The sequence below is a fragment of the Nitratireductor sp. CH_MIT9313-5 genome (assembly GCF_037029545.1).
GTDB lineage: Bacteria > Pseudomonadota > Alphaproteobacteria > Rhizobiales > Rhizobiaceae > Chelativorans.
The window spans coordinates 113,444-170,082 of sequence record NZ_JAYMER010000022.1; the positions used below are offsets into that span (position 1 = coordinate 113,444).

51 protein-coding genes and 2 tRNA genes (3 of these 53 only partly in view) are annotated in these 56,639 nt (G+C 60.6%); 30 read left to right on the forward strand and 23 right to left on the reverse strand.

Annotated elements, in window-relative coordinates; genetic code table 11:
* The 3 genes from WA367_RS15950 to WA367_RS15960 all read left to right on the forward strand — a co-directional run.
* Positions 1–56: the 3' portion of a DUF721 domain-containing protein gene (locus tag WA367_RS15950; RefSeq protein WP_336057761.1), read on the forward strand. 442 nt of this gene lie to the left of the window's left edge; 56 of the gene's 498 nt are visible here — the last part of the coding sequence; its start codon lies off the left edge, out of view; it ends in the stop codon at positions 54–56.
* A gap of 133 nt (positions 57–189) precedes the next feature.
* Positions 190–906 (forward strand): DsbA family protein, encoded by a 717-nt coding sequence (locus tag WA367_RS15955; RefSeq protein WP_336057762.1) that lies wholly within the window; start codon positions 190–192, stop codon positions 904–906.
* A 51-nt stretch (positions 907–957) separates the two neighbouring features.
* The gene (locus tag WA367_RS15960) at positions 958–4,416 is read left to right on the forward strand and encodes a chromosome segregation SMC family protein (protein ID WP_336057763.1); all 3,459 of its coding nucleotides are present in this window, start codon (positions 958–960) and stop codon (positions 4,414–4,416) included.
* Between the two features lie 2 nt (positions 4,417–4,418).
* Here WA367_RS15960 and WA367_RS15965 read toward each other — a convergent pair whose 3' ends face one another.
* The gene (locus WA367_RS15965) at positions 4,419–4,760 is read right to left on the reverse strand and encodes a VOC family protein (protein WP_336057764.1); all 342 of its coding nucleotides are present in this window, start codon (positions 4,758–4,760) and stop codon (positions 4,419–4,421) included.
* Positions 4,761–5,003: 243 nt separating this feature from the next.
* Between WA367_RS15965 and WA367_RS15970 the strand changes: the two genes are divergently transcribed.
* Complete coding sequence (locus WA367_RS15970) at positions 5,004–5,402, forward strand: hypothetical protein (RefSeq protein WP_336057765.1); 399 nt, start codon at positions 5,004–5,006, stop codon at positions 5,400–5,402.
* 157 nt (positions 5,403–5,559) lie between these two features.
* Positions 5,560–8,226: a pyruvate, phosphate dikinase gene (ppdK, locus tag WA367_RS15975; RefSeq protein ID WP_336057766.1), complete on the forward strand. Its 2,667-nt coding sequence runs from the start codon at positions 5,560–5,562 to the stop codon at positions 8,224–8,226.
* On the opposite strand, the gene WA367_RS15980 is transcribed toward ppdK, so the two are convergent.
* Complete coding sequence (locus tag WA367_RS15980; protein ID WP_336057767.1) at positions 8,215–8,610, reverse strand: hypothetical protein; 396 nt, start codon at positions 8,608–8,610, stop codon at positions 8,215–8,217. The two genes, ppdK and WA367_RS15980, sit on opposite strands and share 12 nt — an antisense overlap.
* A gap of 156 nt (positions 8,611–8,766) precedes the next feature.
* On the opposite strand from WA367_RS15980, the gene WA367_RS15985 reads away from it, so the two are divergent.
* Together WA367_RS15985 and WA367_RS15990 are read left to right on the forward strand one after the other, a co-directional pair.
* Positions 8,767–10,398, forward strand: a complete 1,632-nt coding sequence (locus WA367_RS15985; protein ID WP_336057768.1) for a long-chain-fatty-acid--CoA ligase — start codon at positions 8,767–8,769, stop codon at positions 10,396–10,398.
* A 122-nt stretch (positions 10,399–10,520) separates the two neighbouring features.
* Entirely contained in the window at positions 10,521–11,291 is a 771-nt protein-coding gene (locus WA367_RS15990) for a DUF1499 domain-containing protein (RefSeq protein WP_336057769.1), read from the forward strand.
* Positions 11,292–11,294: 3 nt separating this feature from the next.
* Here WA367_RS15990 and WA367_RS15995 read toward each other — a convergent pair whose 3' ends face one another.
* A complete protein-coding gene (locus WA367_RS15995; protein WP_336057770.1) occupies positions 11,295–12,194 on the reverse strand; it encodes an MBL fold metallo-hydrolase in 900 nt (299 codons plus the stop codon).
* A gap of 120 nt (positions 12,195–12,314) precedes the next feature.
* On the opposite strand from WA367_RS15995, the gene WA367_RS16000 reads away from it, so the two are divergent.
* Together WA367_RS16000 and galE are read left to right on the forward strand one after the other, a co-directional pair.
* Positions 12,315–12,920 carry a biotin transporter BioY gene (locus WA367_RS16000; protein ID WP_336057771.1) on the forward strand — a complete coding sequence of 202 codons (606 nt, stop codon included), beginning with the start codon at positions 12,315–12,317 and terminating at the stop codon, positions 12,918–12,920.
* A gap of 112 nt (positions 12,921–13,032) precedes the next feature.
* Complete coding sequence (gene galE, locus WA367_RS16005) at positions 13,033–14,022, forward strand: UDP-glucose 4-epimerase GalE (protein ID WP_336057772.1); 990 nt, start codon at positions 13,033–13,035, stop codon at positions 14,020–14,022.
* Here galE and WA367_RS16010 read toward each other — a convergent pair.
* Both WA367_RS16010 and WA367_RS16015 read right to left on the reverse strand, forming a co-directional pair.
* A complete protein-coding gene (locus WA367_RS16010) occupies positions 14,017–14,613 on the reverse strand; it encodes a sugar transferase (RefSeq protein WP_336057773.1) in 597 nt (198 codons plus the stop codon). The genes galE and WA367_RS16010 overlap by 6 nt on opposite strands.
* A gap of 13 nt (positions 14,614–14,626) precedes the next feature.
* The gene (locus tag WA367_RS16015; RefSeq protein WP_336057774.1) at positions 14,627–16,564 is read right to left on the reverse strand and encodes a polysaccharide biosynthesis protein; all 1,938 of its coding nucleotides are present in this window, start codon (positions 16,562–16,564) and stop codon (positions 14,627–14,629) included.
* Between the two features lie 276 nt (positions 16,565–16,840).
* Here WA367_RS16015 and WA367_RS16020 point away from each other — a divergent pair.
* Positions 16,841–16,915: transfer RNA gene (locus WA367_RS16020), tRNA-Gln, on the forward strand.
* Positions 16,916–16,994: 79 nt separating this feature from the next.
* Positions 16,995–18,068, forward strand: a complete 1,074-nt coding sequence (locus WA367_RS16025; protein ID WP_336057775.1) for a DUF2793 domain-containing protein — start codon at positions 16,995–16,997, stop codon at positions 18,066–18,068.
* A gap of 55 nt (positions 18,069–18,123) precedes the next feature.
* On the opposite strand, the gene WA367_RS16030 is transcribed toward WA367_RS16025, so the two are convergent.
* Positions 18,124–19,479 carry a phosphomannomutase/phosphoglucomutase gene (locus WA367_RS16030; RefSeq protein WP_336057776.1) on the reverse strand — a complete coding sequence of 452 codons (1,356 nt, stop codon included), beginning with the start codon at positions 19,477–19,479 and terminating at the stop codon, positions 18,124–18,126.
* Positions 19,480–19,703: 224 nt separating this feature from the next.
* On the opposite strand from WA367_RS16030, the gene WA367_RS16035 reads away from it, so the two are divergent.
* The 4 genes from WA367_RS16035 to cysQ all read left to right on the forward strand — a co-directional run bounded on the left by WA367_RS16035 (position 19,704) and on the right by cysQ (position 24,663).
* Positions 19,704–20,825 carry a DegT/DnrJ/EryC1/StrS family aminotransferase gene (locus WA367_RS16035; protein ID WP_336057777.1) on the forward strand — a complete coding sequence of 374 codons (1,122 nt, stop codon included), beginning with the start codon at positions 19,704–19,706 and terminating at the stop codon, positions 20,823–20,825.
* Between the two features lie 177 nt (positions 20,826–21,002).
* The gene (gene cysD, locus WA367_RS16040) at positions 21,003–21,923 is read left to right on the forward strand and encodes a sulfate adenylyltransferase subunit CysD (RefSeq protein WP_336057778.1); all 921 of its coding nucleotides are present in this window, start codon (positions 21,003–21,005) and stop codon (positions 21,921–21,923) included.
* The gene (gene cysN / locus WA367_RS16045; protein ID WP_336057779.1) at positions 21,923–23,836 is read left to right on the forward strand and encodes a sulfate adenylyltransferase subunit CysN; all 1,914 of its coding nucleotides are present in this window, start codon (positions 21,923–21,925) and stop codon (positions 23,834–23,836) included. The genes cysD and cysN overlap by 1 nt, the downstream gene beginning before the upstream one ends.
* A complete protein-coding gene (gene cysQ, locus WA367_RS16050) occupies positions 23,809–24,663 on the forward strand; it encodes a 3'(2'),5'-bisphosphate nucleotidase CysQ (RefSeq protein WP_336057780.1) in 855 nt (284 codons plus the stop codon). The genes cysN and cysQ overlap by 28 nt, the downstream gene beginning before the upstream one ends.
* Here cysQ and WA367_RS16055 read toward each other — a convergent pair whose 3' ends face one another.
* Positions 24,664–25,590 (reverse strand): carbohydrate kinase family protein, encoded by a 927-nt coding sequence (locus WA367_RS16055; RefSeq protein ID WP_336057781.1) that lies wholly within the window; start codon positions 25,588–25,590, stop codon positions 24,664–24,666. It lies immediately after the preceding gene.
* A 21-nt stretch (positions 25,591–25,611) separates the two neighbouring features.
* Positions 25,612–26,826: an ROK family transcriptional regulator gene (locus tag WA367_RS16060; protein WP_336057782.1), complete on the reverse strand. Its 1,215-nt coding sequence runs from the start codon at positions 26,824–26,826 to the stop codon at positions 25,612–25,614.
* A 185-nt stretch (positions 26,827–27,011) separates the two neighbouring features.
* On the opposite strand from WA367_RS16060, the gene WA367_RS16065 reads away from it, so the two are divergent.
* From WA367_RS16065 to WA367_RS16085, 5 genes are all read left to right on the forward strand, one after another.
* Entirely contained in the window at positions 27,012–28,043 is a 1,032-nt protein-coding gene (locus tag WA367_RS16065) for a sugar ABC transporter substrate-binding protein (RefSeq protein ID WP_336057783.1), read from the forward strand.
* 93 nt (positions 28,044–28,136) lie between these two features.
* Positions 28,137–29,216, forward strand: a complete 1,080-nt coding sequence (locus WA367_RS16070) for an ABC transporter permease (protein ID WP_336057784.1) — start codon at positions 28,137–28,139, stop codon at positions 29,214–29,216.
* A complete protein-coding gene (locus tag WA367_RS16075; RefSeq protein ID WP_336057785.1) occupies positions 29,213–29,995 on the forward strand; it encodes an ATP-binding cassette domain-containing protein in 783 nt (260 codons plus the stop codon). Before WA367_RS16070 ends, WA367_RS16075 begins: the two co-directional genes overlap by 4 nt.
* Positions 29,996–30,177: 182 nt before the next feature.
* On the forward strand, positions 30,178–31,095 hold the full coding sequence (locus WA367_RS16080; RefSeq protein WP_336057786.1) for a 2-dehydro-3-deoxygalactonokinase: 918 nt from the start codon (positions 30,178–30,180) through the stop codon (positions 31,093–31,095).
* Positions 31,095–31,733 (forward strand): 2-dehydro-3-deoxy-6-phosphogalactonate aldolase, encoded by a 639-nt coding sequence (locus WA367_RS16085; protein ID WP_336057787.1) that lies wholly within the window; start codon positions 31,095–31,097, stop codon positions 31,731–31,733. Before WA367_RS16080 ends, WA367_RS16085 begins: the two co-directional genes overlap by 1 nt.
* A gap of 12 nt (positions 31,734–31,745) precedes the next feature.
* On the opposite strand, the gene WA367_RS16090 is transcribed toward WA367_RS16085, so the two are convergent.
* Positions 31,746–32,753 (reverse strand): asparaginase, encoded by a 1,008-nt coding sequence (locus WA367_RS16090; protein ID WP_336057788.1) that lies wholly within the window; start codon positions 32,751–32,753, stop codon positions 31,746–31,748.
* Positions 32,754–32,904: 151 nt separating this feature from the next.
* Here WA367_RS16090 and WA367_RS16095 point away from each other — a divergent pair, with 151 nt between their 5' ends.
* The gene (locus tag WA367_RS16095; RefSeq protein ID WP_336057789.1) at positions 32,905–33,939 is read left to right on the forward strand and encodes a glycosyltransferase family 4 protein; all 1,035 of its coding nucleotides are present in this window, start codon (positions 32,905–32,907) and stop codon (positions 33,937–33,939) included.
* Here WA367_RS16095 and WA367_RS16100 read toward each other — a convergent pair.
* On the reverse strand, positions 33,921–35,354 hold the full coding sequence (locus tag WA367_RS16100) for a UdgX family uracil-DNA binding protein (RefSeq protein WP_336057790.1): 1,434 nt from the start codon (positions 35,352–35,354) through the stop codon (positions 33,921–33,923). The two genes, WA367_RS16095 and WA367_RS16100, sit on opposite strands and share 19 nt — an antisense overlap.
* Positions 35,354–36,583: a putative DNA modification/repair radical SAM protein gene (locus tag WA367_RS16105; protein ID WP_336057791.1), complete on the reverse strand. Its 1,230-nt coding sequence runs from the start codon at positions 36,581–36,583 to the stop codon at positions 35,354–35,356. The genes WA367_RS16100 and WA367_RS16105 overlap by 1 nt, the downstream gene beginning before the upstream one ends.
* 133 nt (positions 36,584–36,716) lie before the next feature.
* On the opposite strand from WA367_RS16105, the gene WA367_RS16110 reads away from it, so the two are divergent.
* Entirely contained in the window at positions 36,717–37,667 is a 951-nt protein-coding gene (locus tag WA367_RS16110; protein ID WP_336057792.1) for an AlbA family DNA-binding domain-containing protein, read from the forward strand.
* A gap of 291 nt (positions 37,668–37,958) precedes the next feature.
* Here WA367_RS16110 and WA367_RS16115 read toward each other — a convergent pair.
* From WA367_RS16115 to betI, 4 genes are all read right to left on the reverse strand, one after another.
* A tRNA-Pro gene (locus WA367_RS16115) sits at positions 37,959–38,035 on the reverse strand.
* 59 nt (positions 38,036–38,094) lie between these two features.
* Positions 38,095–39,558: a betaine-aldehyde dehydrogenase gene (gene betB / locus WA367_RS16120; RefSeq protein ID WP_336057793.1), complete on the reverse strand. Its 1,464-nt coding sequence runs from the start codon at positions 39,556–39,558 to the stop codon at positions 38,095–38,097.
* Between the two features lie 8 nt (positions 39,559–39,566).
* Positions 39,567–41,225, reverse strand: a complete 1,659-nt coding sequence (betA, locus tag WA367_RS16125; protein WP_336057794.1) for a choline dehydrogenase — start codon at positions 41,223–41,225, stop codon at positions 39,567–39,569.
* Positions 41,222–41,812, reverse strand: a complete 591-nt coding sequence (betI, locus tag WA367_RS16130; RefSeq protein WP_336057795.1) for a transcriptional regulator BetI — start codon at positions 41,810–41,812, stop codon at positions 41,222–41,224. Before betI ends, betA begins: the two co-directional genes overlap by 4 nt.
* A gap of 152 nt (positions 41,813–41,964) precedes the next feature.
* Here betI and WA367_RS16135 point away from each other — a divergent pair, with 152 nt between their 5' ends.
* From WA367_RS16135 to WA367_RS16145, 3 genes are all read left to right on the forward strand, one after another.
* Positions 41,965–43,131 carry an acetyl-CoA acetyltransferase gene (locus WA367_RS16135; protein WP_336057796.1) on the forward strand — a complete coding sequence of 389 codons (1,167 nt, stop codon included), beginning with the start codon at positions 41,965–41,967 and terminating at the stop codon, positions 43,129–43,131.
* Positions 43,128–43,853: an SDR family NAD(P)-dependent oxidoreductase gene (locus WA367_RS16140; RefSeq protein WP_336057797.1), complete on the forward strand. Its 726-nt coding sequence runs from the start codon at positions 43,128–43,130 to the stop codon at positions 43,851–43,853. Before WA367_RS16135 ends, WA367_RS16140 begins: the two co-directional genes overlap by 4 nt.
* Before the next feature lie 72 nt (positions 43,854–43,925).
* Positions 43,926–44,339: a VOC family protein gene (locus tag WA367_RS16145; RefSeq protein ID WP_336057798.1), complete on the forward strand. Its 414-nt coding sequence runs from the start codon at positions 43,926–43,928 to the stop codon at positions 44,337–44,339.
* A gap of 1 nt (position 44,340) precedes the next feature.
* Here the strand turns inward: WA367_RS16145 and WA367_RS16150 are convergent, their stop codons facing one another.
* From WA367_RS16150 to WA367_RS16170, 5 genes are read right to left on the reverse strand one after another with little or no spacing between them, the layout of a single operon-like run.
* Positions 44,341–45,705 carry a TIGR03808 family TAT-translocated repetitive protein gene (locus WA367_RS16150; protein ID WP_336057799.1) on the reverse strand — a complete coding sequence of 455 codons (1,365 nt, stop codon included), beginning with the start codon at positions 45,703–45,705 and terminating at the stop codon, positions 44,341–44,343.
* A 31-nt stretch (positions 45,706–45,736) separates the two neighbouring features.
* Complete coding sequence (locus tag WA367_RS16155; RefSeq protein ID WP_336057800.1) at positions 45,737–46,129, reverse strand: type II toxin-antitoxin system death-on-curing family toxin; 393 nt, start codon at positions 46,127–46,129, stop codon at positions 45,737–45,739.
* Complete coding sequence (locus tag WA367_RS16160; protein ID WP_336057801.1) at positions 46,126–46,347, reverse strand: AbrB/MazE/SpoVT family DNA-binding domain-containing protein; 222 nt, start codon at positions 46,345–46,347, stop codon at positions 46,126–46,128. Before WA367_RS16160 ends, WA367_RS16155 begins: the two co-directional genes overlap by 4 nt.
* A 59-nt stretch (positions 46,348–46,406) precedes the next feature.
* Entirely contained in the window at positions 46,407–48,551 is a 2,145-nt protein-coding gene (scpA, locus tag WA367_RS16165) for a methylmalonyl-CoA mutase (RefSeq protein WP_336057802.1), read from the reverse strand.
* On the reverse strand, positions 48,548–49,987 hold the full coding sequence (locus WA367_RS16170; protein ID WP_336057803.1) for a methylmalonyl-CoA mutase subunit beta: 1,440 nt from the start codon (positions 49,985–49,987) through the stop codon (positions 48,548–48,550). Before WA367_RS16170 ends, scpA begins: the two co-directional genes overlap by 4 nt.
* 203 nt (positions 49,988–50,190) lie before the next feature.
* Between WA367_RS16170 and WA367_RS16175 the strand changes: the two genes are divergently transcribed.
* Positions 50,191–51,723 (forward strand): helicase HerA-like C-terminal domain-containing protein, encoded by a 1,533-nt coding sequence (locus tag WA367_RS16175; RefSeq protein WP_336057804.1) that lies wholly within the window; start codon positions 50,191–50,193, stop codon positions 51,721–51,723.
* Between the two features lie 74 nt (positions 51,724–51,797).
* Here the strand turns inward: WA367_RS16175 and WA367_RS16180 are convergent, their stop codons facing one another.
* Positions 51,798–52,550: a L,D-transpeptidase family protein gene (locus WA367_RS16180; RefSeq protein WP_336057805.1), complete on the reverse strand. Its 753-nt coding sequence runs from the start codon at positions 52,548–52,550 to the stop codon at positions 51,798–51,800.
* Positions 52,551–52,752: 202 nt separating this feature from the next.
* On the reverse strand, positions 52,753–53,415 hold the full coding sequence (locus WA367_RS16185; RefSeq protein WP_336057806.1) for a haloacid dehalogenase type II: 663 nt from the start codon (positions 53,413–53,415) through the stop codon (positions 52,753–52,755).
* A gap of 144 nt (positions 53,416–53,559) precedes the next feature.
* On the opposite strand from WA367_RS16185, the gene WA367_RS16190 reads away from it, so the two are divergent.
* The 4 genes from WA367_RS16190 to WA367_RS16205 form a co-directional block, all read left to right on the forward strand.
* Positions 53,560–54,444 carry a branched-chain amino acid aminotransferase gene (locus WA367_RS16190; protein ID WP_336057807.1) on the forward strand — a complete coding sequence of 295 codons (885 nt, stop codon included), beginning with the start codon at positions 53,560–53,562 and terminating at the stop codon, positions 54,442–54,444.
* A 97-nt stretch (positions 54,445–54,541) separates the two neighbouring features.
* Complete coding sequence (locus WA367_RS16195; RefSeq protein ID WP_336057808.1) at positions 54,542–55,144, forward strand: superoxide dismutase; 603 nt, start codon at positions 54,542–54,544, stop codon at positions 55,142–55,144.
* Positions 55,145–55,291: 147 nt separating this feature from the next.
* Complete coding sequence (locus tag WA367_RS16200; RefSeq protein WP_336057809.1) at positions 55,292–55,741, forward strand: c-type cytochrome; 450 nt, start codon at positions 55,292–55,294, stop codon at positions 55,739–55,741.
* 6 nt (positions 55,742–55,747) lie between these two features.
* Positions 55,748–56,639, forward strand: partial view of a cytochrome c gene (locus WA367_RS16205; protein WP_336057810.1) — the 5' portion only. The gene runs 38 nt beyond the window's last position; the window shows 892 of its 930 coding nt (coding positions 1–892); the start codon lies at positions 55,748–55,750; its stop codon lies beyond the right edge, outside the window.
* Positions 56,631–56,639: the 3' end of a S9 family peptidase gene (locus WA367_RS16210; RefSeq protein ID WP_336057811.1), read on the reverse strand. Its footprint extends 2,115 nt past the window's final position; 9 of the gene's 2,124 nt are visible here — the last part of the coding sequence; the start codon falls outside the window, past its right edge — the gene reads right to left on this strand; the stop codon is at positions 56,631–56,633. The genes WA367_RS16205 and WA367_RS16210 overlap by 47 nt on opposite strands.

The window sequence follows — 56,639 nt, forward strand, 5'->3', positions numbered from 1 at the left end:
CGCTGAGGGAAAGCCTGAAGCGCCTCGGCGAAAGCATCATGGGCAGCAAAAAATAGTCGCTCGCGCTATTGTGAGCGCCGTCTGCAATATTACAGTTTGGCAAGGCAGAGTTATGTGCCTTATTTCACGCCACATTCTTCGGTTTCTATCGCACCGCTAAATCACACACGAACGGGAACGACACAGATCATGGTTCAGCCGCTTTCTCGCCGCCGTCTACTTGGAACGCTCGCCGGGCTTCCCGCCATCGGCCTTCTCGCTGCTTGCAGCGACAGCGCCGAAGCCGAGAGCACGGCCGAAAAGCTGCCGGAGAATGTTTCTGATGAGACGACGGCCTCGGTTGATGCACCACCTGCGCAGGGTGAGGTGGATGTCAGCGAACTGATGAAGCCCGGCCCGCTGCCCGAAATGGCTCAGGGTGCTGAAGACGCACCGGTGACCATTGTCGAATACGCTTCCATGACCTGCAGCCACTGCGCGACCTTCCACGTCAATACCTATCCAAAGCTCAAGGAGAAGTATATCGACACGGGGAAGGTGCGCTTGATCTTGCGGGAATTCCCGTTTGATCCCCGCGCCGAGGCCGGTTTCATGCTGGCACGCTGTGCCGACGACAAGTATTTCCCCATGGTCGATGCGCTCTTCAAGCAGCAGAGCAACTGGGCTCCGGTGCAGGATGCGCGCACTGCACTGCTCAATATTGCCAAACTCGCCGGTTTTACACAGCAATCCTTTGAGGCTTGCTTGACGAACCAGGAACTTCTCAATGATGTGAGAGCGGTACGTCAGCGCGCGGCCAATGACTTTGACGTTACGGCCACGCCCACCTTCTTCATCAATGGGAAGAAGTACGCGGGAGCAATGTCGATTGAGGAATTCTCGGCAATCATCGACCCGATGCTCTGACCTCAAAGGCAGGGCATATCCTGCCGTTTGCGCGCGCGGGAGACCGCGCGCATGAAGTTCACCAAGCTCAGGCTGCTCGGTTTCAAGTCCTTCGTCGAACCCGGCGAGTTCATGATCGAGCGTGGCCTGACTGGTGTTGTCGGCCCCAATGGCTGCGGAAAATCCAATCTGGTCGAGGCGCTGCGCTGGGTGATGGGCGAAAGCTCATACAAGAACATGCGCGCCTCCGGCATGGACGACGTCATCTTCTCGGGCTCGGGCAACCGCCCCGCCCGCAATACGGCGGAAGTCACGCTTTTCCTCGACAATTCCGACCGTACGGCTCCACCGAGCTTCAACGATTCCGACGAGCTGCAGGTCTCGCGCCGGATCGAACGTGAGGCCGGGTCCGTCTATCGCATCAATGGCAAGGAAGCACGTGCGCGGGACGTGCAGCTGCTTTTTGCCGATCAGTCCACCGGCGCGCGTTCGCCTTCGATGGTGGGGCAGGGGCGTATCGGCGAACTGATCCAGGCCAAGCCACAGGCACGCCGCCAGCTTCTGGAAGAGGCTGCCGGCATTTCCGGCTTGCACACACGCCGCCACGAAGCCGAGCTTCGCCTGCGTGCCGCCGAGCAGAATCTCGAACGTCTCGATGATGTGGTGGGCGAGCTTGAAAGTCAGATCGAAAGCCTGAAACGACAGGCCCGTCAGGCAGCCCGCTTCAAGAACCTCTCTGCTGAAATCCGTAAAGCCGACGCGACACTGCTCCACTTGCGCTGGGCAAGTGCAAAACAGGCCGAAGCCGATGCAAAGTCCGCCCATGCCAAGGCCACCGCTGCCGTGGCGGAAGCTGCCGCAGCACAGATGGAAGCTGCAAAGGCGCAGGCCATCTCCGCCAAGCGCCTGCCGGATCTGCGCGAGGCAGAGGCTTCTGCCGCAGCCGCGCTCCAGCGCCTCACCATCGCGCGCACCCAGGTGGAGGAAGAGGCCAAGCGCATCCGCAATCGCGCCGCCGAACTCAACAAGCGCGTTCAGCAGATGAATGCAGATATCGAGCGCGAAGAGCAGATGGTCCGCGACAATGCCGACATCCTGAAGCGATTGGCCGACGAGGCCGAGGCCTTGGGCGCGCAGGAGGCTGACAGCGGTACGCGTGAGGCAGAGACGCTGGCCGCCATGGAAGCTGCCGCCGCGACCCTCAGCGAGCGAGAAAATTCACTGGCCGCCGTGACCGCGAAAAAGGCGGAAGCGAGCGCCAGCCGCAACCAGGCGGAACGCGCGGTGCGCGAAACGGCAGACCGTGCAGAGCGCCTTTCGCGCCAGCTTGCCGAGCTTGATCGCCAGGTCGAGGCACTCTCCGCCAGGATTGCGGAACTGCCGGACCCGGACCAGAAAAAGGCCGAGCTTGAGGCTGTTCTCGGTGAACAGGAAGCTGCCGAAAGGGGCGCGCTGGAAGCCGAACGGGCCGTGTCCGCCGCACGTGCCGCCGAGAGTGCTGCTCGTCACCCGGTTTCCGAAGCGCGCGCGAAATTACAGGGGATCGAGACCGAGGCGCGAACGCTGGAGCGCATTCTTTCAGCCGGTTCCGACGATGCCTTTCCCGCAGTGCTTGAAAGCCTGTCCGTCTCGCCCGGTTTCGAGACGGCCCTTGGTGCCGCACTTGGCGAAGATCTTGACGTCCCGCTTGACCCGGCTGCGCCCGTTCATTGGGGCGGTATGGTGTCAAGCAGGGATGATCCGGCTCTGCCTGCTGGCGTGATGCCGCTTGCCGATGTCGTGAAGGCGCCCGTGCAGCTTTCCCGCAAGCTTGCCCAGATCGGCGTGGTCGAAGCGGCCGATGGTCCGCGCCTGCAGCAGGAGTTGAAGACCGGCCAGCGCCTCGTCACCCGCGATGGTGCTCTGTGGCGCTGGGACGGCTATTGCGCCAGTGCCGATGCCCCAACGGCAGCGGCTCAGAAACTGGCGCAGAAGAACCGTCTTGCCGAACTCGAACGCGAGGCTGAGGGCGCCCGCCAGGCTGTCGAGGCCGCGCAGGCTGCACTTGTTGCAGCCGAGGCCGGGCTGAAGGAAAAGGTCGAGGCCGAGCGTGGCTGGCGCGACCGCTTGCGCGAGGCGCAGCGCAAGGTGAGTGCGGCGCGCGATGCTGTCGCGCAGGCCGAGCGCCAGTCCGGCGAACTGGCCACCCGCCGTTCTGCCCTTCAGGAGCAGCGCGAGCGTCTGGCAGGCGACGTGGAAGAGGCACAAAAGGCCCAAGCCGAAGCCAAGGCCGCTTTCGAGACCGCTCCCGACCTTTCCGCCTTGCAGGCGGAATTGGATCAGGCGCAGTCGGCGTTGGCAGAGGCACGCGCGCGCGCGGCAGAAACACGCGCCGCCCATGAGGGGCTGAAGCGCGAAGCCGCTACCCGCTGTCAGCGGCTGGAGAATATTGCGCGCGAACGCGAAAGCTGGACCGCACGTGCGGCCAATGCTGACAAGCAGATTGCAGCACTTGTCGAACGTCGCAAGGAAGCGGCGGGCGAGTTGCAGTCGCTGGCCGATGCGCCCGACGAGATAGAGGAAAAGGGCAGGGCGCTTCTGTCCGAAATCTCTCAAGCCGAAAAACTGCGCAAGGAAGCGGCTGACAAGCTTCAGCAGGCGGAAAACGAGCAGGCCCGTTTCGACAAGGGCGCGACGGACGCCATTCAGGCGCTGGCCACGTCCCGCGAGCAGCGCGCCCGCGCCGAAGAGCGCGAGGCTGCAGCCGAGGAGATGCGCCGCCAGGCCGAAGCCCGCATTCAGGAAACGCTCGGCGTGCCGCCGCATCTGGTCGCACGTCAGGCCGAGCTTGATCCCGATGGTCCTATGCCTGAAGCGGCCGAGGTGGAGCGCAAGCTTGAGCGGCTGAAGATGGAGCGCGAGCGCCTGGGCGCTGTCAATCTGCGCGCCGAGGAAGAGCAGCGCGAACTGTCCGAGCGGCTGGAGACGATCATCTCCGAGCGCGAGGACATCATCGAAGCCATTCGCAAGCTTCGCTCGGCGATTCAAAGCCTTAACCGAGAAGGCCGCGAGCGGCTGCTTGCCGCATTCGACGTTGTAAACGAGCAGTTCAAGCGGCTCTTTACCCATCTCTTCGGTGGAGGCACGGCAGAGCTTCAGCTCGTCGAAAGCGACGATCCTCTGGAAGCAGGACTTGAAATCCTCGCCCGCCCGCCAGGCAAGCGCCCGCAGACCATGACGCTTCTGTCAGGCGGCGAGCAGGCACTGACCGCCATGGCGCTCATCTTCGCCGTCTTCCTCACCAATCCCGCACCCATCTGCGTGCTGGACGAGGTCGACGCGCCGCTTGATGACCACAATGTCGAGCGCTTCTGCAATCTGATGGACGAGATGGCGAAATCGACCGAAACCCGCTTCGTCATCATCACCCACAACCCCATCACCATGGCCCGCATGGACCGCCTGTTCGGCGTGACCATGGCAGAACAGGGTGTCAGCCAGCTCGTCAGTGTGGACTTGCAGACGGCAGAGCAGCTGCGCGAGGCGGGGTAGGGTCAGCTTTCGCTCCACACCGCCAGCTCGTTTCCCGCCGGATCGGTGAAGTGGAAGCGGCGCCCGCCCGGAAAGGAGAAGATCGGCTTCACGATCTTGCCACCGGCAGCCTCAACCACGCGCTGCGTCTCCTCCAGATCATCCGAAAAGAGGACGGGAAGCGGCTTCTGGTTTTCAGGATTGCCATCAAAGCCACCATCAAGCCCTTCACTGAAGGCGGAATAGCCAGGACCGTAATCGGTAAAGCTCCAGGAGAAGGCTTTCTCATAGAAGCGCTTTACCTCGGGCAATGAACCGCCGCCCGCGGGCAATTCGAGGTAGTCGATCTTGCCGGATTCGCGCATGTCCGTCTCCCAATGTTCATCGAATGTTCTGATGATACTGAGACACGAGGGCACGTTTCGCAACCTGCGTGCACAACACTCCTGACAGAACGGCACCTCCGCGAACCGACATGGTCGCGCATATCTTCCATGCTCTGCCTGCAAGCATTGCCCTCTTACACAGCAGGCGCTGGATCACCATATTGGTCCAGAGCGATCGGCACCCCGCCCATCGCATCTCCCCAAAAATGAAAGGGCAGAGAAATGAGCAATGAACTGACCATGCGCGCCAGAACGCTTTCCGGTGCACTTCAGGCATTTCACAAGGCACTCATCTCTGCCGAAGCGGGTGATGATCAGCGCTTGGCCAACCCTTACACGCTGCTGTTCGCCACCATCAACGATCCGCGCTTTGCGTGGGTGCGTCCGCTTGGGCAGCTGATTGTCGACATGGACGAGATGGCTGCCGATGAAGCCTTCACGGCCACCCATATGGAAGCCTTCGAGGAAAGAGCGGCGTCCTTCATCGGTCTTGGCAAGAACGAAGACCCGCTCTTTCGCCTGAACTACCTCATGGCGGTGCAAAAACTGCCCGATGTTGGCCTTTCCGCCGGTCGTTTGCGCAAGCTGCTGCCTGCAAAGGTCAAACCCGTCGCCGCCTGACGGGATCATGTGCATCTGAGGCTTTGCGCAAGGGGCCTCCACCTTCAATCGATTCACCAGCGAATGAAGTCGAAAGGCCCCTTGCCACTGATGGTAGAGCCGCCTAACTCTGCGCATTGGCTGGCATCCGCCGGTCCTGAGGCAGTGGAGGGTGTCGATGGCAAAGTGGGTCTATGCCTTTGGCGATGGCAAGGCGGAGGGGAGTGCTGACCAGCGCGATCTTCTGGGTGGCAAGGGCGCGAACCTTGCCGAAATGTGCAATCTGGGACTGCCGGTCCCGCCCGGTTTCACCGTCACCACCGAAGTCTGCACCTATTACTACGCCAACCAGCGCTCCTATCCGCCTGAACTGACCAGCCAGGTCGAACATGCGCTGGAAGAGGTGGGGCGCCTGACCGGTCGGCGCTTTGGCGACCCGGAGCGCTCGCTGCTCGTTTCCGTTCGCTCCGGTGCACGCGCGTCGATGCCGGGCATGATGGACACGGTGCTCAATCTCGGCCTCAACGACCGCACGGTGGAGGCTCTGGCGGCGGAATCGGGCGATCCGCGCTTTGCCTGGGACAGCTACCGCCGCTTCATCCAGATGTATTGCAATGTCGTGCTTCATCTCGATCACGAGGTCTTTGAAGAGATCCTTTCCGACGAGAAGGGCCGCCTCGGCTACGACCTGGATACCGAATTCTCAGCCGAGGAGTGGCGCCATATCGTCGACCTCTACAAGAAGCGCATTGAGGAGGAACTGGGCGAGCCCTTCCCGCAGGACCCGCATCTCCAGCTTTGGGGCGCGATTGGCGCGGTCTTTGCAAGCTGGATGAACGCCCGCGCCATCACCTATCGCACGCTGCACGACATCCCGGAAAGCTGGGGCACGGCGGTCAATGTGCAGGCGATGGTCTTCGGCAATATGGGGAATGATTCAGCCACGGGCGTCGCCTTCACGCGCAACCCCTCCACTGGCGAGAAGGAGCTTTACGGCGAGTTTCTTGTCAATGCGCAGGGCGAGGATGTTGTGGCCGGCATTCGCACGCCGCAAAACATCACGGAAGCCGCAAGGCTTGATGCCGGCTCCGACCAGCCGTCGCTTGAGAAGCTGATGCCGGAAGCTTTCTCCGCTTTTGTGGAAATTGCCGGTCGCCTCGAAAGTCACTACCGCGACATGCAGGACCTCGAGTTCACCATCGAGCGCGGAAAATTGTGGATGCTGCAGACCCGCTCCGGCAAGCGCACGACCAAGGCGGCGTTGCGGATCGCGGTCGAGATGGCCGATGAAGGGCTCATCAGCCGGGAAGAGGCCGTCTGCCGCATTGATCCCGCCTCGCTGGATCAGCTTCTGCATCCAACCATCGACCCTTCCGCCCATCGCGACGTGATCGGCATGGGCCTGCCAGCCTCACCCGGTGCGGCCACGGGGGAAATCGTGTTTTCCTCTGAAGATGCGGAAGAAGCAAAGGTTGCCGGTCGTCCGGTCATACTTGTGCGCGTGGAGACAAGCCCGGAAGACATTCACGGCATGCATGCGGCAGAAGGCATTTTGACCACGCGCGGCGGCATGACCAGCCATGCGGCGGTGGTGGCGCGCGGTATGGGCAAACCTTGTGTTTCGGGTGCGGGCACACTGCGCGTGGATTATCGCAACGGCACGATGATCAGCATGGGCCGCACGTTTCGCAAGGGCGACATCATCACCATTGACGGCTCGTCCGGTCAGGTTCTGGCGGGAACGGTCGCCATGCAGCAGCCTGCTCTGTCCGGGTCCTTCTCCACGCTCATGGAATGGGCGGATGAAGCACGCCGCATGACGGTGCGCGCCAACGCCGAAACTCCGGCTGACGCACGCACCGCACGCTCTTTCGGGGCTGAAGGCATCGGCCTTTGCCGCACCGAGCACATGTTCTTCGACGATGAGCGCATCCTGGCCATGCGCGAAATGATCCTGGCCGAAAATGCGGAAGGGCGTCGCAAGGCACTCGCGAAGCTGCTCCCCATGCAGCGCGCGGATTTTGCCGAACTTTTCGAGATCATGGCCGGCCTGCCTGTCACGATCCGTCTGCTCGACCCGCCGCTTCACGAATTCCTGCCGAAGACGGGAGAGGAAATCACGGAAGTGGCGAACGCCATGGGCGTGGAGCCTGCGCTACTGCGCGAGCGTACGGAAGCACTTCATGAGTTCAACCCGATGCTTGGCCATCGCGGCTGCCGCCTTGCAATCTCCTATCCCGAAATCGCGGAAATGCAGGCCCGCGCGATCTTCGAGGCCGCAGCACAGGCTGCAGAAAAGACAGGCGCTCCCATTGTGCCGGAAATCATGGTGCCGCTGGTGGGCATCGCCAACGAACTGGCCTTTGTGAAGGAGCGTGTGGAAGCAGTTGCGGAGGAGGTGCTTTCGGAAAGCGGGCAGAAGATCGACTACCTGATCGGTACGATGATCGAACTGCCGCGCGCAGCACTCAATGCAGGTGAGATTGCCAGCGCTGCGGATTTCTTCTCATTCGGCACGAATGACCTGACGCAGACCACATTCGGCATTTCACGCGACGACGCGGCCGGGTTCCTTGATACCTATCGCCAGAAGGGCATCATCGAGAAGGATCCTTTCGTGACGCTTGATCGTGATGGCGTGGGGCAGCTTGTACGCATGGCAAGTGAGGCCGGGCGCAAAACGCGTGGTGATCTGAAGCTCGGCATTTGCGGCGAGCATGGTGGCGATCCCGCATCCATCACCTTCTGCGAGGAGGTCGGCCTCGACTACGTGTCCTGCTCGCCCTTCCGCGTGCCGATCGCGAGATTGGCAGCCGCGCAGGCTGCGTGTCGCTCAGGCGTCTGAGGCAGGCTCGGTCTCGTCAGCCGGTAGCGGGACCGGAAAGAAACGCTCGAGGCTGGCAAAGCCGGTTGCGATGGCTGCAACCGGCAACTCGCTCGTGCGTGCATCTTCCACCTTCAGGGGGCCACCCTCGGTAGATTGGGAAATAATAGCCAGCGTGTCGTCGCCCTCGCTTTGGAGTTCGACTGCTGCCACCCAGTCGCAATCAGCATGGCCGCAAAGGCGCATCTTGAACAATATACGTCCGCCCACATGCTCCAAAGCCTCGTGAACGGCGCCTTCAAATCCCTTGTCGACGAGATCCTGATGGCGCAGGGCAAGATCCATTTCCACGATTTCAAGCGGCACGTCTGGCCCCGTGGGGGCTTCGGCTAGTGTCATATCCATGCGGTTGGTCTTTCCTGCTGCGACTCCCCTGAACGCCCATGATCCCCATAAGTTCCCGATAATAATCATTAAAAGAAACGATTATGTCCTGTCTGAGGCACTGGACAATCCGCCTGTCGCTTCACAAGATGACGGCCCTTGAGGAGGAGGTTTTAAATGCAGGGTTTGATGCAGGACTGGCCGCTTCTGTGCCACAAGATCATTGATCACGCGGCACGGCAGCATGGCGAGCGCGAGGTTGTGACACGTACGGTCGAAGGCGCCATTGCCCGCACGACCTACAGGGCACTTGCCGACCGGTCACGCAAGGTTGCTTCGAAGCTGGTGCAGGAGGGTTTCGGCAAGGGAGACCGCGTGGCAACGCTTGGCTGGAACACTGCCCGTCATCTCGAGGTCTGGTATGGCGCAATGGGCATGGGCGGCGTCTATCACACACTCAATCCGCGCCTGTTCCCCGACCAGATCGCCTGGATTATGAACCACGCGGAAGATGCCTGCCTGTTTGTCGATCTGACATTCGTGCAGCTTGCCGAAAAGATCTGCCCGCAGGTCAAGACGCTCAGGCGCATCGTCATCATGACCGACAGCGCGAACATGCCTGACACATCGTTGGAGGGTGCGGTCGCCTATGAGGACTGGATTGCCGAAGGGGATGACGCCTTCGCCTGGGAAAGCTTCGAGGAGACGACGGCGGCGGGCATGTGCTACACATCCGGCACCACCGGAGACCCCAAGGGTGTGGTCTACAGCCATCGTTCCAACGTGCTTCACGCCATGATGGCAGTGCAGCCCGATGCGATGGGGCTTTCTGCGCGCGATGTGGTTCTTCCTGTCGTGCCCATGTTCCACGCAAATGCCTGGGGCCTTGCCCAAAGCGCGCCCATGGTGGGTGCCAAGCTGGTCATGCCCGGGCCAAGGCTGGATGGCGAGGGGCTCTACGAGATGCTCGACAGCGAGCGCGTAACCTTCACCGCGGCCGTGCCGACGGTCTGGCTCATGCTGCTGCAATATCTGGAAAAGACCGGCAAGAAGCTGCCACATCTCAAGCGCGTTGTTATTGGCGGCTCGGCCTGCCCGCGCTCGATGACGCAGAAGTTCCAGGACATCTATGATGTCGAGGTTATCCACGCCTGGGGCATGACGGAGATGTCGCCGCTGGGCTCGCTCTGCTCGCTCAAACCGGAATACGAGAACCTGGAAGGCGAGGCGCGGCTGGATATTCAGGACAAACAGGGCCATGCGCCCTTTGGCGTCGAAATGCGCATCGTCAACGACAATGGCGAGGAAATGCCCTGGGATGGCAAGACCTTCGGTCGGTTGCAGGTGCGGGGGCCTTCGGTTTCGAGCAGCTATTACGGCGGCGCGGGCTCGGAGCAGTTCGATGAGGAAGGCTGGTTCGACACGGGCGATGTCGCGCATATCGACCGCTACGGCTATCTCAAGATCACCGACCGCGCCAAGGACGTCATCAAGTCGGGCGGGGAATGGATCTCGACAATCGAACTGGAAAACCTCGCTGTTGGCCATCCGGAGGTGGCCGAAGCTGCCGTCATCGGCGTTCATCACCCGAAATGGGACGAGCGGCCTTTGCTCGTCGTCGTAAAGAAGGAAGGCTGCGATCCGACCAAGGAGGATCTCATCGCCTTTCTGTCCGACAAGGTTGCGAAATGGTGGCTGCCCGACGATGTGGTCTTCGTCGACGAATTGCCGCACACGGCCACGGGCAAGATCCAGAAGACGACATTGCGACGCCAGATGGAAGGTTACACGCTGCCCGAGGCCGTGTGATATAAATGGTTCACCGGGCCAGCCCCGTCCGGTGAACATCCTTCGCAGCGCCCTTTGACCTGCCGTGAAGCGGGGTTTATAGCTCGCCCACTTCCCACGCAATCAAGCCGCGCAGGATATTAATGGTCGCCATCATAGAGCAGCGTTATGCGCCTGCAGCCTACAAGGCGAGGGGCGTTGCCTCCTTTGCCGTGGTGCTTGCCACGACCTCCGCGCTCTCGCATCGCTATGACCTGATCGAAACGCCGCCCTTCCTGTGGCTGATAGCGCTGTGCGGTCTGCTGGGCGTCATGGGATTGATCCTGGCCATCAGCGGCTTCACGCAAATGTGGAAGCATGGATGGCATGGCTTGGGCGCGGCAACACTCGGCCTGTTCCTGTCGGTGCTGGTCCTCGTTCCCTACGGCGTGTCGCTTTTCAACATAATCAAGAACCCGCAACTGGTGGATATTTCCACCGATCTGCAAAATCCGCCGGAGTTTCAGGCAGCCATACGCCTGCGCGCTGATGGTGCCAATGCGGTGGAGCCCATTGATGAAACGCGGGCCGAGGTGATCGCCAAGTCCTATCCTGACATTACCGGCCGCCGCTATGAATTCGCGCGCGAAAGCGTGGAGGATGTTCTGGATACACTTCTCGCCGACCGTGGCTGGGCAGTCACCTCGCGCAGGGGCGATACATCCACCACCACGATAGAGGCGGTCGCGAAATCCTATCTACTGGGTTTCGATTCCGATGTGGTGATCCGCATTGAAGACCAGGACAACGCGACCTTTGTCGACATGCGCTCGGCATCGCGCTACGGCCGTCACGATATGGGGGAGAACGCGGCGCGCATCCGCCGTTTTCTGAACGAACTCGACATGCGGCTGCAGGAACTCACCGAGATCTGATTTTCAGGCCGGCAGGTAGATGGAATCGATTGCCGGTTCGCCTTCGCAGGTGACCAGACCCTTGCCCACCAGATCCTCAAGATGAGCCAGCACGGAAAGCGCTGCCGCCCCGTGCAGGCGCGGATCGGTATCCCGGTAGATCGCTGCCACGATCTCCGGAATGTTGCGGTCGCCATCGGTAATGCGCTGCAGGATGGCGCGCTCGCGCATGCGGCGATGGGTGCGCAACCCGCGCATGAAGGCGCGCGGCCTTGTCACAGCGCCGCCATGACCGGGAAAGAAGACGCGGTCCTCCCGCTCCAGAAGGCGGTCGAGACTGGTCATGAAATCGCTCATCGATCCATCGGGCGGCGCGACAATGGAAGTAGCCCAGGCCATCACATGATCAGCTGAGAAGAGAATGCCCGTGCCTTCAAGCGCGAAAACCGCATGATTTGCCGCATGGCCGGGCGTGTGCAAGGCGCGGATTGCCCAGCCATCCCCCTCAATGACCTCCCCGTCACCAAGCGCGTGGTCGGGCATGAAATCCACATCCGCGCTCTCTTGCAACGGATTGACCTCGCCCACATGCAAGGGGCGGGCAGGGCGGTGCGGACCTTCCGCGCAGATGATCGCGCCCGTCTCCTGAGCAAGCTTTCGCGCCAGTGGAGAGTGGTCCTTGTGGGTGTGACTGACAAGGATATGGCTGACCGGGCGCCCGTCCACGGCCTTCATCAGCGCGGCGAGATGCATCTCGTCTTCCGGCCCCGGATCGATAATAGCCAGTGTCTCGCGCCCGACGACATAGCTGTTGGTGCCGTGAAAGGTGAAGGCGGACGGGTTCTGCACGGTCAGCCGCAGCACGTCTTCGGCAACAGGTACGGCCTCGCCATATCGGGGCTCGAAACGCGTGTCGAAATCCATGAAGTGAAACTCCTGCGCAAAGCGGCTGAACAGGGGGAGAACTCTTGCTGATATGTTGCCGCTTAACATGGAAGCAATTATAGAGGAACGCGAATGCGCTCATTCTTTTCAGGAGGCACCATGTCTGAGGCGATTGCATCACGCCCGCTCGTTTCCCTCGCTCTGCCCGAATCCGGGGCTGCACGTTTGGCCGCCCAGGCCGGCCTTGCGCTCACCGGTTCGCTGCTTCTGGCGCTCTCGGCAAAGACCAAGGTCGTGCTTGGCCCGGTCGACCTGTCGATGCAGAGCCTCGTCATCATGCTGATTGCCGCAAGCTTCGGCTTCCGTCTGGGCGTCGCGACCCTGCTTCTCTACATCGCCGAAGGCGCGATGGGCCTTCCGGTCTTCCAGGGCACGCCTGAAAAGGGCATTGGCCTTGCCTATATGGTCGGCCCGACGGGCGGTTATCTCCTCGGCTTCGTCGCCATGGCCGCCATTGTCGGCGCTGCCGCTGATCGCGGTTTCGACCGCAACCCGCTCAAGATGGGTGCTGCCACCGTTGCCGCAAGCGCGGTTCTGCTGGCTCTGGGCTTCGCCTGGCTTGCCGTTCTGATCGGCGCGGACAAGGCCTGGCAGTTCGGCGTAGCGCCATTCATCCTGCCGGATCTGGTCAAGGCCGCACTCGCCGCTTGCGTAACGTCTGCGGGGTGGGCAGCACTTCGCGGTTTCGGTCTCGGCGGTCGCTGACAGGCGAACTCGCCACACGCTAACGATTTGCGAAGAGGCCGCGGGTTAACATGCCCGCGGCCTTTTCTTTTGGCCCTTGCGCCAATGCGGCGGATAATGAGGGGGACGGTTCTTGGCGGTCTTGGTAACAGGCGGTGCCGGCTATATCGGCAGCCATATGGCATGGGAACTCATCGACCACGATGAGGAGGTGGTTGTCGTCGACCGTCTGTCCACCGGCTTCGACTGGGCCGTGCCGGAGGCTGCTCGTCTTGTCGTTCAGGACATCGGTGACCGCAAGGTGATGGAAGAGATCATCCGTCGCCACAGGGTCGAGGCGATCATCCATTTCGCAGGTTCGGTTATCGTGCCGGAGTCGCTCGATGATCCACTCACCTACTACCACAACAATACCGTCAAGACGCACAGCCTGCTCCAGGCTGCCGTCAATTGCGGCGTTCGCCACTTCGTCTTCTCCTCCACCGCTGCGGTCTATGGCATTCCCGACCGCGCGCCGGTTCGTGAGGAAGCGGCCCTTCGTCCCGAAACGCCTTACGGCGCTTCCAAGATGATGATCGAGCGCATGTTGCAGGATACGGCGGCCGCGCATGATCTGAGCTTCACTGCGCTGCGCTATTTCAACGTCTCCGGTGCCGACCCGCGCCTGCGCACCGGCCAGTCTACCAAGGGTGCGACCCATCTCATCAAGGTCGCCTGCGAGGCGGCCACGGGCAAGCGACCGCAGATCGAAGTCTTCGGCACGGACTATCCCTCGCGCGATGGAACCTGCATCCGTGATTTCATCCATGTGAGCGATCTGGTCAGCGCACATTATCTGGCGTTGCAACGCCTGCGGGCCGGTGGAGAGAGCCTGATCGCCAATGCCGGCTATGGCCGCGGTCATACGGTGTTCGAGGTGATCGAGACGGTAAAGCGCCTGTCGGGACGAGACTTTCCCGTCATTCACGCCCCCCGGCGCACGGGCGATGTGATGGCGGTTGTTGCCAGTTCCGACCGATGCCGACAGGAACTTGGCTGGGAGCCTCTTTATGATGATCTCGACACGATCATCGCGCATTCGCTGCAATGGGAAGAGGTATTGGCTCGCCGCAACAGGCTATGAGCCGCCCAACAATGTCTGTACCATCAGCTTGAGATCAAGCACTGCTGACATGCGCTGTACATATTGCTGATCTGCCTCAGCCAGAACATGCGGGCGGGACATGTCGATACCCTTCACCTGCGCGAATCCGGTGATACCGGGGCGGATGTCGAGCACCCCGCGGCTCTGCCTTGCGTCAATCAGTTCGCGCTGGCTTGGCAGACAGGGGCGGGGCCCGACAAGGCTCATCTCCCCGCGCAGGACATTCCAAAGCTGCGGCAACTCGTCGATCTTGGTGCGACGGAGAAACTGCCCGACAGGCGTGACCGCGGCCTGTGCCGCTTCATGCGTCGGCACGGAAGGTGCATCCACATACATGCTGCGAAGCTTGTAGCAGCGAAATACGCGGCCGTTTTGCCCCACGCGCTCCTGCATGAAGATCGCCGGGCCGGGTGAATTCCTTCGGATGGCGATTGCTGCAAGCCCTATTACGGGTAGCGCCACCAGCCCGCCGGGAATGGTCAGGCAAAGGTCTAGAAGCCGCTTGCCAAGCCGTGGGTAGAACCCTCGGGTGGCCTGAGGTTCCACGCTGCTGCGCGTGTGATCATTCATCTAACCGGTGGCCTCAGGAATGACGCGGGAGATCGGTGGTGTCCGGCTGCAGCTTGGCCTCGATGGTCAGGGGCTGCTGGTCGCGTCGCTTCTGCAATTCGCCAAAAAGTACATCGCGAACCACCTGCTCGTCGCCTGTCTCCAGCGCCTGACGCAGCGCCTCAAGCATGGCTGGAACCTGTGCAGACATGCGGTTCTGGGGCTTGGCGCGCAGGATCTTCGGGTGCTGCGTTGGCGTCACGCCGACGGGATCGTAGAACAGTTCCTCATGCAGCTTCTCGCCATTGCGCATGCCAATGGTCACGATTTCGATGTCACCGGTCGGGTTTTCCTCATCACGGACAGTCAAGCCCGCCAGCATGACCATGTCGCGCGCAAGATCGCGGATACGCACCGGCTCGCCCATGTCCAGAAGCAGAATGTCACCGCAGGATGAAAGCGTGGACGCCTGGATGATCAGTTCCGCTGCCTCGCGCACCGACATGAAATAGCGCGTCATTTCGCGGTCGGTGAGCGTTACCGGTCCGCCTGCCGCAATCTGCTCCTTGAAAAGCGGGACGACCGAGCCACTGGAGCCAATAACATTGCCAAAGCGCACGGAGGAATAGACGCCGCGGGCGGCCTTTTCCTCAAGCTGACGCCCGTAATGGCGCACGATCAGCTCCGCCCAGCGCTTGGTTGCGCCCATGACGCTGGTTGGACGAACGGCCTTGTCAGAAGAGATAAGGACGAATTTCTCGATATTGGCAGCGTGCGCCTCCTGCACGAGCGCCAGGGTGCCGAAGACATTGTTGTGCACGCCCTGCATGACATTCTTTTCAACCAGCGAGACATGCTTGAAGGCCGCACAGTGATAGACGGTCTGAATGCGATGCTCGCGGAAGGTTCGTGCAAGCATGGCGGCGTCGGTGATGGTTCCAAGAACAGGCACGACAGGGAAGCCGTGGCGGCGCATCTCGCGCTCGATCTGGTAGAGGCCAAGTTCGTTGACCTCCAGAAGTACAAGCTTGCGCGGATTGGCCTGTGCAATGGCACGGCACACGGCAGAGCCGATCGATCCGGCAGCACCCGTGACCAGGATCGTGCGTCCCTCAACCGCCTCGCGCACGAGTTCGGGATCGGCCGGAACCGGTGATCGCCCAAGCAAATCGTCAATATCGATATCGCGGATATGGCTGACGAGATAGCGTCCCGCCGCAAGGTCGGCCAGCGGTGGCAGCAGACGGATTTTCAGGCCGTGATGGCCAAGCTTTGACACCAGTTCGCGTCGCCGCCGGGGTCCTGCTGCACTTGATGCGATGATGACTTCCTTGATGCCGACATTGGCAACCAGATCATCGATGTTGCCTTCGGGATAGATGCGCAGGCCCATGATATCCATGCCGGCCATGCCCTTGTCGTCGCTGATAAAGCCGACGACCTGCCGGTCTGGCGAATTGTGCAGCGCATCGGCCAGCTGAACGGCAGCATCACCAACACCGTAAATCAGCACCGGCGTCTTGTCCGCTCCTCTGCCCGAACGCCCGCGAAGGAGCGCCTTCACGGCAAAGCGGCTACCCGCGACGGCGCAAAAACCGCCCAGCCAGTAAAGAACGGCAATGGTACGCGGAATGCCGCTCGCGCCATAGGAAAGGGTGAGAAAGACCAGGCTCACCCAGATCAGGGACGAAATCGAAACCGCGATGAAGATCGTCCACAGCGCCCGCTCGCGCAAATAGCGCAGTACCGCACGATACAGTCCCATTTTCACGAAGATCGGGATCGCTATGACCGGACCCGCAACCATGAAGAGCGTCTGCTCCAGATTGGGGACAAACAGCTTGTCAAAGCGATAGCAGAAGGCAGCCCAGATGATGAAGATAAGGCTGAAAAAGTCGACCGTGACCAGCATGAGCCGCTTGGTGCGCCGGGGGCGAGAGATTATCCACTCGCGCATCTGGTTGATCGTCATCTTCTAAACCAAACTCTCATAACATCTCACAAGCCGCCAAAGCGCCGACCTGTCGGGGAACGCAGATACCCAATGCTGACCGGTTCTTCTACCAGTATTTGCCCGCAAGGTCGAATGTGTAAGCATTCCTTAACATCTTGGTTCCCCGCAGCTTCGAGGGCGTCAACACCAGAATGACCTTTTTGATGTCAAACTCATGTCAGAGAGATTGCACTTGGCGCGGCGAATCCTTATAGGGAGCACTGTTTCGCGTCCGGGAGCGATTTTCCGGAAAGTTGGGGCGTAGCCAAGTGGTAAGGCAGCGGTTTTTGGTACCGCCATGCGCAGGTTCGAATCCTGCCGCCCCAGCCAGAAACTGACAATTTTATCCCCGCTTCCGTCCATGCCATTACCCTTTCCGCAGCTTGATCTGCAGGAAGGAATGCCTCTCATGGACAATACCGCTCTTCTGAAACTGCCTTTCATCATGCCCTCCCAGGCGCAGAAGCATGTCACGCATAACGAGGCGCTGTTGCGGCTTGATGCGCTGGTGCAGCTTTCGGTGAAAAGCCGGGTGTTGAACCAGCCGCCGGGCGCGGTGGCGGAAGGCGAACGGTATATTGTTGCTGCGGGCGCAAGCGGTGTTTGGGAAGGGCGCGCGGGGCAGGTCGCCGCATTTCAGGACGGGGTCTGGATTTTCTACGAGCCGCAGCCGGGCTGGCAAGCGGTCATCGAGGATGAAGCCTCTGTTGCCATCTGGCTGGATGGCGAATGGCGAATTGCCTCTGGCGGTAATGGAGAGCAGTTGGCGCGGCTTGGCATCGGCACGGCTCCGGACGACACGAACCGCTTCTCCGCGAAACTGAACAACGTACTCTTCGCGGCGGCAGAAAGCGGGGAGGGGGAGAGCGGCGATTTGCGCCTCGTCATGAACAAGGAGGCCGCGGGGAATGTCCTGTCGCTGATCTTCCAATCCGGCTGGTCCGCGCGCGCCGAATTGGGTCTGGCCGGCGGTGACGACCTGATATTCAGGACGAGCGCGGATGGGGTGAGCTTTCGCGATGCGCTCGTATTGCGCGCTGCGGATGGAGTGGTGGATCAGCCCAATCTTCCCCGCTTCAAGGCTTTCACCAATTACGACAACTACGCTGCCCTCGACAGCTGGACGACCATCGGCATCAACAATGTCGACTATAATGATCAGTCGGTTTTCGATGCCGGTACAGGCCTGTTCACCGCGCCTGCCGATGGCACCTATCTTCTGGGTGCCAATCTGCTTTTCAAGGTGAATGCTTCGCTGGATGCACGCATGCGCGCGCGCTTTCTCCTCAATGATGTCGCACCGGTTCGGGGATCGACGCAGAGCCTTGGCGGTGCCCATGTTTCGGAACAGACCACGCTTCGCATCGAGGCATTCGCCTCACTGTCTGCCGGAGACACGGTGGCGCTGCAGGGCGGCTTCACGGATGCCGACGGCTATTTCGCCGCGGATGAAACCTGCTTCTGGGGCATGAAGATCGGCTGAAACGAAAAAGGGCGGCTCGATGGGCCGCCCTTTTTGATACTTATCGCTGGGTGTCTCAGGCCTGGATCAGGCCGCGCAGCTCTTCGACCTTCTTTTCAAGAAGCGCCTTGTCGCCGCGCGTCTCGACATTCAGTCGCAGGAGAGGTTCGGTGTTGGAGGCACGCAGATTGAAGCGCCAGTCGTCAAAGACCATGCCGAGACCGTCAATGCTTTCCACTTCCGGATTGGCGGATTGGAAATGCTCTGCAACACGCTCTTGCACGGCCTTGGCGTCATCCACGGTAAAGTTCAGTTCACCCGAGCAGGGATAGGCGGCGATGCGCTCTTCCAGAACATCGGCCAACCGCGCGCCGGAGGCTGAAAGCTCCGAGACGACGTCCAGCCAGGCCAGCATGCCCGAATCGCAATAGCTGAAATCGCGGAAATAGTGGTGCGCGCTCATCTCGCCGCCATAGATGGCGTTTTCCTCACGCATCATCTGCTTGAAATAGGCGTGGCCCGTGCGGCAGGGCTTGGCTACGCCGCCATTGCTTTCCACGATATCGATGGTGTTCCAGGTCAGGCGCGGATCGTAAAGGATCGTGCTGCCGGGCTCCTTCTCAAGCATGTGCTTGGCGATCATCCCAACCAGATAATAGCCTTCAACGAAGCGGCCCTTGTGGTCGTAGAGGAAGCAGCGGTCGAAATCGCCATCCCAGGCGATGCCGAGATCCGCCCCGTGGTCGAGAACGGCCTGGCTCGCCTTCTGACGCTTTTCAGGCAACAGCGGGTTCGGAACGCCGTTGGGCAGCTTCGGGTCGGGCTCGTGGTCCACCTTGATGAAGGTGAAGGGCAGGTGACGCTCCAAAAGATCGATGATCGGCCCCGCACAGCCATTGCCGGCATGGGTGACGATCTTGAGCGGCTTGAGCTGCTTGGAGGTCACTTCCTGCAAGAGCCGCGCGATATAGTCTTCCCGGTTGCAGTGGTCGTGAAACACGCCGCGATCAGCATGGTCGGTGACCTGCGGAAGCGCTTTGTCGGAGCGAACCAGTTCTTCAATCGCATTGAATGCGTTCTCCGGCGTGGCAGCCGCCGCACCCTTAAGCACCATCTTGATGCCGTTGTAATCCGGAGGGTTGTGGCTGGCCGTTACCATCAGTCCCGCATCGGCACCGGAGTGGGCGGTGTGGAAATAGACTTCTTCCGTGCCGCAGCGTCCGACGGGAAGCACATCGACGCCGCTATCCATCAGCCCCTGCATCAGGGCCTGCGCGAGAGCGGGACTGTCGATGCGCATGTCGTGTCCAACCACCACGCGCTGGGGATTGAGAGAGGCTTTCACCGCCTGCGCAAAGCGATAGGCGAATGGCACATTGATCTGGGAGGGGATCTGTCCGCGAACGTCATACGCTTTGAACGGAGCACTCATTCCTGGCTGTTCTCCTGATTGCCGCCACACAACAGCGCGAATGCGCCATGCGGTTGTAGTTAGAGGGGATGAAGATTGAACGCAAATTCTAACAGATTGCCGCAGCTTCACCGCGTGTAACAATGCTCTCAACATGTTGAACGTTCCGCGATGTTGCGCAACCCACGCGCAACCCCTATCACGTGACAAATTGATCCGGGGTTCCGGCGGCGGCAGGTTAGACAATGCAATTCATCGATTTGGGCGCCCAGCGCGCACGCATAGAGACACGTCTTAACGAGCGGGTGGCAAAGGTTATAGCCGAAGGGCGCTATATCCTCGGCCCGGAAGTGGGCGAGCTGGAGCAGGCGCTGGCCGAACATGTTGGCGTGAAGCACGTGGTCGCCTGCGCCAACGGCACCGATGCATTGCTGATACCGCTCATGGCAAAGGGCATCGGCCCCGGCGACGCCGTTTTCGTGCCAAGCTTCACCTTTGCCGCGACGGCCGAAGTGGTGGCGCTGGCCGGTGCCTCTCCCGTTTTCGTGGATATCGAGGCGGACAGCTACAATATCGACGTGGAAAGTCTTGAAGCGGCCATTGCGATGGTCCGCGAACAGGGCGAGCTGGAGCCAAAGGCGATCATCCCCGTCGACCTTTTCGGTCTTGCCGCGAACTATCAGAAGATCGCGTCCATCGCCGAGCGTGAAGGCCTGTTCGTGATCGAGGACGCGGCGCAGTCCATGGGTGGGGCCAGTGGCAACACCATGTGTGGCGCCTTTGGCGATGTCGCCGGCACGAGTTTTTATCCCGCAAAGCCGCTTGGTTGCTATGGCGACGGCGGGGCCATGTTCACCAATGACGGTGAATTGGCAGAGGTGCTGCGCTCTGTTGCTTTCCATGGCAAGGGTGCAAGCCAGTATGACAATGTGCGGGTAGGGCTGAACTCACGCCTCGACACGATCCAGGCGGCAATCCTGCTGGAAAAGCTTTCCATTCTTCCCGAAGAGATGGAACTTCGCCAGAAGGTGGCGGATCGCTACAGGGATGGCCTCGGCGATGTCGTCACAGTGCCCGTGCTGCCGGAAGGTGAACGCTCCGCATGGGCGCAATACGCGATCGAGACGCCGGAACGCGATGCCGTTCGTGCGCATCTGACAAGCGAAGGCATTCCTTCCGTCATCTACTATGAGCGCCCGCTTCATGTGCAGGAAGCCTACAAGGATTTTCCGCGTTCGCCGATGGGGCTGGAAGTGTCGGAAACCCTGCCTGACCGCATCCTCTGCCTGCCCATGCATCCCTATTTGAGCGAGGATGATCAGGATCGGGTGATTGGAGAGATCCGCAAGGCGGTAAGCGTCGCCTGACCCTTTTTTCGGAGCAGGCGGAAGAACATTCCGCCTATTCCCGAAGCCGCGCAAAACGCGCTCGCATTCTGCCGATACTATAGGGGCTGCTTCCTGTAGCCCCCATGCCCCCGGTGATACTTCCTAAAGCAGGCTCAGCCACGCCAGATGTGGCCGCACTGCTCGAAGGGTATCGGCATGAATGCACCAATTTCCCATCTCAGGCTCTCCCACCTCCAGCGTCTGGAGGCGGAATCGATCCATATCATGCGTGAGGTGGCGGCAAGCTTCTCCAAGCCTGTGATGCTTTACTCGGTGGGTAAGGATTCTTCCGTCCTGCTGCATCTGGCGATGAAGGCCTTCTATCCCGCCAAGCCGCCATTCCCCTTCCTGCATGTGGACACGACCTGGAAATTCCGCGAGATGATCGAGTTTCGCGACCGCATGGCACGCGAGAAGGGTTTTGATCTCCTGGTGCATATCAATGAGGATGGCGTGCGTGAGGGGATCGGCCCCTTCTCCCACGGCTCCAATGTTCATACCCATGTGATGAAGACGGTCGCGCTGCGCCAGGCGCTCGACAAATACGGTTTCGACGCTGCCTTCGGCGGCGCGCGGCGCGACGAGGAGAAAAGCCGCGCCAAGGAGCGCATCTTCTCCTTCCGCACCAAGACCCATGGCTGGGACCCGAAGGACCAGCGCCCGGAAATGTGGAAGACCTACAATACACGCGTGGCCCCGGGTGAATCGATCCGCGTCTTCCCGCTGTCCAACTGGACCGAGCTCGATATCTGGCAATATATCCTGCAGGAAGAGATCCCCATCGTGCCGCTCTATTACGCCGCCAAGCGCCCCGTGGTGGAGCGCGACGGCATGCTCATCATGAAGGATGATGACCGCATGGAGCTGCAGCCGGGCGAGGCCCTGCAGGAGCGCATGGTGCGCTTCCGCACCCTTGGCTGCTACCCGCTGACGGGTGCGATCGAATCCTCCGCCGACACGCTTGAAGCCATCGTGGCCGAGATGCTGACTGCCCGCACCTCCGAGCGACAGGGCCGCGCCATCGACAGGGACGAGGCAGGCTCCATGGAGAAGAAGAAGCGCGAGGGATATTTCTGATGCTGGACGCAAACCTGAACCCCGCCACTGAAGCTGCCGTTGAAGGCATCCGTGATTATCTCGCCGCCCAGGAAAACAAGACGCTTCTGCGTTTCCTGACCTGTGGCTCGGTCGATGACGGAAAGTCGACCCTGATCGGCCGTCTGCTCTACGACACCAAGCTGATCTTTGAGGATCAGCTGGCAGCGCTGGAGAAGGATTCGAAGAAGCACGGCACAACGGGCGAGGATATCGATCTTGCCCTTCTGGTGGACGGTCTTGAGGCCGAGCGCGAGCAGGGCATCACCATCGATGTCGCCTATCGCTTCTTCTCCACCCCGAAGCGCAAATTCATCGTCGCCGACACGCCGGGCCACGAGCAATATACCCGCAACATGGCAACAGGTGCTTCCACCGCCGATCTGGCCGTGGTGCTGGTCGATGCGCGCCAGGGCGTGCTGCTGCAAACGCGCCGTCACTCGATCATTGCCTCGCTTCTTGGCATCCGCAACATTGTGCTGGCGGTCAACAAGATCGATCTCGTCGGCTTCTCGAAGGAGCGTTTCGGCGAGATCGTCGAGGAATACCGCGCCTTTGCAAAGGATCTGGGTTTTGCCAGCGTCATGCCGATCCCCATGTCGGCACGCTTTGGCGACAATGTTTCGCGCCCGTCGGAGAATATGAGCTGGTATGACGGCCCGACCCTGATCGGCCATCTGGAAACGGTGGATATCGAGCGGGGCTTGAGCGCCAAGCCGTTCCGCTTTCCAGTTCAATATGTGAATCGCCCCAATCTCGACTTCCGGGGTTTCGCAGGCACGGTTGCTTCCGGCTCTGTTGCGGTGGGTGATCAGGTGGTGGTCGCCAAATCCGGCAAGCCCTCCCGCGTCAAGCGCATCGTCACCTATGATGGCGACTTGAGCCGTGCGGCGGAAGGCGAGGCGGTGACTTTGGTGCTGGAAGACGAGATCGAGGTCTCTCGCGGCAACATGCTCGTCACCCCCGATGCGCGCCCGCATGTGGCCGATCAGCTCGCGGCAACACTGGTCTGGTTCGACGAGCAGGCCATGATGCCCGGACGTCCTTACGTGCTGCGTACCGAAACCGACGAGGTGAGTGCCACGGTCTCGGCGCTGAAGCACCGCACCAATATCAACAATTTCGCCCATGAGGCCGCCAAGCATCTGGAGATGAACGAGGTCGGCGAATGCAATCTGTCGCTACAGGCCCCGATAGCCTTTGACAGCTTTGCCGACAACCGCACCACGGGCTCCTTCATCCTGATCGACCGCATTACCAATCGCACGGTCGGCGCAGGCATGATCCTTCATCCGCTGCGCCGGGCAGCCAACATTCACTGGCAGGCTCTGGATGTGACGAAGCAGTCGCGCGCAGAGCAGAAGCACCAGAAGCCGGCGGTCCTGTGGTTCACCGGGCTTTCGGGTTCGGGCAAGTCGACCATCGCCAATCTTCTGGAGAAGAAGCTTCATGCCGATGGCCGCCATACCTATATTCTGGATGGCGACAATGTGCGCCACGGCCTGAACCGCGATCTGGGCTTCACCGAGGAAGACCGCGTGGAGAACATCCGCCGCGTGGCCGAGGTCGCCAAACTGATGGCGGATGCGGGCCTTATCGTGCTTGTCTCCTTCATCTCGCCCTTCCGTGCGGAACGCCGCATGGCGCGCGAACTGATGGAGGAGGGCGAGTTTGTCGAGGTCTTTGTCGACACGCCTTTCGAGGAATGCGCAAAGCGTGACCCCAAGGGCCTCTATGCCCGCGCGCTGAAGGGTGAGATAAAGAACTTCACGGGCGTGGATTCTCCTTACGAGGAGCCCGAGCGTGCCGATATTCACCTGAAGACGGCAGGGCGCGCGCCGGAAGATCTGGCCGATGAACTGGAAGCATGGCTGAAGGACAAGGGCATTTGCTGACCGAAACACTGACGCCCGCAGACGCGCCCCATGATGATGGGGCGCTGGTCGCGCTCTTCGAGGCCATCGCCATCGAAGCAGGCGCGGCCATCATGGATGTGCGCGAGAAGGGATGTGCGGTGGAGGAGAAGGCCGATGCCTCTCCCGTCACCATTGCCGATCGTGCGGCCGAAGCCATCATCCTTAAGCATCTGGCAAAGGAACTCGGTGCCACCCCTTGCGTCTCGGAAGAAGCGGCTTCCGGTGGTGTCATCCCGGCTTGCGGCGAGGACGGTTTCCTGCTGGTCGATCCGCTCGATGGCACGCGCGAATTCATCAACCAGCGCCCCGACTTCACGGTCAATATCGCACTGGTGCGCAAGGGCGCCCCGGAAGTGGGCGTCGTCTATGCGCCAGCCCGTCAGACGCTGTGGAGCGGACGACCGGGTTCGGCGGAAAAGGCGAAGATCGAGGATGGCCGGATAATAAGCCGCGAAGCCATCCAGGTGCGCGAGGCTCCCAATCCCCCCGTCATCGTCGCCTCACGTTCGCATCTGACACCCGAGACGGAAGCCTGCATCGCCCGGTATCCCGGCGCGACCACCGTGTCAGTCGGCTCCTCACTCAAATTCTGCCTGATCGCGGAAGGCGAGGCCGATCTCTACCCCCGCTTTGGCCCCACCATGCAATGGGATACGGCAGCAGGCGACGCGGTCCTGCGCGCCGCAGGCGGCCGCACCACCCATGAAGACGGCAGCCTCCTCACCTATGGCCCGAAAAAGGGCGATGGGCTGGAGCAGTTCACAAGCCCCAACTTCATAGCAGAAGGCAGGCTGACCAAGGCCTGATCACGCGGCCTCAAGCTCATCAGCCCACGGCGGATTGGCGCCTGCGCGCGACACGGTGACTGCTGCAACGCGCGCCGCAAAATCCAGTGCCTCGCGCAGGGCGGTACTATCAATGCCAGCCAACCTCGACTTGTCGAGATTGCCGCTCTTGTGAAGTGCTGCGAGCAGCCCGGCATTGAAGGTGTCGCCCGCGCCCACGGTGTCCACCACCTCGACCTTTTGCGCGGGCACTTGCAGCTCCTCGTCACCCACAAAGACCTGTGCGCCGTCACCGCCTCTCGTCACCACCACGATGTGAGAGCCTCCCTTCAGAAGCTCATTGGCCGCTTCGGCGGTTCCCACACCCGGCTTCAGCCATTCCAGATCCTCGACCGAAATCTTCACGATATCGGCCAGCTTGACGAGCCTTGCGAGGCGCGTGCGATGTTCATCCGCATTGGTTATGAAGGCGGGCCGGATATTGGGATCAAGCATCACCACCCGATCCTTCGCTGCCTGCGCCATCAGCGCCTCATAGGTACTGGCTGCAGGCTCGTTCACGAGACTGATGCCGCCGAACAGGAGCCCTGATACGCCGTCAAGCGCGGGGAGGGACGAGGGCTCGAGCATGCGCCCGGCGGAATTCTCGTCATAGAAGTGATAGCTCGCATGGCCGTCAGCGAGATGCACGAAGGCGAGCGTCGTCGGTCTGTCGGAAAACTGAACGCGCGAAAGATCGACACGACTTTCCTCAAGGGCATCACCGAGCTTCTTTCCGAAAAGATCGGTCGAGAGTCCGGAATAGAACCCGACGGGCACCCCAAGCCGCCCAAGAGCGATAGCCGAGTTGAACACGGAGCCACCGATATGCGGCGTAAAGGCGTGAGCACCCTCGCGCGTTTCGCGAGGCAGCATGTCGATAAGGGCTTCGCCGCAGCAAAGGATCATGATTGGTGTCTCTCGTTATGTTCAGGAATGGATGTTGAATGGTGCGCCAATGAGAAAGCGTTCCGCCAGCGGCAGACTGGCGCCACCAAGCGCCCTGGCATGCCGCCCGACACTTCCCTCACGCACGGTCGGAAGGACGAGACCTTCGGAATCCTTCTCGTCGAGCGCGCTCTGAACTGCCTTAACCAGACGTGCCCGCAGACTGGTGGGCAACCACCCTTCGATGATCGCCGCTTCGAAATCGACCACTGATGAGGCTGCCACGATGGCATGGGCAAGACCTTCCGCGGCCTCGGTCCGCCAGCTCTCGAAATGCTCGTCTATATCCCCCCAGTCCTCCGGTGAAGTCCACAGGAACTGGGCGTCGTAACCGGCTTGCCGAAGTTTGCTTTCGAGCACATGGATGGAGGCCACATCAATGAGTTGCCGATAGCTGTGGTCAGGCGCGGGGACCGGCATGGAACCCAGCGCACCCGCATTGCCGCTGTGACCTGCATAAACGCGGCCGCCCACAGCAATGCCCCCACCAATGAAGGCGCCAACATAAAAATAGATGAAATCGCCGGTTATGCCGGTGTCGCCAAACACCAGTTCTGCCCCGCAGGCGCAGGTTCCATCATTCTGCAGATAGACCGGGAAGGGGCAAAGCGCGCTCAATTCCGCAGCAATATCCCGCACGCGCCAACCATCCATGGCCCCTTGCGGTGCGCCAGCCGTGTCGGCCCAGCTCCAAAGCTGGAAGGGCATGGCGATACCAAGGCCGCCAATCCGGTCCCATGCGATCGAGAGGTCGCCCTTCTTCATGGCGGCAATCTCGCCAACCACCCAGGAAATCGTCTCCTCCGGGGTTGGGTATTGATGCGCGCGTTGGGTCATGCGGCGGAGCTTGCCCGTGAAGTCGATCAACGCCAACTCGCAGCTTCTCCGTCCGATTTTCAGACCCAGGAAATAGGCTCCGTCGGGATTGAGGTGCATCGGAATGGAGGGCTGGCCCACGCGTCCCCGCTTCGGCGCGCCACGTGCAAGAAGATGCTCTTCCTCCAGTTCACGCATGATGACGGATACGGTCTGCGCTGACAGGCCGGTCAGCCGCGCAATATCGCTCTTGGCCAGGCTGCCATGTTGCCGCAGCAGCGAGAGCACGAGCCGTTCATTATGGTCGCGCATGCCACTCTGATTGGTGCCGCGCCCCTGTGTTGCATCGCGTTTTCGGCCCGGCGAAGTGCTCGCATCCATCGGCCATATCCTCCATCAATCCGCGCCGATTGTTTCTCTACAAAGTGCGGGTGTCAATTATTAAATAAGAATGATTTATATATTGACAGCTGTTCATCCCGGTAGTTTCCTATGGCTGTCACGACTGCGGTGGTGGCGCTGGATTGAGTGCAGTTCCACCGCTCAATTCATGGGAGGATGAAGTGATGAAGAAAACAGTTCTGAAGGCGGGCGCATTAGCGTTTGCCGGCGCGACCATGCTTGCCCTTTCGGCACCAGCATCCGCGCAGGAAGTCAGTGCGTGCCTTATCACCAAGACGGACATCAATCCGTTCTTCGTGAAGATGAAGGAGGGTGCGAGCGCGAAGGCGGAGGAGCTTGGGGTGGATCTTTCGACCTATGCCGGCAAGATCGACGGCGATCACGAGACGCAGGTCCAGGCTATCGAGTCCTGCATCGCTTCCGGCGCAAAGGGGATCCTGCTGACCGCCTCGGATACAAAAGCGATTGTCCCGGCAGTCAAGAAGGCTCGCGATGCAGGCATACTGGTCATCGCACTTGATACCCCGCTTGAACCCATCGATTCTGCCGACGCGACCTTCGCTACAGACAATTTCAAGGCAGGTGAACTGATCGGTCAATGGGCGGCCAAAACGCTCGGCGATGAAGCAGCCAATGCCAAGATCGCGCTCCTTGACCTTGCGCCAAGCCAGCCCTCGGTTGACGTGCTGCGCAATCAGGGCTTCCTGCAGGGCTTCGGCATTGAACTTAAAGACGAGAAAATGATCGGTGACGAAGATGACCCGCGGATCGTCGGCAATGATGTCACGAGCGGCAATGAAGAAGGTGGCCGCAAGGCCATGGAGAACCTTCTCCAGAAAGATCCCGACATCAATGTTGTTTACACGATCAACGAACCGGCTGCCGCGGGAGCATATGAGGCGCTGAAATCCTTTGGCAAGGAAGAGGGCGTGCTGCTCGTCTCCGTTGATGGTGGCTGTCCAGGTGTGCAGAATGTCAAGGAAGGCATCATAGGTGCTACCTCCCAGCAATACCCGCTGCTGATGGCCTCCATGGGCATCGAAGCCATCAAGAAATATGCCGACAGCGGTGAGCTTCCCGAGCCCAGCCCTGGCCTCGACTTTTTCAACACCGGCGTGACGCTGGTGACGGATCAGCCGGTTGAAGGGGTCGAGTCGATCGATTCCGAGGAAGGGCTTGAGCGCTGCTGGGGTTGATCGGCAGTGACGTGAATGCGGGAGTGCAGGTCGCTCCCGCCTTCGCGCCTTTCAAACGACCAAGAAGGCCATCTGGGTTCACGGGAGGATGAGATGAGTGATGCAGGCGCGGCCCCGCACAAGCAGGATTTTGAGGAGGTGCTGGATCGCAGCGACAAGTCGGTAGCCGCTTTCGAGGGGCATGAGAAAAATCTCATGGACCGCCTTCAGCACTTTCTCCACGGCAACCCGACGATGGTGCCGGTGATCGTGCTGGCAATCAGCATCATTGCTTTCGGTTTCATCGCCGGTGACCGCTTCTTCAGCGCGTTCAACCTGTCACTGATCATGCAACAGGTATCCATCATCGGCATTCTCGCGGCGGCGCAAAGTCTGGTCATACTGACGGCCGGTATCGATCTGTCCGTTGGGGCCAACATGGTGTTGGCATCGGTGATAATGGGCAATCTGGGCGTTCAGCTGGGCCTTCCCGCTCCTGTTGCCATCGGCATCGGCTTCATCTGCGGGGCCTTGGCGGGAGCCCTCAATGGCTTTCTGGTTACCAAGGTCCGATTGCCACCCTTCATCGTTACCCTGGGGACCTGGAACATCTTTTTCGCCCTGAATCTATGGCTGTCAGGAGCACAGTCGATCCGCAGTCAGGATATCGACGCGCAGGCACCGCTTCTCAAGTTTTTTGGCGAGAGCATCAATATAGGTGGTGCGCAGTTTACCTTCGGCTCCATGTTGATGGTGCTGATCTTTGCCGTCCTCTGGTACGTCCTGAACCGCACCGCCTGGGGCAGGCATGTCTATGCCGTGGGTGATGACAAGGATGCGGCGGAACTGGCCGGCATCAGAACAAGTCGCACCCTTGTACAGGTCTATGCGCTAGCCGGGCTGGTCTGTGGCATTGCAGCCTGGGCTGCCATCGGCCGCGTGGGCTCGGTATCTCCCCAAAGCTTTCAGGAAGCAAATCTGCAATCGATCACCGCTGTCGTGATTGGTGGGATTTCGCTCTTTGGCGGTCGCGGCTCGATCATCGGTCCGCTGGTTGGAGCACTGATCGTTGGCGTCTTCAACTCAGGACTGCGCCTGGCCGGGGTGGATGTGCTCTGGCAGGTTTTCGCCATCGGCTGGCTGACCATCATCGCCGTGGCGATGGATCAGTGGATCAGAAAGGTTTCGGCATGACGGTTCAACCCATTCTAACCGCCCGCGGACTGGTTAAGCGCTATGGGCGGGTTGTCGCCCTCAACCACGCGGATTTCGACCTCTATCCCGGCGAAGTGCTTGCAGTCATCGGTGACAATGGAGCCGGCAAGACCACGCTCATCAAGGCGATTTCGGGCGCCATCCGCCCGGATGAAGGCGAAATACGCCTTGACGGGCAGAAGGTGGACTTCCGCTCGCCATTGGAAGCACGTGATGCGGGTATCGAAACGGTACATCAGACGCTGGCCCTTTCGCCCGCGCTCTCCATAGCCGACAACATGTTTCTTGGCAGAGAGCTTCGCAAGCCGGGCTTCCGGGGGCGCTGGTTGCGTGCCCTGGACCGCGACAAGATGGAGGAAGTTGCGCGCCAGAAGCTCAATGAACTCGGATTGTTGACGATCCAGAACATCCGACAGGCGGTGGAAACGCTTTCCGGTGGACAGCGTCAGGGTGTTGCGGTGGTTCGCGCTGCAACATTCGGCTCGAAGGTCATAATCATGGATGAGCCGACCGCCGCACTTGGCGTGAAGGAATCGCGAAAGGTGCTTGATCTCATACAGGACGTTAAGTCGCGCGGCCTGCCCATCGTGCTCATTTCTCACAACATGCCCCATGTTTTTGAAGTGGCAGATCGCATCCACGTGCATCGCCTGGGACGGCGGCTTTGCGTGATCGACCCCAAAAAACACACCATGTCTGATGCGGTGGCATATATGACCGGCGCGATGGAGCCACCTGTGGAAGCTGCAGTCGCCTGAACAGGCCCATATAGAGGTAAAACTCGGCGTATTCGCCGGGTTTTCCTCATGGAAGCGAACCGAAAACGCCTCTACCGAACTGGACCGATTGCCGCTCCGCGCTTATCAAGTTCGCGCAAGACCCATGCCAGCCGCCCGGGCGGCAAGGCTTGGAGATTTTCCGACTGAGTGGAGTTGAGCCGTTGAACGCAAGGTCCGACATGTTCTGCGCTGCAATCGATTGGGGCACCACCAATATGCGCGTCTGGCTTCTCGACCAGTCGGGCAATGTGTCGGCGAGCCGGGCGAGCGACGAGGGCATGCGCCAGGCCATGCCGGATCGTTTCGAAGCAATCATGGAAAAGCATCTGGCCGAAATGGGCGCGCCCGTAGACCTGCCGGTCATCATATGCGGTATGGCAGGCGCGCGCGGCGGCTGGGTAGAGGCGGAATATATGCGCACACCCGCGCAGCTTTCCGCCGCTCATGAAAGCGCGGTCAAGGTCGCCCATGCCAGCCGCGACATTCGCATTCTGCCCGGCGCCTGCCAGATGGATGAGGCCCGTGAAGACGTGATGCGCGGCGAGGAAACACAACTTGCCGGTGCGATTTCAGGCGTGGAGGATAATGGCATTTTCTGCATGCCGGGCACCCATTCCAAATGGGCTGTGGTGGAAGGCGGAAGTCTAACCCGCTTCACCACCTTCATGACCGGCGAGATGCACGGGCTGGTGTCGAAACATTCGATCCTTCGCGACACGCTGGGCGAGGCGAAGGCCAATGCGGAAAGCCCTGCATTCGCTGGTGCCGTTGATGAAATGCTGGAAGGGCGCGGCTTCACCGAAGCGCTTTTCTCCATCCGCGCCTCTGCCCTTCTCAAGGGTGCCGAGGCGGGTGATCTTGCCTCGCGGCTTTCCGGTCTGGTCATAGGGTCGGAGATCGCGTCGGCGAAGCGCGCGTTCGAGCCTGAAGAAGTCGGCCTTGTTGCCGCCGGACCGCTTTCCGATCTTTATCGCGCGGCACTGGCGCGCGCCGGGATTAATGCCGAAGCCCTTGATGGCGAGGCGCTGGCACGCCGCGGCCTGTTCGCCGCAGCACAATCTTTCTGGGGGAATTCCTGATGAGCAGTCAAACCGTCACCTGGCCGAAGCTGAAGCGCGATCTCGTCGGCATCCTGCGCGGCGTGCGGCCTGATGAAGTAGGAGCGATCGTGGACGAGCTTCTGGAGGCCGGTTTCGAAGCCATAGAAGTGCCGCTCAATTCGCCCGATCCGCTCAAATCCATCGAGATTGCGGCCAGGCGCGCCCCTTCGGGAGTGCTGATCGGCGCAGGCACTGTTCTCACGGTGGAAGATGTGAACGCCGTGCATGATGCGGGCGGCTCCATCGTGGTCAGCCCAAACACCGAGCCCGATGTCATCCGGCAGACAGTGGCGAAGGGCATGGTCTCCATGCCCGGTGTGTTCTCGCCGACAGATGCGCTTGCGGCGGCTCGCGCTGGCGCGACATGCCTGAAATTCTTCCCCGCGGGCATCCTCGGCGCATCGGGCATCAAGGCAATGTCGGCCGTGCTGCCCAAGGGCCTGCCCATCGGTGCTGTCGGCGGCGTGTCGGAGAAGAACTTCGCCGAATATGCAAAGGTCGGCATCCGCACCTTCGGCCTCGGTTCCAGCCTCTACAGTGAAGGCGCGAGTGCCGCGGAAGTGCGCCAGCGCGCCGATGCCGCGGTGAAAGTCTATGACGAGGTGTTCGGCGTCTGACACCGAACCACCTTATTGCGTGAGAGCGGACGAGGGCCGCAGCGCGCCGACCTTGATGCCGCGCCAGTTCTTCAGTTCCGGTCGTGCCTGAACCTCAAGCTCTGCGCGCAGATCGTCACCTTCCGGCAAGAGGCGCGCAAGCGTCTGCGCGACCATCACTTCCGCACCGCGCGTTGCGCCATCATCGCATTTGAGAGCGATGCCTAGACCCAGTTCCGGGATCGCGGCGCAGAAGACGCCTTCGGCACCCGTCTTGGTGAAGATGCGGCCTTTTCCGGCCTGCATCATCTTCGTGTCGGCGCGGTCGGTACCGGCAACGTAAAACGGCTCGCTCATGCAGGCATCAAAGATGCGCCGCGCCGCCTCGAAGCGCTTTTCAGGAAGCCCGGAGCCGGTGGCAAGCCGCGCAAAACCCTGTGCGAGATTGCGGATCGGCACGGCGTAGGTGGGGATGGAGCAGCCATCAATGCCGCATTGGTCGGCCTCAAGGCACGCGCCGGTGACCTCTTCGAGCGCAGCTGCTGCCATCTGCTGGATCTCGTGACCGGCTGTCACATAGCCCTCCGTGCTGATGCCCTTATGCGCGCAGGTGCAGAGAAAACCGGCATGCTTGCCCGAGCAATTGTTGTGAAACTGGTTGGGCTTGGCACCGGTGGCCGCCAGCGCGAGTGCCGGCTTCTGCTCCATTGGCCAATGCGCGCCACACTCATACGCGCTTTCGTCAAGTCCGGCCTTGGCGACCATGGCACGGGCAAGCTCTGCATGTTCCGGCTCGCCCGAATGCGAAGCGCAAGCCAGCGCAATCTCACGCCTGCCAAAGCCAAATGCATCTGCCGCACCGCTTTCGATGAATGGCAGCGCCTGGATCGCCTTGACCGCAGAGCGCGGAAAGATGGCCCGCGTCGTGTCTCCACGTTCGAACACGGAATTGCCTTCGGCATCCACCACGGCAATCACCCCGCGATGAACACTCTCCACCACATCGCCGCGCAGAACTTCAACCAGAATAGGACTTTCCATCAAGCACCTGCCCAAACAAGTCGGGCACCCGCCCAACAACAACACCAGCCGCTTGTGCAGAGGCGGGGGGATGACGTCAAGCGGTGAGAATTATTGTGCCAGAAGTCACGTCAGCGATATAAGCAAACAATTATGTCGTTAGGGCTGAAATGTGAAAATCGTCCATCTGAGCAGTGAACGGGGCTGGCGCGGCGGAGAAGCTCAGCTCGAGCTGCTTTTCCGCTCGCTTGCTCGCGCCTGCGAGCAGAAGGTGGTGGTACCAAAGCAGTCTGAACTTTCGCACCGCATTCCAGAAAGCGCCCTGATTACAGTGAAGCGCCTGGGCTGGGCTGCGCCCGAAGGGTTCCTTGATACTTTGAGACTTGTTCGCAGGTGGAGGCCGGACATCCTCCATGCGCACACGAGCAAAGCCTTGGAAACGGCGCTGTTGTTGAAAGCTGTGACAGCCACTCCGGTCGTGGCTTCCAAGCGGAACGCCTTTCACGTTCGTGGTGGATGGAAATACCGCCGGGCGGACACGATGATTGCTGTCTCACAAGCCGCAAGAAGCAAGTTGCTCGAGGCTGATGTAGAAGCTGATCGTTTGTGCGTTATTCATGATGCGGTTGACCAGGTGCGGTTTGAAGCAACGGCACGGAGCAAAGTCGACGGAATCCCATTGGTTCTTTGTGCAGCCGCATTCTCACTGGAAAAGGGTTTGGACACGCTTCTGGCGGCTTGGCGTATCGTCGAAAGCGAAGGCACCCACGGTAAGCTTCTCCTTGTAGGCCGGGGGAATCTGGAAACCCTACTGCACGCGCAAAAAACCGAATTGGGCTTGAAGCGCTTCGAGATTTTGGGATGGCGTGAGGACGTGCCTCAACTTTTGGCGGAGGCCGACATTGCCACGCTGGCTTCAAGGGAGGAGGGGCTTTCGAGTTTTCTGTGCGAAGCCCAATGGATGGGTAAGCCGGCGGTCGCCACAAATGCCGGAGGTATCCCCGAAGTGGTTTTGGATGGAACGACGGGGCTGCTCGGTCCGGTCGGCGACGCGGAGGCGTTGGCGCGAAATCTGTCCAGGCTTCTGCGGGACCGCGATTTGCGGGAGAAAATGGGAGCGGCTGCCAGGCGACGCGCTCGAGCGATGTTTGATATTCAAAAGATCGGAGCGCAGCACATGGAAGCATGTCAGGCTTTGATAGCCTGAGCCCCCAACAACGCCTCCGCCCGTCTCAGATCATCGGCAAGTTCCCCTCGCCGGAGGGGCTGTTCCTCGTGGGGAATGCGCAAGATAAAGCTGGGGTGCCAGGTGATGAGGACGGGGGTGCCGTCTCGCGCCGGCTCTATTCGGCCGCGGCGCGGGGTCATGGCGCTGGCATTGCCCGTCAGCGCAAATGCCGCAGATGCGCCAAGCGCGACGGTGAGTTGCGGCTTCACGAATTTGCGCTCCAGATCAAGCCACCAGCGACAATGCTCGATCTCTTGGCGATTGGGGTTCTGATGGAGCCGCTTCTTGCCCTGCGTCTTGAACTTGAAGTGCTTCACCGCATTGGTCATCCAGGCGGGCTCGGTGCCCACTTTACCCATGACCTCCCGCAAGAGCGTGCCGGCAGGTCCGACAAAGGGGCGACCGGCGAGATCCTCCATGTCGCCCGGCTGTTCGCCGACAATCATCAGCCGCGCATCCTCCGGCCCTTCACCGAAAACGGTCTGCGTCGCAGCCTCGCACAATCCGCAGCGCCTGCAGACGGCGGCAGCCTCGCGCGCGGCTTCAAGCGTTTCGGGCATGGCGGGAGTTTCGGGCGTACGCAAGCGGTCGAGGATGCGCTCGGCTCGCTTCGGTCCCTCGGTCGGCATGGCCTGACGCATGATTTCCACGCGCGTTTCGGCATGCGCGAGCATTTCGGGGATGAGCTGCGTTTCAGGCATGTTCTTCCAATATTTCTTCGGCATCTCCGAACGCATGGCCTGAAGATGGATGCGCGCCGGGTTGAAGATATTGGCGAAATAGGTGCCCCAAAGCTCTTCGGAGGCATCATGGGGCAGGTCGGGGCGCGTGGTCGGAGGGTGATAGGTCAGTGCACCGTTTTCGAACCGGGCTACACCCTCCGGCGTGGCGATCATCCAGTCCATATCGCCGAAGCGCTTGGCGAAAAAGGGTGTTCCGGCTTCCAGGATAAAGTGATCCGACTCAAACCAGGCGCCAAAGCGTCGCCGTGCGCTGTCGCTCGGCAATTCGCGAAAGCGCACGAAGGCATGCATCTTGTGAATGTCGCGACGGATCGTCTTGGCAAAGGCCTGAAGCTTGCGGGTGAGGGGATCGGCCGGATTGAAAAGCGCGCGTCTGTCTTGCTGGTGACGAACAAGGGCCGCGTAAAGTGCTGCAGGCGCCTCGCCATCGCGGTGGCACAGAACCGTTTCTGCAAGTTGCAGAAAGGAGGCAGGCGCGGAGACCTTGTGCGAGCCTTCTTCATCAGGCGGCGGCGCGGCTTCGAACAGGTCGGCACCGGCACCGCGACACCACTGCACCATCTCAGGCGCGATGGCGTGACTGGCGAGCCGCCGGGCGGCCGACCGCCAGGCTTCAAAAAATCCGTTCGCGGGCAGCTCCACGCGATACATCAAAGAAGCACCAGTTGCTCCGGCTGCGGCGTGAAGCGCGCGCGCAGATTGGCGCTGTCGGTCAGCCCGCCCGGCGACCAGTCGGGAAACTGCACGAAGGGCTTGGCCTTGCTCATGACAGCGCCGATGCGCACCAGATCGCCATAGCGAAGGATGCCCGAACGCCGCGCGGCGATGATGCGATCTACGGTGCGCGTGCCGAAGCCTGGGATACGCAGCAAGAGCTCGCGGCTGGCCTGGTTCACATCCACGGGAAAGAGCGCGCGGTTGGCCAGCGCCCAGGCAAGTTTGGGGTCAATGGCAAGGTCAAGATTGCCCGAAGGCGCAACGCTCGCCAGCTCATCCACCTCGAAGCCGTAGAAACGTAACAGCCAGTCGGCCTGGTAAAGCCTGTGCTCGCGCATCAGGGGCGGCTTGATGAGCGGCAGGGCCTTGGAGGCATCGGGAATGGGCGAGAAGGCGGAGTAATAGACGCGGCGCAGCTTGTAGCCCGCATAGAGCCGCGAGGAGGTGGTGAGAATGTCGCGGTCATTGGCACCGTCCGCCCCCACAATCATCTGCGTCGACTGGCCGGCGGGCGCAAAGCGCTTTGCCTTGCGGCCTGAATGGCTGCGCTCCTTGGCGGCATCGAGCCGCTGGCGCACGCCTGCCATGGCCGAACGAATTGTCTCGGGCTTTTTCTGCGGGGCGAGAAGGCGCGTGCTGTCATCGCGCGGCAGCTCCACATTGATCGACATGCGATCGGCATAAAGCCCGGCTTCCGCGATCAGCTCCTCGCTCGCCTCGGGAATGGTTTTGAGGTGAATGTAACCTTTGAACTGATGGTCCTCGCGCAGCATGCGCGCAATCCGCACCATGTCCGCCATGGTATCATCAGCGCTGCGGATGATGCCCGACGAAAGGAACAGCCCCTCGATATAGTTGCGGCGATAAAATTCCAGCGTCAGCGTGACCACCTCTTCCGGCGTAAACCGCGCCCGCTCGACGCTGCTCGAAACCCGGTTGATGCAATAGGCGCAGTCGAAGATGCAGAAATTCGTCATCAGGATCTTCAACAGGCTGATGCAGCGCCCGTCCGGCGTATAGGCATGACAGATCCCGGTCCCGCCCGCACTGCCAATCCCGCCCTTGGAGGAATCGCGCCGGGACGTCCCCGAAGACGCACAGGAAGCATCATATTTCGCCGCATCCGCAAGGATGGCGAGCTTGTCCTTGAGTGTTCTCTTCATGAGAACAAATATAGAACATTATGATTGAGAGGCAAGGGAATTTGTTGTGCACGCTTAGATAGTGTTTGCAGATTATTGTATCCAACATCCCATTGCGTTGGCAGAGTCCGCATTGCTGCTCTGACTACAGCAGATGGGCTGCAAGCTCTTCGCGATTTTAAAGGGGTTAAGTTTGTTCGAGGCGCTGCTGGAAGAACTTAGACATAGAGGTGAAGGCGTTGATCTTGATTACAAAGCCGAGCGCTACCGCTTTGTAGAAGCGACGGATGTCGAAAAGTCGGAAATGTTGAAGGACATCCTAGCGCTTGCGAACACGGATCGCGAAGGTTCAGCATACATCGTCTTGGGCTTCAAAGAGAATAAGCCAAATCCTGCTAAGGTTGTCGGAATAGCAACATCAGAGGAAGTAGACGACGCTCATATACAACAGTTTGTAAATTCCAAATTGGGCCGAAAGCTGAAGTTTAGCTATCAAGAGGTGCTGCACCAAGGTAAATTGATAGGGTTAGTTACAATACCGAGGCAGAAACGTCCATTTTACGTGAATAAGAAATTCGGTAAAGTGCAAGCTGATACTGTTTACATACGGCGGGGTACTTCTACTTCTGTAGCATCGTTAGAAGAAATTGCCGATATGGGGTTGGAGGACGTTTCGCGAGCGCCTGCACAATTTACGCTGTCATTTCTGAATGGCAGTTATGAACTTCTTGACAGCAACATTGAGTGTACGTTTGTGCGGTTCCCCGCCGGACTGGATGACTTCCCACTGCGTGATGGAATGGTTCCAGGGTTTAGTAGCCGATTCAGTGAAAATCCGGAATATTGGCGCAAGGCAGCCGAATATATTTCACTGGTGCAGAAAGCTATCCCAATACGGTTTGCGCTCACGAATAGATCTGCTTATTCAATCTCTGAGGTGTGCGTTGAACTTGTTTGTTGTGACCCAAGCGGCAAATCGGTCTCGCTGAGGCCTGAGGGTGAGATGCCCAATATGCCGGAGAAGTCGACCTTCGATACAGTGCTTGCATCAGAATTGGTATTCCCAGTGACTGCATCGACGTCAGGAGCATTGGTAGCGAGATAGTAGCGCGTTGCAATGTCGGCACCGTCCGGCCAGGAGAAACTTATCGTCTAGATGAGGATCTAGTTCTGCTACCGCAAATTCCTGGTCTGTATTTGCTGAGGGCAAAAACTATGGGCAGTGAATTTCCCGAACCCATAATAACTGAGGAAACATTCCGAGTGCGCGGCGAAACCATAGAACTTACCGTAGCGGAAGCCTATGACTACATTGAATCTGTAGCAGATAGCAGCGAATTTTAAGCGGCGGGCGATGCAGGCAATCTGCTTATGTTCGGTTAGCCACTGAGTGCCATGGTCGGAGTGGCAGGATTCGAACCTGCGACCCCCTCGTCCCGAACGAGGTGCGCTACCAGGCTGCGCTACACTCCGTGACCTGACGGCGGGCTTATAGCGATGATGGGTTCGCTTCGCAAGTCGAAAGCGCGTCTTCAATAGGCGCTTTCAACATCTCCCATTTCCACATAGACGGACTTCACCTGGGAGTAATGTGCAAGCGCCTCGCGGGCGTTTTCGCGGCCGATGCCGGAGGCCTTCACGCCGCCGAAGGGAAGCTCGACGGGCGTGAGATTGTAGGTGTTGATCCAGCAGGTGCCCGCTTCAAGCTGGTCCACCACGCGGTGCCCGCGCTTGATGTCGGCGGTGAAGACACCGGCGGCCAGACCGAATTGCGTGTCATTGGCGCGCGAAATGACCTCGTCCTCGTCCTTGAAGGTGAGAACGCTCATCACCGGCCCGAAGATCTCCTCGCGTGCAATGGTCATGTCGTCTTGCACATCGGCGAAGACGGTCGGCTCGATATAGAAACCGCTCTCAAAGCCTTGCAGCTCGGGAATGCCGCCGCCGCACAGAAGGCTGGCGCCTTCGCTTTTGCCGCTCTCGATATAGGAGAGCACGCGCTCGCGCTGGGCCTGCGAGATGAGGGGACCCAGATGCGTTTCCGGATCGAGCGGATCGCCAAGGCGAATGGCGCGGGTGCGCTCGACGAGGCGGTCAAGGAAGCGATCCCTGATGCCTTCCTGCAGGAAGACGCGCGTGCCGTTGGAGCAGATCTGGCCGGTGGAATAGAAATTGCCGAGAATGGCGCCGCTGATGGCGTTTTCAAGTTGCGCATCATCGAAGACGATGAGCGGAGACTTGCCGCCAAGCTCCATCGTGGCGTGCTTCATCTGCCCGCCCGCCCGCGACATCACCTTGCGGCCGGTTTCGGCCGAACCGGTGAGCGAGACCTTCGCGACGCTTGGGTGGTCGATAAGGGCTTCGGCAACCGCGCGCGTGCCCTGCACGACATTGAAGAGCCCTTCGGGCAGGCCGGCTTCAACGAGGATTTCAGCAAGCTTCAGCGCGGAAAGCGGCGTGTTTTCCGATGGCTTGAAAACCATGGCATTGCCCATGGCAAGCGCAGGAGCTGCCTTCCATGCGGCAATCTGGATGGGATAGTTCCACGCGCCAATGCCCACGCACACGCCAAGCGGCATGCGTTTCGTGTAGCCGAAGGGGCCGCCCAGATCGACAAAACTCCCCTGTTCGCCTGCAATCACGCTGCCGCAATATTCAAGCGCCTCGGCGGCAGACGCGGCGTCCGCCACCAGCGTCTCCTGAATGGCCTTGCCTGTGTCGAGCGTTTCGAGCTCGGAAAGCTCCTGGTTGCGCTCGCGCAGGATGTCCGCGGCCCGGCGCAAGATACGCCCGCGCTCGGCAAGCGGCGTCTTCGCCCAGGTGGTTTGCGCGGAGCGCGCGGCTTCCACTGCCAGCTCCACGATATTGGGCGTTGCAAGATTGAGCTTCGCGATCACCTCGCCGGTGGCCGGATAGATGCTTTCCAGAACCTCGCCCTGCGGGTCTTCCACATAGGAGCCATTGATATAGTGCGATGCTTGGGGCTGTGCGCGCATGGTTTTTCCTATCGGTCCGATACCCGCCAGCGCGGGTTGATCCAGGGTTCCTGATCGAGAGGCGGCAGGGTGCGGCCCAGAATATGGTCCGCCGCCTTTTCGCCCACCATAATGGATGGGCCATTGAGATTGCCATTGGTGATGCGCGGAAAGATGGAACTGTCCGCAACCCGAAGCCCCTCGACACCGATGACGCGAAGCTGAGGGTCGACAACGCTTGATGGATCATCGGCATCACCCATCCGGCAGGTGCCGCAGGGATGATAGGCGCTTTCCACATGTTCGGCGATGAAGGCGTTGAGGGCCTCGTCCGAGGTCACATCCGCGCCGGGCTGGATCTCCTCCCCGCAATAGGGCTTGAAGGCCGGCTGCGCGAAGAGTTCACGCGTCAGCCGGATACAGTGGCGGAAATCTTCCCAGTCCTCGTCATGGGACATGTAGTTGAAACGGATTTCCGGCGCCTTCCACGGATCAGGTGAGGCTAGGCGGATATTGCCGCGCGACTTGGAGCGCATCGGCCCGACATGGGCCTGAAATCCATGTGCTTCTGCCGCAGCCTTGCCGTCATAGCGGATGGCTGCCGGCAGGAAGTGATACTGGATATCGGGATAGTCCACGCCCGGCTTCGAGCGCACGAAAGCCGCCGCCTCGAAATGGTTGGTCGCGCCAAGCCCGTTCTTGAAGAGAAGCCAGCGCGCGCCGATCAGCGCCTTGGCGAAAAGGTTGAGGTGGGAGTAGAGCGTGATGGGCTTGGAGCATTCCTGCTGGATGTAAAGCTCCAGATGGTCCTGCAGATTTTCGCCGACGCCGGGGCGATCCGCCACAACGTCAATGCCCATGGCCTGCAACTGTGCGGCCGGGCCGATGCCCGAATGCATCAAGAGTGCAGGCGAGTTGATGGCCGAGGCTGCGACCACAACTTCACGTTTTGCTTTAACTTTGTGGATACGGTTTGCCCACTCGATCTCGACGCCGGTGACTTTGTGATTCTCTATGACAATCTTTCGCGCGAAGCCTCTGACAAGATTCACATTTGGCCGCTTGAGGGCAGGGCGCAGATAGGCATTGGCCGCAGACCAGCGCCGCCCCTTGTGGATCGTCTGCTCCATGGGGCCGAAGCCCTCCTGCTTGGAGCCGTTATAGTCTTCGGTTGTCTCGAAACCGGCCTCGCGGCCAGCCTCGGCAAAGGCCTGGTAGAGCGGGTTGGTGCGCTTGCCGCGCTGGACATGCAGCGGGCCGTCGGTCCCGCGCCAGCCTTCCTCGCCGCCATGGGAGGTTTCCATGCGTTTGAAGTATGGCAGCACGTCGCGATAGGCCCAGCCCGCCGCACCGCTTGCCGCCCAATGGTCAAAGTCGCGGGCATGGCCGCGCACATAGACCATGCCATTGATGGAGGACGAGCCGCCCAGCACCTTGCCGCGCGGTGTGGCGAGCACACGTCCGCCCAGATGCGGCTCGGGCTGAGTGGAGTATCCCCAGTCATAGCGGCGCATGTTCATCGGGATGGAAAAGGCCGTCGGCATCTGGATCAGCGGGCCGGCATCGCTGCCGCCATATTCGATCACGATCACCGAGTTCCTGCCGTCTTCCGAAAGACGATAGGCCAGTGCGCAACCGGCCGAGCCTGCGCCGACAATCACGTAATCGGCTTCAAGCGGAGCACTCACCGTGCACCCTCCTTTCGTGAAAGCTGAAGCGAGAGATAATCTTCCACCAGCGCGATCGCCGTATCGGCGTCGCTGGGGCCTTCGGCCAGCGCATGGCGAATATAGAGCCCGTCGATCAGGGCGCCGATGCCGCGCGCGGTGCGCTCTGCCTGCAGGCGCGACATGAGCGGTTCCAGCGCCACGAGCAGATTGGTGTGCAGCCGGCGCGTGTAAACGCGCAGCAGGCGGCGCAGGGCAGGCGCACGCTGTGCCTCGACGTAGAAGGCGAGCCAGGCGGCAACCGTCTCCGGCTGGAACTGCTTGGGCGAGAAATTGACATGAATGAGGGCCGAAAGCCGCGCCATGCCGGATTTTCCGGAAACAGCCGCGCGCGCATCCGCGCCCAGCTCCGAAAGTAGGTGGCGCATCGTGGCCGCCAGCAGATCCTCCTTCGAACCGAAATAATGATGGGCAAGCGCGCTCGACACATCGGCACGTCTGGCAATATCCGCCATGGTCACTGCAAGCGTTCCCTTTTCAGCAATGGCTGAAATGGCGGCGTTGATGAGCGCTTCGCGGCGCAGTGGTTCCATTCCGATCTTGGGCATGAAAGGTGATCTAGGGTTGATTGACTGGTCAATCAATAAAAAATGCCAAATGCAAAGCGGTTTTGTGTGCGCTGCAACAATTATGAGCCATTTTTTCCGAGACGACAGTCGCCCTAGATGGCATTCTTCGGCTCAAGTTCAGGGAGGCTGATATGAGCGCGAGCATTGTGGGCTGGGCCCATTCCAAATTCGGCAAGCTTGGCGACCAGACGCTTGAAGAGCTGATCGTGATGGTGGCGCGGGATGCGCTGGAACATGCGGGGCTGGAAGCCTCGGATGTCGATGAGATCGTGCTGGGCCACTTCAATGCCGGTTTCTCACCCCAGGATTTCACCGCCAGTCTGGTGCTGCAGGCCGATGACGGCCTGCGTTTCAAGCCCGCAACGCGCGTGGAAAATGCCTGTGCCACGGGATCTGCCGCCATCCGCCAGGGGCTGCGCGCCATCGACGCCAAGGCCGCGCGCATCGTGCTGGTGGTGGGTGCCGAGCAGATGACGACAACGCCTGGACCGGATATCGCGAAGAACCTGCTGAAGGCATCCTATCTGCCAGAAGAGGGTGACATTCCCGGCGGATTCGCAGGTGTCTTCGGCAAGATCGCCTCTGCCTATTTCCAGCGTTATGGCGACCAGTCCGATGCACTGGCCCGCATTGCCGCCAAGAACCACAAGAATGGCGCAAAAAATCCACTGGCGCAGATGCAGAAGGATCTGGGCTACGAGTTCTGCCGCGAGGAAAGCGAGCGCAACCCCTATGTCGCAGGACCGCTCAAGCGCACCGATTGCTCGCTGGTCTCCGACGGGGCGGCTGCCATCGTTCTGGCCGACACCCAGACCTCGCTTTCCATGAAGCGCGCCGTCGCCTTCCGCGCCAACGAGCATGTGCAGGACTTCCTGCCCATGTCCAAGCGCGACATTCTCGCCTTTGAAGGCTGTGCGGAAGCCTGGAAGCGCGCGCTTGGCAGTGCGGGTGTGAAGATCGACGACCTGTCATTTGTCGAGACGCATGACTGCTTCACCATTGCCGAACTGATCGAATATGAGGCGATGGGCCTGGCACGTCCGGGCGAGGGTGCCAGGGTCGCCGAGGAAGGCCAGACGGAAATGGGCGGGCGCCTGCCGGTGAATCCGTCCGGCGGTTTGAAGGCCAAGGGCCATCCGATCGGCGCCACCGGTGTTTCCATGCATGCTTTGAGTGCGGCTCAGCTGACGGGTGAGGCAGGCGGCATTCAGGTGCCGGGTGCCAAGCTCGCCGGCATCTTCAATATGGGCGGTGCTGCCGTTGCCAACTATGTGTCCATCCTCGAAAGGATCAAATGAGCAAAGCCGCCATCGTCACCGGAGCTGCAACCGGCATCGGCCTCGCCGTCGCCGAGCGGCTTCTTGACGACGGTTTTGCAGTCGCCCTGGTGGACGCCGACGCTGAAGCCCTGGCCGAAGCCGAGGAGATGCTGACGGGCGAGGAAGCGCTCTTTCTGCTCGCCGACGTGAGCGATGAGGAGGAGGTGGGTGAAACCTTCGACCAGGCCGTCGATGCATTGGGCCCGCTCCACGCACTCGTCAATTGCGCGGGGCTTCGCCGCGAAGTGCTGTTCGAGCACACGAGTGCGGAGCTTTTCCGGCAGTTGCTGGAGGTCAATCTTGTCGGCACGCTGATCGCCAGCCAGGCAGCACTCGACCGGATGTGCGACGAGCTTGCCATCGTCAATCTGAGTTCCGCCTCCGGCCTGCGCGCCAATGCAGGCCACGCCGCCTATGGTGCTTCCAAAGCGGGCGTGAAGCTTTTGAGCGAGAGCATGGCCGTGGAACTGGCAAGCCGCGGCGTTCGCGTGAACTGCATCGCACCCGGTCCGGGCGAGGGCGCAAGCCCGCAGCTTTCTGCCGCCTGGCGGGACACGTCCCCACAGCGCCGCCTGATACAGCCGCGCGAAGTTGCCAATGCGGTCGCCTGGCTCTTGTCGGCAGAAGCCTCCGGCGTGACCGGTCACACGATGGCAATAGACGGCGGCTTCGCCATTGCGGGAATGGCCCGCACGGACTGATCCATCTGGCTCTGGAAAGGCGCTGCGAAATGCCGTAGCTCTGCACCGAAAACAACCAGCGGAGCGTCAACCGTGAAATCCATCTTCCATCTTGCCTATAATGTGAAAGACCTCGATGAAGCACGCCGCTTCTATGGCGAAGTGCTCGGCTGCCGCGAAGGTCGCAGCGCGCCGACTTGGGTGGATTTCGACTTCTTCGGCCACCAGATCTCGTTGCATCTGGGCGAACCCTTCAAGACGGCCGCCACCGGCAAGGTGGGCGAGCACATGGTGCCCATGCCGCATCTGGGCGTCATCCTGCAGCTTGACGACTGGAAGGCGCTGGCAGGGCGGCTTGAAGAAGCCGGTGTCGACTTCATCATCAAGCCGACCGTCCGCTTCGAGGGTGAGCCCGGCGAGCAGTGGACCATGTTCTTCAACGACCCCTTCGGCAACCCGATCGAGGTCAAGGGTTTCCGTGATCTGGAGAGCGTCTACGCGGCCTGACCTATCCGGCAGAATTGCCTGAGAGCACGAGATGCGGGGCGGGGGTGGGCTGGCCGATAAGGTCGTCCGTCACCGCCTCGGCCCAGCGATAGCCGCGAATGGCACCGTCCTTCGTATCGGAAATGACATTGCCGCCGATGACGGCCTTGCCGGCTCCTTCGACCACGGAAACGGCAATGCCCGTGCCTGCTCGGCGGATGACATTACCCGTGGCGCTCACATTGCGCAGGAACGGGCCCCAGCCGAGCAACATGCCGAAGCGCGGCGCACCCTCGATGACATTGCCGCTCACCGCGCAGTCCGCTTCCACCGTGATGCCGAGACCGAAACCGGGATCGCCGGGCTGATAGGGACCGTCCAGCGAAAGATTGCGCACCAGATTGCCGGAACAGGTGGCAAGCCTGCCGCCTTCGTTGAAATTGACGATGGAAATGCCATTGGCCGCGCCATCGACAATATTGTCGGAAATCACTGCGCCCTCGAACGAAAACTCACTGTAGATCGCTGTTTCGCCAGAGCGCAGGCAGTGATTTCCCGCAACGCTCAGATTGCTGCCACCATTCGAACGGATGGCGGAAAAGGCGCAGTCGGAGACGTGATTGCCTTCAATGGCCACATCGCCTGCGCGATAGACATTGATGCCATTGCCGAAGGGGCCGGTGCCACCAAGATCCGCGCGGATATGAGAGACGCGGTTGCCGTTAACCCGGCTGCCATCGGAGCCAGGGCTGGAGCGATGGACGAGGATGCCGCCATTGCCACAGTGGCTGACGCGATTGTCGTCGATATCAAGACCTTCGGCATCTCGGCTGAAAATGCCGACATCGCCAATCTGAACGATGCTGTTGCCGCTGACCCGTCCCGCCGCCCGCTTCAAGTAGAGCCCTCCGGCACTGCTGTCCCGGATGGTGCAGTTCGTGACCGACAGCTGCTTCACGCCATCGAGGTTCAAGAGCGCGCCGGACGGGTCGTCGAAGGGCAGCTGCGCGCCATCGAACGTGACGCCATCCAGTGTCAGGCGCTGCATGTCCCTGCCGTCCGCGAGGTAGGACCCCCCGGTGAAAACAAGCTCGCTCATGCCTGCAATGCCCGTCAGATGCAGGTTGCGCGGCAGGGCGATTTGGCCGACATGGTAGCGGCCTGGCGGAAGATGCAGGGGGACATTGTCGAAACTGGCCCGATGAAGCGCGGTTGCGAAGGCACGGCTCTGGCTGTTTTCGGTTTCGGGGCTGACGCCAAATTCCGTGATGCTGCGCCCGCTCTGCGCCAATCCGGTAATCGGACAAAGCGCGCTGACCGCAAGACCCGCGGTGGCTTTCAAAAGGCTGCGTCTGTTGAGCATGGCACGACCCCCGGCCAGTGTCATGCCATAGCTGCGCTGGCCTGCCAATGTCGCGTCAGGAAGCTTCTGCGGGCTTGGTAAAGTCGCGGAAGAACGCCGCAGCACCCTCTTCAGAGATGTTGCCGGAGCTTAACTCCATGGTGAATGTGTAAAGCGTGCCATTGTCACAGGTCAGCTCGAACCCGTTCACGGCCAGGAACGTCGCTGCAGATACGATCGCGGTGCGCTTGTTTCCGTCGGTGAAGGCGTGGTTGCGGGCAAGGCCGAAGGCATAGGCTGCTGCCAGTTCAAAAATGTCCGGCTGGCCGTAATTTGTCTTCTGCTCTTCGCGCGCGAGAGCAGATTCAAGCCCATTCTCGTCACGGATGCCTCTTGCGCCACCATGACGAGCTAGCTGCTCGTCGTGGATCGATTCCACCACGCGGCGCGTGAGGAACGTGAGGGTCATTCCGCCAGCTTTTGCAGCGCCACGCTGTAGCGATCCATGATCTTGCGTGCCTCACGCATCTGGCGCTCGAACGCATCTTCCGAAGGCTGAAGGCTCATCTTGTCGCCCTCGTCGACAAGATTGACCACGTCGCCAGCCTTCAACTTGTAACGGCGGAGCAGTTCCTTGGGCAATATCACACCCTCAGAGTTGCCGATTTTGCGAATAGTAACATTCATGACCGCTCTCCGAGCAGCGCTTTCGTTATAACATAAGGTATAACTTGTCGGCCCGCTCTTCAAGATGCCAGTTGCTTGCGCTCTGCGAGGAGACGGTTGATGAGCTTCTGGGCGGCTTCGGCGATGACGGTTCCCGGCGGGAAGATTTCGGCCGCACCGGCTTCGCGCACCGCGTCGAAATCGTCCGGCGGGATCACGCCGCCCGCCACGATCAGGATGTCGCTACGGCCGCGCTTGTCGAGAGCTTGGCGTAATTCGGGGATGAGGGTGAGGTGACCGGCGGCAAGCGACGAGACGCCGATGATGTCGACATCTTTCTCATCGGCCAGATCGGCCACTTCTTCCGGCGTCTGGAACATGGCACCGACGGTAACCTCGAAGCCAAGGTCGCCGAAGGCGGTGGCGATGACCTTCTGCCCGCGGTCATGACCGTCCTGACCGACCTTGGCGACCAGGATGGAAGGTGCCGCCCCTGTCTCGTCGCGGAAATGTTCGACCATTTCCTGCGCGCGGGTAACGGCGGCATTTTCGCCGATGGCATTGCGGTAGACGCCGGAAATGGTGCGGATTTCCGCGACATGGCGCCCGAATGCCTTCTCCAGTGCAGAGGAGATTTCGCCCACGGTGGCCTGTGCGCGGGCTGCACGGACCGCGAATTCCAGAAGATTGCCGTTGCCCTGGGCCGCATTGGTGAGCTGGGTGAGCGCTGTCTCGACCGCCGCCACATCGCGTGTGCCCTTGAGCTGTTGAAGCTTGGCAAGCTGACGCGCACGCACCTCGGCATTGTCAACCTTGAGGACCTCGACTTCCTGATCGACTTCCGGCCGGTACTGGTTGACACCGACCACTGGCTGCTCGCCGCTGTCGATGCGGGCCTGCGTGCGTGCCGCAGCTTCCTCGACGCGCATTTTCGGGGTGCCCTGTTCGATGGCTGCTGCCATGCCGCCAAGTGTCTCGACTTCCTCGATGTGCGAAAGCGCGCGCACGGCCAGATCATGCGTCAGGCGTTCCACATAGGCCGAACCGCCCCAAGGGTCGATCATGCGCGTGGTGCCGGATTCATGCTGCAGGATAAGCTGCGTGTTGCGCGCAATCCTCGCGGAATGATCGGTGGGAAGCGCCAGTGCCTCATCGAAGGCGTTGGTGTGCAGTGACTGGGTATGGCCCTGCGTTGCCGCCATGGCCTCCACCATGGTGCGGATGATGTTGTTGTAGGGATCCTGCGCCGTCAGCGACCAGCCGGAGGTCTGGCAATGGGTGCGCAGCGACAGCGATCGCGGGTCCTTCGGGTCGAAATTCTTCTTGATGAGCGTGGCCCAGAGCAGGCGGGCCGCGCGCATCTTGGCGACTTCCATGAAGAAGTTCATGCCGATCGCCCAGAAGAAGGACAGGCGCGGCGCGAATCGGTCTATTTCGAGACCGGCTGCAATGCCCGCGCGCGCATATTCGATGCCGTCTGCAATCGTATAGGCAAGCTCCAGGTCCGCCGTCGCTCCGGCTTCCTGCATGTGATAGCCGGAGATGGAGATGGAGTTGAAGCGCGGCATCTTCTCTGCCGTATAGGAGAAGATGTCTGAGATGATCCGCATCGAAGGCTTGGGCGGGTAGATATAGGTGTTGCGGACCATGAACTCCTTCAGAATATCGTTCTGAATGGTCCCGGACAGCTTTTCCTGCGAAACGCCCTGTTCTTCCGCAGCCACGATATAGAGCGCCATGATGGGCAGTACCGCGCCATTCATGGTCATGGACACGCTCATCTTGTCGAGCGGAATGCCATCGAAAAGCTGGCGCATGTCGAGGATGGAATCGATGGCCACACCTGCCATGCCCACATCGCCCACCACGCGCGGATGGTCGCTGTCATAGCCGCGATGGGTGGCTAGGTCGAAGGCGACCGAAAGGCCCTTCTGGCCCGCCGCAAGATTGCGCCGGTAGAAGGCGTTGGATTCTTCTGCCGTCGAAAAACCCGCATATTGGCGGATCGTCCATGGCCGCTGGACATACATGGTCGGGTAGGGGCCACGGATGAAGGGCGGGAGGCCCGGCTGCGTGTCAAGGAAACGCAAACCCTTCAGATCGTCAGCGCCATAGGCATCCCGGATGGTGATGCCTTCGGGTGTTTCCCATCGCGGCTGCGCGTCCGGCGCTTGGGTCCGGGTGGCGGGCTCGCGCCAGTCGAGCTTGCTGAAATCCGGAATCATGACGGCGCGCCAGCCCCTTCATCAAGCCGCAATGGCGCAAGACGCTCACAGCTAACCGCGCCGTCGCTTGGCATGGGCCGCTTGTCGGCCTCAAGCACTGTCACGGGGCGTTCCTTGTCGGCGGCATAAAGCGTGGTGCCGATGATGGAGCGCTTTCCTGCGGCCAGATCTTCCTGACGGGCATCGCGCGCCGCCATCACGCGCTTCTGGATATGGCCGGCTGCAAGGCTGCGCAGGATGCCGCCTTCGCTCTCGATGCGGCGGAACTCTTCCCAGGCCTTTTCGCAAAGCCCGGCCGTGAGCGCTTCCATGCCGCCCGAACCCGAAGCGGGATCGGAGACGACATGCAGGTGGCTTTCGCCGGAGAGGATGAGCTGTGTGTTGCGCGCAAGCCTGCGGGCGAAGCCGTCCGGCAGGCCATGGGTGATCGTATGCGGCAGAACGGTAAGCGAATCGGCTCCACCGACCGCCGCGGCAAACGAGGCAATGGTGTTGCGCAGAATATTCGTCTCCGGATCGCGGCGCGTCAGCATGCGCCAGGAGGTTTCGGTATGGATCGAAACTGGCATGGGCTCGATTTCGCAGGATTCCAGCATGCGCGCCCAGAGAAGGCGCAAGGCGCGCAGCTTTGCGATGGACAGGAACTGGTCCTGATCCACGCTGGCGACGAAACCGATATGCGGTGCGGCATAGACGAGCGGCTGGCGGGCGACCTCGAACATGCGCAGATGCGACACGGCCGAAGCCAGCATGATGCCAAGCTCCTGCGCCTCCGTGGCGCCGGCATTGTGGAAGACGCGACCGTCAGCTTCGAGCAGAACGGCGGGAACGCCCATGGCAAAGAAACCTGCCAGCGATTGCGGCAGCGAGGCTTCCAGCGCCTCGATGGACATGCGAAGGCGTCCGGTGCCGGCAAAGAGTGCAGCCGGATCAAAGCCGAAGGATAACTGCAGACGGTTGGGCGTGGTCTTGCGCTCCTGAATGAGCTGCACCACCCAGTCAATGCAGGCGCGGCTTTGGGGATGCACGTCGATGCGAAGCGCAACATCGCGCAGCGCGACCTTGTCAAGAACGGTACGCAAGGCTTCGGCACTTGCCGGAATGCCGTATCCGAATGCGCTGGGCGCACCTTCGAAGACAAGCTGGATGCCGGTTGCACCCTGGGCAATATCCTCGCGCGCTTGGGCATTGGCGCGGCTCACATCGGGATCGTCGATCCGCTGAAACACCGTCCAACTCGACCCTGCATTCTTGTGTGGCAGGAATTGCGGCTCGCTGGCGCGTTCATAGAGCGGCTCGATGGGAAGCCCGTCGTCACTCCTGTGTACAAGCGCGTCATATCCGCCCTTGTCGCGAAGGGATTCGGCAATCAGATCAAGCCATTCCTTGCGCCCGGCTTCCGGAAAAGCCGCCTTTTTCAGGACAGAGCGATCCATCCTTCCTCCACGAATGCAAACGCCGCTAATCAAGCGTGAAGTTTAGGATGTGCGGGCCCATGTCGCAATGCACCAAAAGCGGAACTTTGGCCGCAGGTCCTGGATGTGGTTAGCAAACGCGGTGTGCACAAAGCATTGTGGCACCCGTTCAGGATGCTATACCGGCATGTGACCCCGTGGGCGTGTGAAGAGAGACAGTGGGAATGACGGCCGAAAACAGCATTTTCCTTGGCGCCAGCCGCAAGAATGACGACAGCTATCAGCGGCCGGAGATACTCGATCTTCGCTACGCCAACCGCCATGGCCTGATTACCGGGGCAACGGGCACGGGCAAGACAGTCACGCTGCAGATCCTGGCGGAAGGATTTTCCAATGCAGGCGTTCCGGTTTTCTGCGCCGACGTGAAGGGTGACCTTTCGGGCATCGCGGTTGCCGGTGAAGGCGAGGGCAAGGAATTTCTGGCCAAGCGCGCCGAGACGATCAAGCTCGACCCTTATGAGTTCACCGACTTTCCCGCGATCTTCTGGGACCTGTTCGGCGAGAAGGGGCACCCGATCCGCACGACGATTTCCGAGATGGGGCCGCTCCTGCTCTCGCGCCTGATGGATCTGTCCGATGCGCAGGAAGGTGTTTTGAACATTGCCTTCCGCCTTGCGGATGAGGAAGGGCTGCTGCTTCTCGACCTGAAGGACCTGCAGTCGCTGCTGAACCATATGGGCGAGCGCTCGGCCGAACTGTCATCGCGCTATGGCAACGTATCGAAAGCCTCCATCGGCGCGATCCAGCGGTCGCTGCTGGTGCTCGACACGCAGGGTGCAAGCCACTTCTTCGGCGAACCGGCGCTGAAGATCGAGGACCTGATGCGCACCAGCCGCGACGGGCGTGGTGCTATCAATGTTCTGGCTGCCGACAAGCTGATGATGAATCCGCGGCTTTACGCAACCTTCCTGCTCTGGCTCCTGTCGGAGCTCTTCGAGGAACTGCCCGAAGTCGGGGATCCGGACAAGCCGAAGCTGGTCTTCTTCTTTGATGAGGCGCATCTGCTGTTTGATGAGGCGCCGAAGATCCTTGTCGACCGCGTTGAACAGGTCGTGCGCCTGATTCGCTCCAAGGGTGTGGGTGTCTTCTTCGTGACACAGAACCCGCTCGACGTTCCCGAAACTGTGCTTTCGCAGCTTGGCAATCGCATCCAGCATGCGCTGCGCGCCTATACGCCGCGCGAACAGCAGGCGGTGAAGGTGGCGGCGGAAACCTTCCGCCCGAACCCGGAATTCGATGTCTATGAGAGCATCACGCAGCTTGGTGTCGGTGAGGCGCTGGTGTCTACACTGGAATCGAAGGGTGTCCCCTCGGTCGTGCAGCGCACGCTGATCCGGCCACCGTCATCGCGCCTTGGGCCCCTCGAGGATAACGAGCGCAAGGACGTCATCAGGCAAAGCCCGGTTGCCGGCCTCTATGACGAGTTGAACGACCGCGAATCCGCCTACGAGATGCTTCAGGAGCGCGCTAAGAAAGCGGCCAAGGCTGCAGAGAAGGCGCAGGCCGAGGAAGAGGAAGACGAGGGCGGTTGGACCATTCCCGGTTTCGGCAACTCCGACAAGAAGACCAAAAAGAGAAAGAGCGGCTATCAGCGCCAGACTGTGGCCGAAGCGGCCCTCAAGTCGGTGGTGCGCTCCGTCGGCACCACGCTTGGCCGCGAACTGATCCGCGGCATTCTGGGCAGTCTGCGCCGCTAACCGCGCAGTTCCAGCCAAAGAAAAAGCCGCGCCAGCATCAAGCTGGCGCGGCTTTTTTTAGGTCCACTTGCTCGTTAGCTGACACCGAGGCCGTTGGTAACCAGAATCGGCGAACCGGTGGTCACGCGGCCATAAAGGTCGATGACATCCTGGTTGATCATGCGCACGCAACCGGAGGAAACGGACTTGCCGATGGTCCACCATTCCGGCGAACCGTGAACGCGGTAGAGCGTGTCCTTGCCGTCCTGGTAGATATAGTGGGCACGGGCGCCGAGCGGGTTGTTCAGGCCGCCATCCATGCCGCCCTCCCAGGTCTTCGTCGCCTTGTTGTAGGTGGTGCGGTATTTCTCGAGTTCGGGCTGGCGCTCGATCATCTCTGCCGGCGGATGCCAGCGCGGCCACTCGGCCTTGCGCTCGATCACACCCTTGCCGGACCATTCGAAGCCGGCACGGCCAAGGCCGACGCCATAGCGCATCGCGCGGCCACGCGGGCGCACGAGATAGAGGAAGTGCTGCGAAACGTCCACAACGATGGTGCCCGGACGTTCACCCGTCGGGTCGGCTACTTCCTGACGGTGGAAGCGGGAGGGGATCTTTTCGAATGGGACAGCCGGGATGAGGTATGGGCCGTCCTGCAGCGGACCATACATGCTCGCCAGCGAGCTCATCTGCGGATCGGGCTTTGGCGGCGTTTCGATGACGACCGGCTTCTGGGTTGAAGGAACGGAGACACAGCCAGCCAGGCCGAGCGAAGCGGTTCCTGCCGCAGCCGCCGAGAGGAATTTGCGCCGCGAAAGCGCGGGATTGGGGAATCTGTTATCGTGCATGTGTCTCTTCTTGTTTCAAATGCGGTTGCGTCTGATGCAGACCAGCCTTCGCTTTATGTCGCGACGACCATCTCCATAAAATGTGGCAATGCAAGACGAAGTGTCACAAAGTTGGGCGAAACCCCGCCACAATCGAGGAGGCGCTGCATTGTTTGCGGCGGATATTGCTTTTCTGCAACGCTTGGCGCAACGCGCCTCCGCTTCAACTCGTCGTGAGCAGGCCTTCCAGTGAAGGCAGGATCAGCCGGGGCGGATGCTGCGGATATTCGTCCGGCTCCTTCGTACGGTTGATCCAGACCGTGTTGAAGCCAAAATTGGTCGCGCCCGCGATATCCCAACGGTTTGAGGACTGGAATAATACGGCTTCCGGGTAGCAGCGCCAATGCGTGGTCACCAGTTCATAGACCCGGTGATCCGTCTTGAAACAGTGCACGTCATCGGCGGAAAACACCGCATCGAACAGGGGTTCGATGGCGGCGGAACGAATTGCCGCACCCAGCATGTCATGGGAGCCGTTGGAGAGAATTGCAATGCGCGCGCCGCTGTCTTTAAGCGTTTTCAGAACCGTCGGCACTTCCGGGTAGCAGTCGAGCTGCCAATAGGCGTCAAGCAAGGCATTGCGCAGGGCCGGGTCAGCGGAGGGGACTTTGGCAAAGGCATAGTCCAGCGCATCCTTTGTCAGTTCCCAGAGGTCGCGATAGCTGCCCGAAAGCGAAGCGATCCAGGAATATTCGAGCTGCTTTGTCCGCCATATCTGCGATAGCTGCTGCCCTTGTGGCCCGAGGTCGCCTGCATGGCGGCGCACGGCGGAGTGCACGTCGAAAAGAGTGCCATAGGCGTCGAAAACATATGCAGTCGGCTTCATTGTCATGCCCTGAAACGAATTCGCCTCACTTGACCGCAGCATGTCTGCTCGGTCAAGAACGCTGGACTTATATCTCGCCGCGTGCTGCCGATTGACCCTGCTGGCTCATCTTCTAGGCTCGACACGCGCAAAAGGAGTTGAAGAATGGCTGCTCTACCGCAGGCACAATCCGCCACCTGGACTTTCATCGACGGCGAATGGCACGAGGGCAATGTGCCGATTGCCGGCCCGCGCAGCCACGCAATGTGGCTGGGCTCCACGGTATTTGATGGTGCGCGCTGGTTTGAAGGCGTCGCACCCGACCTGGATTTTCATGCCGAGCGCGTGAATGCTTCTGCCGAGGCACTTGGCCTGCAGGCGACCTTCTCCGCCGACGAGATTGTCGGGCTGACCTGGGATGGGCTGAAGAAGTTCGACGGCAATACCGCGGTTTATATCCGACCGATGTATTGGGCCGAGCATGGCGGTTATATGGGCGTGCCGGCCGATCCCGACTCGACCCGCTTCTGCCTGTGCCTCTACGAATCGCCGATGATCTCGCCGGAAGGCTTTACCTTAGGCGTGTCTTCCTTCCGCCGCCCGACCTATGAAACCATGCCGACCAATGCCAAGGCCGGCTGCCTCTATCCCAACAATGGGCGCGCGATCCTGGAAGCCAAGCGCCGCGGCTTCGACAATGCGCTTGTCGTCGACATGCTGGGCAATGTGGCCGAGACTGGCTCCTCCAACATCTTCATGGTCAAGGACGGGGTGGTCTACACGCCAGTGCCCAACGGCACATTCCTGGCAGGCATCACCCGCGCGCGCATCATCACGCTGTTGCGCGATGCAGGCTACGAAATCGTCGAGAAGGCGTTGTCGGTTGCCGATTTTCTGGATGCCGACGAGATATTCTCCACGGGCAACCATTCCAAGGTTGTGCCGGTTGTCGGCATCGAAGGGCGCAACATTGCCGCTGGACCGGTAGCCAAGAAGGCACGCAACCTATATTGGGAGTGGGCGCACGCAGCCCCCGCCAACGCTGCCTGACAGGCAGGAACGATTGCGCGGGCGGTAACGTTGTGCTCCCGACCGCGCATGCCTATGTGCTTTAAGTCGATTTCAACCGATAACGAGGGAGACCACCATGGCCTTTGAACTGCCAGACCTGCCTTACGACTACGAGGCGCTTGCGCCCTACATGTCCAAGGAAACGCTTGAGTATCACCACGACAAGCACCACAAGGCCTATGTCGACAACGGCAACAAGCTTGCAGCCGAAGCCGGCATGGAAAATCTCTCCCTCGAGGAGATCGTGAAGCAGTCCTACGGCAAAAATCCGGGCCTCTTCAACAATGCCGGTCAGCACTACAACCACGTGCATTTCTGGCAGTGGATGAAGAAGGATGGCGGCGGCAACAAGCTGCCGGAGAAGCTCGCCAAGGCGATCGACAGCGATCTGGGCGGCTATGACAAGTTCCGCGCCGACTTCATCAATGCAGGCACCACCCAGTTCGGCTCTGGCTGGGCGTGGGTTGCCGTCAAGGACGGCAAGCTGGCCATCATGAAGACGCCGAACGGCGAAAACCCGCTGGTTCACGGCGCTTCGCCGATCCTGGGCGTGGATGTGTGGGAGCATTCCTATTACATCGACTACCGCAATGCCCGCCCGAAATATCTCGAGGCTTTCGTGGACAATCTCATCAACTGGGACCACGTGCTCGAAATGTACGAAAAGGCCGTCGGCTAAAGCTGACGCAAACTGAGATGAAGAAGCCCGGCTCTGTCCGGGCTTTTTTTGCGAAACATCACGTTCCTGTGATGCGCGTATGGCAGGCATTGCGTGGCAACCGAAGATGATGCTCTCATCGCGTTATTTCAAATCAGGAGACAGCCTATGCGGACTTTGATCCTATCCATATTCGCAGTGAGTTTGAGTGCAACAGCGGTTACTGCCGCAGATGATCCGGTGGCAGCGCGCAAGATGTTGATGCAGTCTGCAGCAGCGGCAGCGGGGATCTCCGGCGGCATGATGAAGGGTGACATTGATTACAACCCGGCCATCGCCAAATCGGCCATCGCCACGCTTAACGCCGTTTCCCATACCTATGGCGACTACTTCCCCGAAGGCTCCAGCGAAGGCGAGACGACCGCCTCTCCGAAGATCTGGGAAGATGGGGAAGGCTGGCAGGCTGCTCTGGAGAAATTCCAGGCCGATACTTCAGCCGCAGCCGAGGCTTCCGGCAAGGATGGCCCTGCAGACCTCGCGGCATTCCAGCAGGCCGTCGGGCCGGTGCTTGGCAACTGCAAGAGCTGCCACGAGAATTTCCGCGTTCAGAAGAACTAGCTGAACATGCGCAGATTGGCTTTCGCTGCCGCGGCAATTGCCGTGGCCGCTGGCGCTGGCTTCTGGCTCCTCACGGGGCCGGATCGCCTTGAGGCGTCCGAGATTGCCGATGTGGAAGCAGGTGATGCAACCCGCGGTGAAACGGTGTTCTGGGCAGGCGGCTGCGCCTCCTGCCACGCCGCACCGGGCGCGGATGGCGAGGCGCGAAAGGAACTCGGTGGCGGGTTGGAGCTTGCGACCGAATTCGGAACCTTCGTTGCACCAAATATCTCCTCACATCCCGAAGACGGTATCGGAGCGTGGAGCGAAGAGGATTTCCTCAACGCCATGATGCGCGGTGTCTCGCCGGATGGGCGCCATTACTATCCGGCCTTTCCCTACACGTCCTATGCGCGCATGGATCCGCAGGATGTGGCGGATCTCTTTGCCTTTATGAAGACACTGCCCGCGGTGGAAGGCGAGGCGGGGGAGCACAAGCTGGGGTTCCCCTTCAATATCCGACGCGGCCTGGGTCTATGGAAGGCTCTCCATCTCGACAGCGATCACGTACTGACGCTGCCTGCCAATGCGCCTGAGGAACTTTTGCGCGGGCGCTATCTCGTGGAAGGCCCGGGCCATTGCGGTGAGTGCCACAGCCCGCGCGACTTCTCCGGCGGCATCAAACGGGATGAGTGGCTGGCGGGTGCCGTATCGGCGGAAGGTGATGGCGTGGTGCCGAACATCACGCCCGGTGACGACGGCATTGGCGGCTGGTCGCAAAGCGATATCGCCTTCTATCTCGAAAGCGGTTTCACGCCGGACTTCGATTCGGTGGGCGGCGCCATGGTCTCTGTTCAAAAGAACATGGCGCAGCTTGATGATGCGGACCGTCAGGCCATCGCAGCCTATCTCAAGGCTG

What these genes read in the sequence shown, in the direction of transcription:
- WA367_RS15955 (WP_336057762.1), top strand. Translation starts at nt 190, where the DNA reads ATGGTTCAGCCGCTTTCTCGCCGCCGTCTACTTGGAACGCTCGCCGGG.
- WA367_RS15960 (WP_336057763.1), top strand. Translation starts at nt 958, where the DNA reads ATGAAGTTCACCAAGCTCAGGCTGCTCGGTTTCAAGTCCTTCGTCGAA.
- WA367_RS15965 (WP_336057764.1), bottom strand. Translation starts at nt 4,760, where the DNA reads ATGCGCGAATCCGGCAAGATCGACTACCTCGAATTGCCCGCGGGCGGC.
- WA367_RS15970 (WP_336057765.1), top strand. Translation starts at nt 5,004, where the DNA reads ATGAGCAATGAACTGACCATGCGCGCCAGAACGCTTTCCGGTGCACTT.
- ppdK (WP_336057766.1), top strand. Translation starts at nt 5,560, where the DNA reads ATGGCAAAGTGGGTCTATGCCTTTGGCGATGGCAAGGCGGAGGGGAGT.
- WA367_RS15980 (WP_336057767.1), bottom strand. Translation starts at nt 8,610, where the DNA reads ATGGATATGACACTAGCCGAAGCCCCCACGGGGCCAGACGTGCCGCTT.
- WA367_RS15985 (WP_336057768.1), top strand. Translation starts at nt 8,767, where the DNA reads ATGCAGGGTTTGATGCAGGACTGGCCGCTTCTGTGCCACAAGATCATT.
- WA367_RS15990 (WP_336057769.1), top strand. Translation starts at nt 10,521, where the DNA reads ATGGTCGCCATCATAGAGCAGCGTTATGCGCCTGCAGCCTACAAGGCG.
- WA367_RS15995 (WP_336057770.1), bottom strand. Translation starts at nt 12,194, where the DNA reads ATGGATTTCGACACGCGTTTCGAGCCCCGATATGGCGAGGCCGTACCT.
- WA367_RS16000 (WP_336057771.1), top strand. Translation starts at nt 12,315, where the DNA reads ATGTCTGAGGCGATTGCATCACGCCCGCTCGTTTCCCTCGCTCTGCCC.
- WA367_RS16010 (WP_336057773.1), bottom strand. Translation starts at nt 14,613, where the DNA reads ATGAATGATCACACGCGCAGCAGCGTGGAACCTCAGGCCACCCGAGGG.
- WA367_RS16015 (WP_336057774.1), bottom strand. Translation starts at nt 16,564, where the DNA reads ATGACGATCAACCAGATGCGCGAGTGGATAATCTCTCGCCCCCGGCGC.
- WA367_RS16025 (WP_336057775.1), top strand. Translation starts at nt 16,995, where the DNA reads ATGGACAATACCGCTCTTCTGAAACTGCCTTTCATCATGCCCTCCCAG.
- WA367_RS16030 (WP_336057776.1), bottom strand. Translation starts at nt 19,479, where the DNA reads ATGAGTGCTCCGTTCAAAGCGTATGACGTTCGCGGACAGATCCCCTCC.
- WA367_RS16035 (WP_336057777.1), top strand. Translation starts at nt 19,704, where the DNA reads ATGCAATTCATCGATTTGGGCGCCCAGCGCGCACGCATAGAGACACGT.
- cysD (WP_336057778.1), top strand. Translation starts at nt 21,003, where the DNA reads ATGAATGCACCAATTTCCCATCTCAGGCTCTCCCACCTCCAGCGTCTG.
- cysN (WP_336057779.1), top strand. Translation starts at nt 21,923, where the DNA reads ATGCTGGACGCAAACCTGAACCCCGCCACTGAAGCTGCCGTTGAAGGC.
- cysQ (WP_336057780.1), top strand. Translation starts at nt 23,809, where the DNA reads ATGGCTGAAGGACAAGGGCATTTGCTGACCGAAACACTGACGCCCGCA.
- WA367_RS16055 (WP_336057781.1), bottom strand. Translation starts at nt 25,590, where the DNA reads ATGATCCTTTGCTGCGGCGAAGCCCTTATCGACATGCTGCCTCGCGAA.
- WA367_RS16060 (WP_336057782.1), bottom strand. Translation starts at nt 26,826, where the DNA reads ATGGATGCGAGCACTTCGCCGGGCCGAAAACGCGATGCAACACAGGGG.
- WA367_RS16065 (WP_336057783.1), top strand. Translation starts at nt 27,012, where the DNA reads ATGAAGAAAACAGTTCTGAAGGCGGGCGCATTAGCGTTTGCCGGCGCG.
- WA367_RS16070 (WP_336057784.1), top strand. Translation starts at nt 28,137, where the DNA reads ATGAGTGATGCAGGCGCGGCCCCGCACAAGCAGGATTTTGAGGAGGTG.
- WA367_RS16075 (WP_336057785.1), top strand. Translation starts at nt 29,213, where the DNA reads ATGACGGTTCAACCCATTCTAACCGCCCGCGGACTGGTTAAGCGCTAT.
- WA367_RS16085 (WP_336057787.1), top strand. Translation starts at nt 31,095, where the DNA reads ATGAGCAGTCAAACCGTCACCTGGCCGAAGCTGAAGCGCGATCTCGTC.
- WA367_RS16090 (WP_336057788.1), bottom strand. Translation starts at nt 32,753, where the DNA reads ATGGAAAGTCCTATTCTGGTTGAAGTTCTGCGCGGCGATGTGGTGGAG.
- WA367_RS16100 (WP_336057790.1), bottom strand. Translation starts at nt 35,354, where the DNA reads ATGTATCGCGTGGAGCTGCCCGCGAACGGATTTTTTGAAGCCTGGCGG.
- WA367_RS16105 (WP_336057791.1), bottom strand. Translation starts at nt 36,583, where the DNA reads ATGAAGAGAACACTCAAGGACAAGCTCGCCATCCTTGCGGATGCGGCG.
- WA367_RS16110 (WP_336057792.1), top strand. Translation starts at nt 36,717, where the DNA reads ATGGGCTGCAAGCTCTTCGCGATTTTAAAGGGGTTAAGTTTGTTCGAG.
- betB (WP_336057793.1), bottom strand. Translation starts at nt 39,558, where the DNA reads ATGCGCGCACAGCCCCAAGCATCGCACTATATCAATGGCTCCTATGTG.
- betI (WP_336057795.1), bottom strand. Translation starts at nt 41,812, where the DNA reads ATGCCCAAGATCGGAATGGAACCACTGCGCCGCGAAGCGCTCATCAAC.
- WA367_RS16135 (WP_336057796.1), top strand. Translation starts at nt 41,965, where the DNA reads ATGAGCGCGAGCATTGTGGGCTGGGCCCATTCCAAATTCGGCAAGCTT.
- WA367_RS16140 (WP_336057797.1), top strand. Translation starts at nt 43,128, where the DNA reads ATGAGCAAAGCCGCCATCGTCACCGGAGCTGCAACCGGCATCGGCCTC.
- WA367_RS16150 (WP_336057799.1), bottom strand. Translation starts at nt 45,705, where the DNA reads ATGACACTGGCCGGGGGTCGTGCCATGCTCAACAGACGCAGCCTTTTG.
- WA367_RS16155 (WP_336057800.1), bottom strand. Translation starts at nt 46,129, where the DNA reads ATGACCCTCACGTTCCTCACGCGCCGCGTGGTGGAATCGATCCACGAC.
- WA367_RS16160 (WP_336057801.1), bottom strand. Translation starts at nt 46,347, where the DNA reads ATGAATGTTACTATTCGCAAAATCGGCAACTCTGAGGGTGTGATATTG.
- scpA (WP_336057802.1), bottom strand. Translation starts at nt 48,551, where the DNA reads ATGATTCCGGATTTCAGCAAGCTCGACTGGCGCGAGCCCGCCACCCGG.
- WA367_RS16170 (WP_336057803.1), bottom strand. Translation starts at nt 49,987, where the DNA reads ATGGATCGCTCTGTCCTGAAAAAGGCGGCTTTTCCGGAAGCCGGGCGC.
- WA367_RS16175 (WP_336057804.1), top strand. Translation starts at nt 50,191, where the DNA reads ATGACGGCCGAAAACAGCATTTTCCTTGGCGCCAGCCGCAAGAATGAC.
- WA367_RS16180 (WP_336057805.1), bottom strand. Translation starts at nt 52,550, where the DNA reads ATGCACGATAACAGATTCCCCAATCCCGCGCTTTCGCGGCGCAAATTC.
- WA367_RS16185 (WP_336057806.1), bottom strand. Translation starts at nt 53,415, where the DNA reads ATGAAGCCGACTGCATATGTTTTCGACGCCTATGGCACTCTTTTCGAC.
- WA367_RS16190 (WP_336057807.1), top strand. Translation starts at nt 53,560, where the DNA reads ATGGCTGCTCTACCGCAGGCACAATCCGCCACCTGGACTTTCATCGAC.
- WA367_RS16195 (WP_336057808.1), top strand. Translation starts at nt 54,542, where the DNA reads ATGGCCTTTGAACTGCCAGACCTGCCTTACGACTACGAGGCGCTTGCG.
- WA367_RS16200 (WP_336057809.1), top strand. Translation starts at nt 55,292, where the DNA reads ATGCGGACTTTGATCCTATCCATATTCGCAGTGAGTTTGAGTGCAACA.